The 57,671-nt window shown below is 62.6% G+C and carries 51 protein-coding genes (1 of these 51 running past the window's edge); 15 read left to right on the forward strand and 36 right to left on the reverse strand.

The window, feature by feature from the left end; translation table 11 throughout:
* The coding region (locus tag FHX11_RS10435) for an efflux RND transporter permease subunit (RefSeq protein WP_184357551.1) at positions 1-1,764 on the forward strand (1,764 nt) is incomplete at its 5' end.
* Between the two features lie 60 nt (positions 1,765-1,824).
* A complete protein-coding gene (locus FHX11_RS10440) occupies positions 1,825-3,333 on the forward strand; it encodes an efflux transporter outer membrane subunit (RefSeq protein WP_184357552.1) in 1,509 nt (502 codons plus the stop codon).
* A gap of 20 nt (positions 3,334-3,353) precedes the next feature.
* Here the strand turns inward: FHX11_RS10440 and FHX11_RS10445 are convergent, their stop codons facing one another.
* Both FHX11_RS10445 and FHX11_RS10450 read right to left on the reverse strand, forming a co-directional pair.
* Positions 3,354-4,022 (reverse strand): pyridoxal 5'-phosphate synthase, encoded by a 669-nt coding sequence (locus FHX11_RS10445; RefSeq protein ID WP_184357553.1) that lies wholly within the window; start codon positions 4,020-4,022, stop codon positions 3,354-3,356.
* On the reverse strand, positions 4,009-4,767 hold the full coding sequence (locus FHX11_RS10450) for an HAD-IA family hydrolase (RefSeq protein WP_184357554.1): 759 nt from the start codon (positions 4,765-4,767) through the stop codon (positions 4,009-4,011). Before FHX11_RS10450 ends, FHX11_RS10445 begins: the two co-directional genes overlap by 14 nt.
* A gap of 100 nt (positions 4,768-4,867) precedes the next feature.
* On the opposite strand from FHX11_RS10450, the gene phnF reads away from it, so the two are divergent.
* Positions 4,868-5,635, forward strand: a complete 768-nt coding sequence (gene phnF, locus FHX11_RS10455; protein ID WP_184357555.1) for a phosphonate metabolism transcriptional regulator PhnF — start codon at positions 4,868-4,870, stop codon at positions 5,633-5,635.
* 18 nt (positions 5,636-5,653) lie between these two features.
* On the opposite strand, the gene FHX11_RS10460 is transcribed toward phnF, so the two are convergent.
* Genes FHX11_RS10460 through FHX11_RS10480 form a run of 5 tightly spaced genes read right to left on the reverse strand, consistent with a single transcriptional unit; the run spans position 5,654 to position 12,101 of the window.
* On the reverse strand, positions 5,654-7,495 hold the full coding sequence (locus FHX11_RS10460) for an ABC transporter ATP-binding protein (protein WP_184357556.1): 1,842 nt from the start codon (positions 7,493-7,495) through the stop codon (positions 5,654-5,656).
* A gap of 2 nt (positions 7,496-7,497) precedes the next feature.
* Complete coding sequence (locus tag FHX11_RS10465; protein WP_184357557.1) at positions 7,498-8,346, reverse strand: ABC transporter permease; 849 nt, start codon at positions 8,344-8,346, stop codon at positions 7,498-7,500.
* Entirely contained in the window at positions 8,346-9,296 is a 951-nt protein-coding gene (locus FHX11_RS10470) for an ABC transporter permease (protein WP_184357558.1), read from the reverse strand. The genes FHX11_RS10465 and FHX11_RS10470 overlap by 1 nt, the downstream gene beginning before the upstream one ends.
* 9 nt (positions 9,297-9,305) lie before the next feature.
* A complete protein-coding gene (locus FHX11_RS10475; RefSeq protein WP_184357559.1) occupies positions 9,306-10,829 on the reverse strand; it encodes an ABC transporter substrate-binding protein in 1,524 nt (507 codons plus the stop codon).
* Positions 10,830-10,868: 39 nt separating this feature from the next.
* The gene (locus FHX11_RS10480; protein WP_184357560.1) at positions 10,869-12,101 is read right to left on the reverse strand and encodes an amidohydrolase/deacetylase family metallohydrolase; all 1,233 of its coding nucleotides are present in this window, start codon (positions 12,099-12,101) and stop codon (positions 10,869-10,871) included.
* Between the two features lie 350 nt (positions 12,102-12,451).
* Between FHX11_RS10480 and FHX11_RS10485 the strand changes: the two genes are divergently transcribed.
* Entirely contained in the window at positions 12,452-13,474 is a 1,023-nt protein-coding gene (locus FHX11_RS10485) for a LacI family DNA-binding transcriptional regulator (RefSeq protein WP_184357561.1), read from the forward strand.
* Between the two features lie 117 nt (positions 13,475-13,591).
* Complete coding sequence (locus tag FHX11_RS10490; RefSeq protein ID WP_184357562.1) at positions 13,592-14,512, forward strand: alpha/beta hydrolase; 921 nt, start codon at positions 13,592-13,594, stop codon at positions 14,510-14,512.
* On the opposite strand, the gene FHX11_RS10495 is transcribed toward FHX11_RS10490, so the two are convergent.
* The 10 genes from FHX11_RS10495 to FHX11_RS10540 all read right to left on the reverse strand — a co-directional run bounded on the left by FHX11_RS10495 (position 14,513) and on the right by FHX11_RS10540 (position 28,274).
* On the reverse strand, positions 14,513-16,516 hold the full coding sequence (locus tag FHX11_RS10495; RefSeq protein ID WP_184357563.1) for a CocE/NonD family hydrolase: 2,004 nt from the start codon (positions 16,514-16,516) through the stop codon (positions 14,513-14,515).
* 67 nt (positions 16,517-16,583) lie between these two features.
* Positions 16,584-18,215 carry an ABC transporter ATP-binding protein gene (locus FHX11_RS10500; RefSeq protein ID WP_184357564.1) on the reverse strand — a complete coding sequence of 544 codons (1,632 nt, stop codon included), beginning with the start codon at positions 18,213-18,215 and terminating at the stop codon, positions 16,584-16,586.
* Positions 18,208-19,035, reverse strand: a complete 828-nt coding sequence (locus FHX11_RS10505; protein ID WP_184357565.1) for an ABC transporter permease — start codon at positions 19,033-19,035, stop codon at positions 18,208-18,210. Before FHX11_RS10505 ends, FHX11_RS10500 begins: the two co-directional genes overlap by 8 nt.
* Positions 19,032-20,039 carry an ABC transporter permease gene (locus FHX11_RS10510; RefSeq protein WP_184357566.1) on the reverse strand — a complete coding sequence of 336 codons (1,008 nt, stop codon included), beginning with the start codon at positions 20,037-20,039 and terminating at the stop codon, positions 19,032-19,034. The genes FHX11_RS10505 and FHX11_RS10510 overlap by 4 nt, the downstream gene beginning before the upstream one ends.
* A 94-nt stretch (positions 20,040-20,133) precedes the next feature.
* Entirely contained in the window at positions 20,134-21,723 is a 1,590-nt protein-coding gene (locus tag FHX11_RS10515; protein WP_184357567.1) for an ABC transporter substrate-binding protein, read from the reverse strand.
* Between the two features lie 126 nt (positions 21,724-21,849).
* On the reverse strand, positions 21,850-22,632 hold the full coding sequence (locus FHX11_RS10520; RefSeq protein ID WP_184357568.1) for a carnitinyl-CoA dehydratase: 783 nt from the start codon (positions 22,630-22,632) through the stop codon (positions 21,850-21,852).
* A 6-nt stretch (positions 22,633-22,638) separates the two neighbouring features.
* Entirely contained in the window at positions 22,639-24,696 is a 2,058-nt protein-coding gene (locus FHX11_RS10525) for an acetate--CoA ligase family protein (protein WP_184357569.1), read from the reverse strand.
* Between the two features lie 4 nt (positions 24,697-24,700).
* The gene (locus tag FHX11_RS10530) at positions 24,701-25,861 is read right to left on the reverse strand and encodes an acyl-CoA dehydrogenase family protein (RefSeq protein ID WP_184357570.1); all 1,161 of its coding nucleotides are present in this window, start codon (positions 25,859-25,861) and stop codon (positions 24,701-24,703) included.
* A gap of 12 nt (positions 25,862-25,873) precedes the next feature.
* Entirely contained in the window at positions 25,874-27,364 is a 1,491-nt protein-coding gene (locus FHX11_RS10535) for a carnitine 3-dehydrogenase (RefSeq protein WP_184357571.1), read from the reverse strand.
* A gap of 7 nt (positions 27,365-27,371) precedes the next feature.
* Positions 27,372-28,274 (reverse strand): 3-keto-5-aminohexanoate cleavage protein, encoded by a 903-nt coding sequence (locus tag FHX11_RS10540; protein WP_184357572.1) that lies wholly within the window; start codon positions 28,272-28,274, stop codon positions 27,372-27,374.
* 101 nt (positions 28,275-28,375) lie between these two features.
* Between FHX11_RS10540 and FHX11_RS10545 the strand changes: the two genes are divergently transcribed.
* The 3 genes from FHX11_RS10545 (at position 28,376) to FHX11_RS10555 (ending at position 30,267) form a co-directional block, all read left to right on the forward strand.
* Positions 28,376-29,359 (forward strand): GlxA family transcriptional regulator, encoded by a 984-nt coding sequence (locus tag FHX11_RS10545; RefSeq protein ID WP_184357573.1) that lies wholly within the window; start codon positions 28,376-28,378, stop codon positions 29,357-29,359.
* 225 nt (positions 29,360-29,584) lie between these two features.
* Positions 29,585-29,842, forward strand: a complete 258-nt coding sequence (locus tag FHX11_RS10550; protein WP_184357574.1) for an Arc family DNA-binding protein — start codon at positions 29,585-29,587, stop codon at positions 29,840-29,842.
* Positions 29,839-30,267: a type II toxin-antitoxin system VapC family toxin gene (locus FHX11_RS10555; RefSeq protein WP_184357575.1), complete on the forward strand. Its 429-nt coding sequence runs from the start codon at positions 29,839-29,841 to the stop codon at positions 30,265-30,267. The genes FHX11_RS10550 and FHX11_RS10555 overlap by 4 nt, the downstream gene beginning before the upstream one ends.
* Positions 30,268-30,342: 75 nt before the next feature.
* Here the strand turns inward: FHX11_RS10555 and FHX11_RS10560 are convergent, their stop codons facing one another.
* Positions 30,343-31,212 (reverse strand): LysR substrate-binding domain-containing protein, encoded by an 870-nt coding sequence (locus FHX11_RS10560; RefSeq protein WP_184357576.1) that lies wholly within the window; start codon positions 31,210-31,212, stop codon positions 30,343-30,345.
* A 116-nt stretch (positions 31,213-31,328) separates the two neighbouring features.
* On the opposite strand from FHX11_RS10560, the gene FHX11_RS10565 reads away from it, so the two are divergent.
* The gene (locus FHX11_RS10565) at positions 31,329-32,252 is read left to right on the forward strand and encodes a DMT family transporter (protein ID WP_184357577.1); all 924 of its coding nucleotides are present in this window, start codon (positions 31,329-31,331) and stop codon (positions 32,250-32,252) included.
* Positions 32,253-32,264: 12 nt separating this feature from the next.
* Here the strand turns inward: FHX11_RS10565 and FHX11_RS10570 are convergent, their stop codons facing one another.
* A complete protein-coding gene (locus tag FHX11_RS10570) occupies positions 32,265-33,344 on the reverse strand; it encodes a LacI family DNA-binding transcriptional regulator (protein WP_184357578.1) in 1,080 nt (359 codons plus the stop codon).
* Positions 33,345-33,532: 188 nt separating this feature from the next.
* Here FHX11_RS10570 and FHX11_RS10575 point away from each other — a divergent pair, with 188 nt between their 5' ends.
* The 3 genes from FHX11_RS10575 (at position 33,533) to FHX11_RS10585 (ending at position 37,163) form a co-directional block, all read left to right on the forward strand.
* A complete protein-coding gene (locus tag FHX11_RS10575) occupies positions 33,533-34,360 on the forward strand; it encodes an ABC transporter substrate-binding protein (RefSeq protein WP_184357579.1) in 828 nt (275 codons plus the stop codon).
* Between the two features lie 101 nt (positions 34,361-34,461).
* Positions 34,462-35,973 carry an amino acid ABC transporter permease/ATP-binding protein gene (locus FHX11_RS30050; RefSeq protein WP_184357580.1) on the forward strand — a complete coding sequence of 504 codons (1,512 nt, stop codon included), beginning with the start codon at positions 34,462-34,464 and terminating at the stop codon, positions 35,971-35,973.
* Between the two features lie 62 nt (positions 35,974-36,035).
* Positions 36,036-37,163 (forward strand): FAD-binding oxidoreductase, encoded by a 1,128-nt coding sequence (locus FHX11_RS10585; protein ID WP_184357581.1) that lies wholly within the window; start codon positions 36,036-36,038, stop codon positions 37,161-37,163.
* Between the two features lie 61 nt (positions 37,164-37,224).
* Here the strand turns inward: FHX11_RS10585 and FHX11_RS10590 are convergent, their stop codons facing one another.
* Positions 37,225-37,617: a hypothetical protein gene (locus FHX11_RS10590; protein WP_184357582.1), complete on the reverse strand. Its 393-nt coding sequence runs from the start codon at positions 37,615-37,617 to the stop codon at positions 37,225-37,227.
* A gap of 187 nt (positions 37,618-37,804) precedes the next feature.
* On the opposite strand from FHX11_RS10590, the gene FHX11_RS10595 reads away from it, so the two are divergent.
* Positions 37,805-38,167, forward strand: coding sequence for a hypothetical protein (locus FHX11_RS10595; protein ID WP_184357583.1), 363 nt, complete (start codon positions 37,805-37,807; stop codon positions 38,165-38,167).
* Complete coding sequence (locus FHX11_RS10600) at positions 38,164-38,607, forward strand: DoxX family protein (RefSeq protein ID WP_246780953.1); 444 nt, start codon at positions 38,164-38,166, stop codon at positions 38,605-38,607. Before FHX11_RS10595 ends, FHX11_RS10600 begins: the two co-directional genes overlap by 4 nt.
* Positions 38,608-38,619: 12 nt before the next feature.
* On the opposite strand, the gene ugpC is transcribed toward FHX11_RS10600, so the two are convergent.
* The 16 genes from ugpC to oiaX form a co-directional block, all read right to left on the reverse strand.
* Entirely contained in the window at positions 38,620-39,684 is a 1,065-nt protein-coding gene (gene ugpC / locus FHX11_RS10605) for a sn-glycerol-3-phosphate ABC transporter ATP-binding protein UgpC (protein WP_184357584.1), read from the reverse strand.
* A 23-nt stretch (positions 39,685-39,707) separates the two neighbouring features.
* The gene (locus FHX11_RS10610; RefSeq protein WP_184357585.1) at positions 39,708-41,222 is read right to left on the reverse strand and encodes a DUF5060 domain-containing protein; all 1,515 of its coding nucleotides are present in this window, start codon (positions 41,220-41,222) and stop codon (positions 39,708-39,710) included.
* Positions 41,223-41,260: 38 nt separating this feature from the next.
* The gene (locus FHX11_RS10615; protein WP_184357586.1) at positions 41,261-42,148 is read right to left on the reverse strand and encodes a carbohydrate ABC transporter permease; all 888 of its coding nucleotides are present in this window, start codon (positions 42,146-42,148) and stop codon (positions 41,261-41,263) included.
* Positions 42,145-43,044, reverse strand: a complete 900-nt coding sequence (locus FHX11_RS10620; protein WP_184357587.1) for a sugar ABC transporter permease — start codon at positions 43,042-43,044, stop codon at positions 42,145-42,147. Before FHX11_RS10620 ends, FHX11_RS10615 begins: the two co-directional genes overlap by 4 nt.
* Before the next feature lie 94 nt (positions 43,045-43,138).
* Positions 43,139-44,392 carry an extracellular solute-binding protein gene (locus tag FHX11_RS10625; protein WP_184357588.1) on the reverse strand — a complete coding sequence of 418 codons (1,254 nt, stop codon included), beginning with the start codon at positions 44,390-44,392 and terminating at the stop codon, positions 43,139-43,141.
* 84 nt (positions 44,393-44,476) lie between these two features.
* Entirely contained in the window at positions 44,477-45,118 is a 642-nt protein-coding gene (gene dhaL, locus FHX11_RS10630) for a dihydroxyacetone kinase subunit DhaL (protein WP_184357589.1), read from the reverse strand.
* On the reverse strand, positions 45,115-46,134 hold the full coding sequence (locus FHX11_RS10635) for a dihydroxyacetone kinase subunit DhaK (protein ID WP_184357590.1): 1,020 nt from the start codon (positions 46,132-46,134) through the stop codon (positions 45,115-45,117). The genes dhaL and FHX11_RS10635 overlap by 4 nt, the downstream gene beginning before the upstream one ends.
* Before the next feature lie 58 nt (positions 46,135-46,192).
* A complete protein-coding gene (locus tag FHX11_RS10640) occupies positions 46,193-48,076 on the reverse strand; it encodes a hypothetical protein (RefSeq protein WP_184357591.1) in 1,884 nt (627 codons plus the stop codon).
* The gene (locus tag FHX11_RS10645) at positions 48,073-49,107 is read right to left on the reverse strand and encodes a Gfo/Idh/MocA family oxidoreductase (RefSeq protein WP_184357592.1); all 1,035 of its coding nucleotides are present in this window, start codon (positions 49,105-49,107) and stop codon (positions 48,073-48,075) included. The genes FHX11_RS10640 and FHX11_RS10645 overlap by 4 nt, the downstream gene beginning before the upstream one ends.
* 2 nt (positions 49,108-49,109) lie before the next feature.
* Positions 49,110-50,174 carry an ABC transporter permease gene (locus FHX11_RS10650; protein ID WP_184357593.1) on the reverse strand — a complete coding sequence of 355 codons (1,065 nt, stop codon included), beginning with the start codon at positions 50,172-50,174 and terminating at the stop codon, positions 49,110-49,112.
* Positions 50,171-51,724 carry a sugar ABC transporter ATP-binding protein gene (locus FHX11_RS10655; protein ID WP_184357594.1) on the reverse strand — a complete coding sequence of 518 codons (1,554 nt, stop codon included), beginning with the start codon at positions 51,722-51,724 and terminating at the stop codon, positions 50,171-50,173. The genes FHX11_RS10650 and FHX11_RS10655 overlap by 4 nt, the downstream gene beginning before the upstream one ends.
* Entirely contained in the window at positions 51,721-52,365 is a 645-nt protein-coding gene (locus FHX11_RS10660; RefSeq protein WP_184357595.1) for a DUF2291 domain-containing protein, read from the reverse strand. Before FHX11_RS10660 ends, FHX11_RS10655 begins: the two co-directional genes overlap by 4 nt.
* A gap of 78 nt (positions 52,366-52,443) precedes the next feature.
* Positions 52,444-53,385, reverse strand: coding sequence for a D-ribose ABC transporter substrate-binding protein (locus FHX11_RS10665; protein WP_184357596.1), 942 nt, complete (start codon positions 53,383-53,385; stop codon positions 52,444-52,446).
* 83 nt (positions 53,386-53,468) lie between these two features.
* Complete coding sequence (locus FHX11_RS10670; protein ID WP_184357597.1) at positions 53,469-54,296, reverse strand: phosphogluconate dehydrogenase C-terminal domain-containing protein; 828 nt, start codon at positions 54,294-54,296, stop codon at positions 53,469-53,471.
* A 94-nt stretch (positions 54,297-54,390) separates the two neighbouring features.
* Positions 54,391-55,725 carry a four-carbon acid sugar kinase family protein gene (locus FHX11_RS10675; RefSeq protein WP_184357598.1) on the reverse strand — a complete coding sequence of 445 codons (1,335 nt, stop codon included), beginning with the start codon at positions 55,723-55,725 and terminating at the stop codon, positions 54,391-54,393.
* A 5-nt stretch (positions 55,726-55,730) separates the two neighbouring features.
* Entirely contained in the window at positions 55,731-56,990 is a 1,260-nt protein-coding gene (gene oiaX / locus FHX11_RS10680) for a 3-oxo-isoapionate-4-phosphate decarboxylase OiaX (RefSeq protein WP_184357599.1), read from the reverse strand.
* Positions 56,991-57,174: 184 nt separating this feature from the next.
* Here oiaX and FHX11_RS10685 point away from each other — a divergent pair, with 184 nt between their 5' ends.
* Positions 57,175-57,671, forward strand: the 5' portion of a protein-coding gene (locus tag FHX11_RS10685) for a transcriptional regulator NanR (RefSeq protein ID WP_184357600.1). Its footprint extends 208 nt past the window's final position; 497 of the gene's 705 nt are visible here — the first part of the coding sequence; its start codon is at positions 57,175-57,177; its stop codon lies beyond the right edge, outside the window.

The following is a 57,671-nucleotide window of genomic DNA, read 5'->3' on the forward strand; positions in this document are numbered from 1 at the left end:
GGCTCGGTCGGCGTCATCTACCGGCAGTTCTCGGTGACGATCGTCTCGGCGATGATCCTGTCTGTCATCGTGGCGCTGATCCTGACGCCGGCGCTGTGCGCGACGATCCTCAAGGCGCCCGAGCACGGCGCCAAGCAGCGCGGCGCCTTCGGCTGGTTCAACCGCAATTTCGAGCGCGCGACGCTGCGTTATCAAAGCGGCATTCACGGCATGATCCGCCGGAGTGCCGCCTTCCTGCTGATCTTCGTGCTGATCGGCGCCGCCGTCGGCTATCTGTTCAACCGCCTGCCGAGCTCGTTCCTGCCGGACGAGGACCAGGGCACGCTCATGACCAGCGTCCAGCTTCCGGCCGGCGCAACCGCCGATCGGACCGAAAAAGCTTTGCGGCAAATCACGGACTACTATCTCCAGGATGAGAAGGATTACGTTCAGGGCGTCATGGGTGTCGTCGGCTTCGGTTTTGGCGGCCAGGGCCAGAATGTCGGCCTGGCCTTTGTCAAACTGAAGGATTTTGCCGAGCGCAAGACGCCGCAATCGAAGGCGCAGGCCATTGCTGGCCGCGCGATGGGCGCCTTCTCCAAGATCAAGGACGGCAGTGTTTTCGCAATGTCGCCGCCGGCCATTCCCGGCTTCGGCAACAATAGCGGCTTCGACTTCTATATCAAGGACACAAATGGCGCAGGTCATGCGGCCCTGATCGCCGCCCGCAACCAATTGCTCAGCGCGGCGGCCAAGAGCAGCAAGCTCAGCGGCACCCGTCCCAACGGGCAGGAGGATACCCCGCAATATTCGGTCGACATCGATGCGGAAAAGGCAAGCGCGCTCGATATCACGCTGTCGGATATCGATACGACGCTGTCGACCGCCTGGGGCGGCACCTATGTCAACGACTTCATCGATCGTGGCCGCGTCAAGAAAGTCTATGTCCAGGCCGACAAGAATTTCCGCATGCAGCCGGAGGATTTCGGCCGCTGGTATGTCAAGAACTCCGATAGCAGCATGGTTCCCTTCTCGGCCTTTGCGACCGGAAAATGGACCTATGGCTCACCGCGTCTCGAGCGCTATAACGGCTCGTCCGCGGTCGAAATCCAGGGTTCCGCCGCCGCCGGCATCTCCTCCGGCGACGCCATGAACGAGATCGACAAGATCATGGCCTCCCTGCCGCCCGGCTTCAGCCACGAATGGACCAGCCTGTCGGCCCAGGAGAAGCTCTCCGGCAACCAGGCGACCCAGCTCTACGCCATCTCCATCCTCGTCGTCTTCCTGGCGCTCGCCGCCCTCTATGAAAGCTGGTCGATCCCACTCGCCGTCATGCTGTCGGTGCCGATCGGCATCTTCGGCGCACTGCTCGCCGCCACCCTGTTCGGCCAGTCCAACGACGTCTATTTCAAGGTCGGCCTGCTGACCACCATAGGGTTGGCGGCCAAGAACGCCATCCTGATCGTCGAATTCGCCATCGAGCAGCAGGCGAGCGGCAAGGATCTGGTGCAGGCGACGCTGGAGGCCGCCCGCCAGCGGCTGCGGCCGATCCTGATGACCTCGCTCGCCTTCATCCTTGGCGTCATGCCGCTCGCCGTCGCCAATGGTGCCGGCTCCGGCAGCCAGAACTCGATCGGCATCGGCGTCATGGGCGGCATGATCTCGGCGACCGTGCTGGGCATCTTCTTCATCCCGCTGCTCTTCGTCTCCGTCCGCCGCGTCTTCAAGGGCAAGGTCGGGCCGACGACGACAGCGGTGGATGCAAAACCTGATCCGGCGGGCTGAGGGCCTCTCTTGGCCTGCCGCCTGTCTCTCAAACGATCACATTCAAAGAGAAGGGATTTCATGTCCGTCCTTCATTCGACGTCGTATGCCGGCCCGATACGCCGGAGATCGAGGCTCATTCCGCTGGCGGCGGTGCTTCTCTGCACCTCGGTGCTCACGGGTTGCGTCGTCGGACCGGATTATGAGAAGCCGACTGTTGCCATGCCGAGCCATTGGAGCCGCCAGGCTTCGTCCAAGCAGGGGGCCGCGCCCGATCTCTCGCAATGGTGGAAGCAGCTTCGCGATCCGACCCTGAATGCGCTGATCGAGGAAGCCGTCCAGACGAATCTCGACGTCGCAACGGCAAAGGCGAAGATTCGCGAGGCGCGCGCGACCTATCGCGAGCAGAAGGGCGCGCTTCTGCCAACGGCCGAGGCAACGGCTTCGGCGACGCGCAACCGAACGGCCGCTTCCGACGGCAGCGCCGCCAGCATCTATAGCGAATATCAGCCGGGCTTCGACGCAAGCTGGGAGCTCGATCTGTTCGGCGGCAACAAGCGCTCCGCCGAGGCGGCGCGCCGCGGGGTCGAAGCTGCCGAAGAGGATCTGCGCGATACGCTGGTGACGCTGGTGGGCGATGTTGCCACCTATTATGTCCAGGCGCGCGAATATCAGGCACTGCGGGATCTGGCCCAAAGGACGGCTGTCTCGCAAAGGAAGACCGCCTCGCTCACTCAGGAGCAATATAAGGCGGGAACGGTGACCGCCGTGGATGCGGCCAATGCCGACGGCCAGGCGAGCAGCACCGAAGCGGACATCCCGAGCTATCAGATATCCTATGTGGAGGCGTTGCATAAGCTTGCCGTGCTTCTCGGCAAACCGCCGGCGGCTCTGGACGAGCGCCTGAAGAAGACGGCGCCGATCCCGCAGCCGCCCCTCAAGGTCTCCACTGGCATTCCGGCGACGATATTGACATCGCGGCCCGATGTCCGCCTCGCCGAGCGGCAACTCGCGCAATACACCGCGAAAATCGGGGTCGCCGAGGCGAACCGCTATCCGTCGATTTCACTGACCGGAAGCATCACCTCGTCCGCCACCGACATCGCCGATCTCGGCCGCAAGTCGACGATCGGCTGGTCGTTCGGCCCGACGGTGACCATACCGATCTTCCAGGGTGGCCAGTTGAAGGCGGCCGTCGACGTCGCCAAGGCGGAGCGCGATCAGTATTATATCGCCTATCAGTCGGTGGTCCTGACCGCCATGCAGGATGTCGAGGACGCCATCGTCTCCCTGACCCAGGAGAAACTGAAGAATGCAAAGCTTGCGGCATCCGCCGCATCCTATCGCAGGGCATCGGCACTCTCGCGGGAGCTGAACAAGGCCGGCGCGACCGACTTCCTCGATGTTCTCGATGCCGAGCGTTCGCTCTATAGCGCTGAAAGCTCGCTCATCCAAAGCAAGGCTTCGATCGCCACCAACTATATCTCCCTCAACAAGGCGCTGGGCGGAGGATGGGACGGCGAGATCGACAGTTCGACGCCGGTCGTGGCCGACAAGATGGGACCGGCCCGCATTCGCTCATCCTTCTGACGGGCCGGTCAGCGGCGTTCTCATGGCCAGAGCAAGTCCCGTTCCCAGGCGCTGTTGGAATTTGCCCGTTGGAACAGCAGTCTCTTGTGCAGCCTGTCGGTTGCGCCCTGCCAGAATTCGATCCGCGTAGGAACCACGACATAGACCTGCCAGGCGGCGCTCGTCAGATCCGGGTTCTGGTCGATGCGACCGCGGGAAGCAGCCATGGCCTTGTCGACAGATGAGGGGTGGTCGAGACGTTCGCTTTGCCGTTCAAGCAATACGCTGGCGCGGGCGTCGGGCGATCGCGCCAGGAAATCCTGATGGCATATGGCCTCGTCCAGCGCTTTCGCCTTGCCGCGAATACGCACCTGTCGGCCGAGCTTCTGCCAGTAGAAGGTCAGCGCCACGTCCGGCCGCACATCGATCTGCCGGCCCTTCGGGCTTTCGGAACTGACGGCGAAATACCAGCCGGTATCATCGACATTCTTGAGGATGAGAACTCTTGCGTCGGGATGTCCGTCGGCGTCGACTGTCGACAAGGTCATGGCGTGCGGCTCGGCGATATCGGCGGCGATGGCGGCCTCCAGCCAGTCGAGAAAAAGAGCCTGCGGCGGACCGCCGGCATCCGAGAAATCGACCGGTACGAACGGGCCTTCAAGTGCCTTCAATCCGCGCAGTCGTTGCCTGACCGTATCAAATGCTTGCATGTCTTTGATTCTCCTTGGTGATGAAGGTGCCGTGATCGATATCGCTGGAAAGATCCGGCAGGGTGAGGATGTCGACCAGTTTCGGGACATTGAAATCGGCCGTGGGATCGACGCTGCCGACGAGGATCGTTTTCAGACCTGCGTTGCGCCCGCCCGCAATATCGGCCTTGGGGTTGTCTCCGATCATGAAGATCGCTTTTTCAGGCGCGATGCTGTCAAGCACATGCTCGAAATAGGCCCTGTTCGGTTTTTCGAGGCCGACCTGGCCGGAGGAGAAGGTCTTCGAAATCCGGTTCGCCAGACCAAGCGCTGTGATGATCCCATCCAGCTCGGGCGCGAAATTTGACATCACGACATGCCGCCAGCCCCGCGATGAAAGGACATCCAGTGTCTGCGTCGCGCCTTCCATGCATGTCCATTGCCGCGCATCGAGATAGACAGAGCGGGCCAGAACGGCCGCCTTTGCCGCCAGTTCGTCACTGAGACCAAGCGTTTTCAGCGCGCTTGCCGAGACCGATTGCAGATTGTCCCACCAGCGATCCGGACGGCCGGCGAAATCATGGCGCAGTTCCCTTTGATGCCATGGAAAGCCGCCGCCGAGATGGGGCCGGATCTCATCCTCGCTCATGGCAAGCTTGGGGTCTAAGAGGCGGACGGCCTTCACCAGCGCACCGGTGAAGCGACCCGGCCTCATCGCTAGCGTGCCCTCGAAATCCCAGATGATGGTCCGTCCTGTCTCTGCCATGTGGTTTCTTTCCGTCGATTGCGGTGCGCTATGAGTCAGGCTATATTGGTCTAGACTGCATATCAATGGTCTAGACCATTTATTAAGGGATCGATGTGACATGACCGTGACGCCCGCCGACCGCAACGCCGCGAGCTTCGCGAAGGCCGACGGCGCCGGACCTCTCTGGCAACGTGTCGCCACGTCGATCCACGCCAAGATCCAGGCCGGGGAGTATGGTCCCGGCGTGCAATTGCCCCCGGATCGTCAGATCGCCGCCGATTACGGCGTGAGCCGTATGACCGTGCGGCAGGCGCTTGCCGCGCTGGAGAAAAAGGGAACCATTCGCATCGAACACGGCAACGGCACCTTCGTCAGCGAGGACCCGGTGCCCTATGCCATCGGCAAGCGCGTTCGCTTCGACGAAAACCTCAACAGCGCGGAACTGTCGCCGGACCGCCGGCTGCTGCGCTGGCGGCTGATGGAGGCCGATCCGGAGATTGCTGCCGCCCTTGTACTCGCCGTGCATGTTCCGGTGATCGAAATGACCATCGGCGCCTTCGCGAATGAGCGGCCGATCGCGTTCGGTAACCGCTACTGCTGTGCCAGCCGTTTCGCCGGCTTTGCCGAGGCCTTCCAGCAGGATCGTTCCTTTTCGAAGGCGTTGAGACGTTACGGAGTTGAGGATTATTTGCGCAAGAAAACGGAGATCATCGCCCGGATGCCGAGCGCTGAGGAAGCCAAGTTCCTGCGGCAGGCGCGAACTTTGCCGGTTCTTGCCTATACCGCTCTGGACGTGGATGCGAAGGGGGAGCCTCTCTCCTATTTCGACGGCTGCTTTGCGGCTGAACGCGTCAAGATCGTCGTCGATCTGCCCGCCGAGGGATAGCGCTTTACCCTATCCCATCTATGCCGTATCGATCTGCACGAAGTGGCCTGGCGCGCACTCATGATAGACGCGGCTGGGCGGGTGGTAGTCCAGCGGCCGGATCGGGCTCTTGATCTCGTCGGTCAGGGCCGCAGGCAATGTGCCGCGCCGCGTCGGATCGGGCTGTGGAACGGCCGCAATCAGGCGCTTGGTGTAGGCATGCTGCGGATTGTTGAAGACCGAGGCGCGGGGACCGATCTCGACGATCTCGCCGAGATACATCACGGCAACGCGATGGCTCATGCGTTCGACAACGGCCATGTCGTGGGAAATGAACAGGAACGCGAGCTTCATGCTCTCCTGTAGGTCCAGCATCAGGTTGGAGACTTGTGCCTTCACCGAGACGTCGAGCGCCGAGACCGCCTCGTCGGCTATGATCATCGCCGGTTCGAGCGCGAGGGCGCGGGCGATCGAGATGCGCTGCCGCTGGCCACCGGAGAATTCGTGAGGATAGCGGCTCGCCATGTCGGCCTTGAGGCCGACCTTCTCAAGCAGTTCGGCAACCCGGTCGCGGGCAGCTTTGCGATCCATGATCTTGTGCGCGAGGATCGGCTCGCCGACCGCCGCCCCGACGGTGATGCGCGGGTTGAGCGAGGCGAAGGGGTCCTGGAAGATCATTTGCGCGATGCGGTAGGCCTTGCGCTGCTCGCGGCCGGCGGCGTCGGCGACATTCTGTCCGTCGACAAGCACCGTGCCGCTCGTCGGCCGGATCAGGCGCATGATCGCGCGTCCGGTCGTCGACTTGCCGCAGCCGGATTCACCGACCAGCGCCAGGGTTTCACCGGCATGGAGATTGAAGGAGACATTCTCGACGGCGTGCACCCTGCCGGCCAGCCGCCCGAGGCCCGCCGGAATATCGAAGCGGACCGAAAGGTTGCGGACATCCAGCAACGGTTTGCCGGCATCGACGGTCGCGGGCATCTCCATGGCGGGCGCGGCCGTTCCGGTGTCGGGGTCGATGACGGGAAACCGCACCGGCCGGGCGCTGTCGCCCATGGAGCCGAGCCGTGGGATCGATGCCAGCAGCGAACGCGTGTAAGGATGCTTCGGGGCGGCGAAAACCTCCTCCGTCGAACCGGTCTCGAGCACGTCGCCGCGGAACATGACGACGGTGCGGTCGGCGACCTCGGCCACCACGCCCATGTCGTGGGTGATGAAGAGAACGCCCATGTTCTCCTCGGCCTGCAATTCGCGGATCAGATGCAGGATCTGCGCCTGGATCGTGACGTCGAGAGCGGTGGTCGGCTCGTCGGCAATCAGCAGCTTCGGCCGGCAGGCGAGCGCCATGGCGATCATCACGCGCTGGCGCATGCCGCCGGAAAGCTTGTGCGGATATTCCTTGAGGCGCGATTTCGCCGAGGGGATGCGCACTCTCTCCAGAAGGCGAACGGCTTCCGCCTCGGCCTCTTGAGAGGACATCGCCCGGTGCAGTATCAGCGCCTCGGCCAACTGGTTGCCGATGGTGAAGACCGGATTGAGGCTGGTCATCGGCTCCTGGAAGATCATGCCGATGCGATTGCCGCGTATATCGCGCATTGCGGCTTCCGGGAGTGTCAGGAGATCGCGGCCTTCGAAGAGGATGCGGCCTTCGCTGCGTGATTTTCCCGGTGGCAAGAGCCGCATGGTCGACAGGGCCGTCACGCTCTTGCCGGAGCCGGATTCGCCGACGATGGCAACGGTTTCTCCCTCGGCCACGCTGAGCGAGATGTCCCTGATGACCGGGCGCCAGCCTTCCTCCGTGCGGAAGGAGGTGGTGAGACGATCGACCTGAAGGATCGGGCTACCTGCGGGTCCCGTCAGGTTCTGTTTGTCTGCGGTCATCGTCACACCTCCTTCGACAGGCGTGGGTCGACGAGATCGCGCAATCCGTCGCCGAGAAGCTGGAGGGAAAGGACGGCGAAGACGATGGCAAGGCCAGGGAAATACATCAGCCAGGGCGATGCGTTCATATATTCGCGTCCCATCGCCAGCATGGTGCCCCAGGTGGGCATGTCCGAGCCGACCCCGACGCCGAGAAAGGAGAGGCTGGCCTCGGCCAGCATGGCGGAGGCAAAGATGAAGCTGCTCTGCACCAGGATGGGCGAGGCGAGATTGAGCAGGATATGGCGCAAGAGGATCTGCCAGGTCGGCAGGCCGAGCGTCTTGGCCGCTTCCACATAGGGCAGCTCGCGCAGCACGAGCGTGGATCCGCGCACGACGCGGGCGAGCCGCGGCGCGTAGGTGATGCCGAGCGCCAGGATGACATTGGCGAGCGACGGGCCGAGGGCCGCGACCAGGGCGATGGCGAGCAGGATGTCGGGAAAGGACATCATCGCATCGAGAAGCCGCGATATCGATGCGTCGAGCCGCCGGAAATAGCCGGCGCAGACGCCGAGCACGATGCCGAGCGCCGTTGCCAGAAGCACGACGCCGGCGCTGACGGCGAGCGAGATGCGTGCCGCATAGATCGCGCGGGAAAAGACATCCCTTCCGAATTCGTCGGTCCCGAACAGATGGGCGAGCGACGGCGGCTTCAGCTTGTTGGCGATCGACAGCTTGTTGGGCGCATAGGGCGCGATCCAGGGGGCCAGGATCGCGGCCAGAACGATGACGAGCAGGATGACGGTGCCGAACAGGATCGCCTTGTTGCGCAGGATGCGGCGCGCGCGGCGCAGGAAGGGAACGGCCGCCATCACAGTCGCACCCTCGGATCGACGATGACATAGAGCATGTCGACAATGAAATTGATGAGCACGTAGATCACCGCCACGACGAGAAGCGTCCCCTGAATGACCGGATAGTCGCGCCGCAGGACGGCGGAGACGACGAGGCTGCCGATCCCCGGCAGGCCGAATACGGTTTCCGTGACCACGGCGCCGGATACCAGAAGGGCGATGCTGAGGCCGATCACCGTGATGATCGGGATGAGCGCGTTCTTCAAGGCATGTTTGAGCACGACGGTTCGCTCGGCCGCACCCTTTGCACGGGCGGTGCGGATATAGTCGTCGCCGAGCACGTCGAGCATGGCCGCGCGGGTAAAGCGGGTGATCAGGGCGGAATTGACGATGCCGAGCGCGATCGCCGGCAGGACGAGATGACCGATACGCTCGAAGAAGCCCGATTCAGGGCCGCCATATCCCGAAACCGGGAACCAGCCGAGGCTGACGGCGAAGGTCTGGATGAGGATGAGGCCTAGCCAGAAGCTCGGAACGCTGGCCGCGACCATCGTAATGCCGACGACGATCTGGTCGAAGAGCGTTCCGCGCTTGTAGGCGGAGATGATGCCGACCGGCAGCGCGATCGCCGTGGCGATCAGGATCGAGAACAGCGTCAGGAAGAAGGTCGGCTCGGCACGGGCGGCGAGCGCCGTCGTCACCGGCATGTTGAGGAAGATCGATTGACCAAGATCCCCGCGCACCGCATGCGCGAGAAACGAGACATATTGCTGGATGAGCGGGGCATTCAGCCCCAGCCTCTCGCGCAGTTCGGCGATGTCCTGGGGCGTGGCGTCCGCCCCAAGCATCACGGCGGCCGGATCACCCGGGGTGACGCGCACGATCAGGAAGACGACGGTGGCCAGCACCAGCAGCACGGCGAGGATGCCAACCAGCCGGCTGGCAAAAGCCCGGATGATATTCGACATGGCGCGCTCTTACTGCCGGGCTTCGACGTTCCAGAAGGTCGGCCAGTAATGCGGCACATAGCCGTTGACGCCCTTGGCAAGACCCGACAGCGCATTGAAATTGCCGGCCTTGAACAGCGGAGCATCGTCATAGAGCGTCGTCTGGATGGTTTCCCAGGCCTTCTTCTTTTCGTCCGGCGTCACGGCTGCGAGATAGGTGGCGACCGCCTTGGTCTTGGCCTCGGACGTGTACCAGCCGGGATAGCTGTCCGAGATCGTGTTCAGCGTCGTGGGATCGCCCGGGAAGTTGCTGTGGGTGATGAAGATATCCCATTGCTTCGGATCGGCGCGGCGGGTCGTCAGTGTCGCCCAGTCCGTCACCTGCAGGTCCACCTTGAAACCGGCGGCCTCCAGATAGGCCTTGGCGACCTCCGCCATCTTGTAGTGGAACTCGTACTGGCGCGAGGTCAGCAGCCGGATGGGCGTGCCGTCATAGCCGGCTTTCTTCATCAATTCGGCCGCGGCGGCGGGGTCGCCTTCGCCATAGCGGGCAACACCGGCTTCGGTGTGCCAGAAGAAACCTTCGGGATAATAGGCGCCGTCGACCTTGTAGAATTTCTCGTCGGCGAAGGCCGCCATCATCATGTCGGTCGGATTGAGCGCCACCTGAACGGCGTTGCGCAGATCCTTGTTGGTCAGCAGACCTTCCTTCATGTTCATGTTGAGGGAGACCCAGCCGCTGGACGGCATGACGACGGGAGCGGCCTTGTCACTCGCCGCGATGCGGTCATAGGCGCTGAAGGGCAGGGAGTCGGCGAAATCATACTGGCCGGCGAGCAGGCCTTCGACCCGGGTATTGGCATCCGGCACCGGAACGAAGCGCAGTTCGTCCGCAAGCGTCTCGCGCTTGCCGGCATAGTTGCTCGGCTCCCCGTCGGGAGACTTGTAGCCCTCGAAGCGGACGAGCTGGATATATTGATCGGGCTTGCGCTCCTTGAGCTTGTAGGGGCCGGTGCCGACGAATTCGCTCAGAGTGTCGGCGATCTTGGTCGCCGGCATGATGATCGATGCCTGGGAGAGGGTGGCGACGAGCGGCGAATAGCGCGATTTCAGCTTGATGGTGACGGCATTGTCGCCGTCGGCGGCGATGCTGTCGACGACCTGGGCGACCTGCTTGCCCTTGGAGTTGATCTTCAGCCAGCGTTGCAGCGAGGCGACGACATCGGCGGATGTCATCGCGCTGCCGTCATGGAAGGCAACGCCCTGGCGCAGAGGGATCTTGTAGGTCAGCCCGTCCTCGGAAATAGACGGCATCGCGGCGGCGAGCAGCGGCTTTGGCTGCCATTCGGCATCGAACGTATAGAGTGTTTCGAATATGTGCTGGCTGATAGTGCCGACGAGATCGGTCGGCGTCAGCATCTGGTCGAGCGTCGGCGGCTCGCCGACGGTTGCGATGGTCAGGACGCCGCCCTTGTGACCCTCGGCCACAGCCGGCCCGGTCATCGCGAGCAAGAGAGCGGCCGCGCCGGCCGCCAGAAGTGATGCTAATTTCATTTCGTTCCCCTTTTTTGGCCTTGTTTGCGGCCGGATTTCTTATGAACAGACGGGCATGCTTGTTTCGTCGCCGCAGCAGCCATTGCCGAAGCCCCGGTGCTCCTCGAACGGCCGGCGCGCCAACTCCATTTCGCGGCCGGCGAGATAGACGGCGACGGGCGACAGCAAGCGTGTTCCGATGCGCGAGAGGTCGCGAACGTCGCGGAAGGTGAAGCTGCGCGCCGTTTCCCTGAGGATGGTGATGTCCGCCGGCGCGCCGACGCCGAGATGGCCGAGTTCGGGCCGTTGCATGGCAAGTGCCGGCCGGTTGGTGGCCATGGCGATGACCTGCGGCAGCGGTACGCCGCAGTTCAAAAGCTTGCTCATCGTATGCAGGAGGTCGAAGGCCGGGCCTTCGATGCTGATGACATGAACGTCCGAGGAAATCAGATCGGGCAGGAACCCCGCCGCGATCGCGGCTTCCGCGCTCTCGAAGGAAAAGGCGCCCATGCCGTGGCCGATATCGAAGAGGACCCCGCGGGCGCGGGCTGCCAGGATTTCCGGAAGCAGCCGGCCGCTAGTGTCGAGCGCCGAATTCGGGCTCGGGCGATAGCAATGGGTGAGAATGTCGCCCGGTCGCAGCATCGAGACGACATCGGCATAGCTCGGCGGCGGGCCGCCAATATGGGCCATCAGCGGCAAGCCGACGGCTTCGGCTGCCTCCAGAGCCAGCTCAAGCGCGCCGAGCCCCAGATCGCCGGTCGCCGGGCCGCCGATGCGCACCTTGACGCCAACGATCCTGTCGCGGTTCGCCTCGATCTTGGCGACGCAGCGGTCGATCGGCAGCATCTCGCTCAAGGTGGCCTCGCCGATGAACAGCCCCTTGTCGAAGCCGAAGATGCCGGGGAAGGAAATGTTGAGATAGGCAAGGATGCGATAGGGCGATGCGCGCATGACGAAATCGCGCAGACCGTCGTAATTGCCGGCGCCGGCACTACCCGCATCGACCAGCGTCGTCACCGCCGAGCGCCGCGCCACGAAATCCGGATCGACGCCGAGCGACGTCGCCTTGTGATAGACATGGGTGTGGATGTCGATCAGGCCCGGCACCACCAGGGCGCCGGCGACATCGCGGACGTTGCTCGCCGTTGCGGCGAGGTTCGGCCCGACAGCGGCGACCATGCCGTCGAGAATGGCGATATCCGTAACCTCATCCAGCCCATTGCGCTCATCGATCACTCGGCCGTTCGCGAGCACGAGATCGTAATCGGGGAGGAGAGCTGGCTTTTGCATGGATGCGGATCACTCTTCTTCGTTTCGCCTCTGGATGTCTGCTCGCGGCGCTACGGCCGCCGTCACCAGCGTTCAAACCGCGCAAGGAAACGTAAGAGCGCATTTCCTATGAGTCAATGCGCAATTGCGCAAATTTTGTGTAATGAGAAAATTGATCATATATTGCGCAATCCGCACCGGAATGACTGCCATACTGCCGCTTTGCTATGCGGGATCTCGCATCGGCTAACCTATACGGATAATTGTCGTTATCCGCCGAAAAGCCTATGGCGCGAATGGCTGAATCTGCTATTTTTGCGCAATTGCGAGAATTGCGGACCGTTTTGAGTTCGCCATGATTGGAGAAGCCTTTGGAAAGCCAGGCGTCGAAGCGCGTAAACCAGGCGGATATTGCCCGGCTTGCCGAGGTATCGGTCAGCACCGTGTCGCGCGCCTTATCCGGGCAGATGGGCATGTCGGCGGAACTGCGCGAGCGTATCCGCCGCATCGCCGACAATCTGGGCTATGCCGAAGCACTCCGTTCCGCTGCAACCGAGCATGCCGTCGTGTATCTACCCATGCATCCGGTCAACGGGGGCCTGCATCCGATCTTCCAGGAAATTCTGGAAAGTGCCCGCGCGACTGCGGAGCAGGAGGGATTGGCGCTCTATCCCAAGCTCCTGCCGGAAGGTGCCGTCGACCTTGCCTGCGTCGAACGCAACCGGGAAACCCATGGCACCAATGCCGCCATCATGTTCTACACGAACCCGTTGCCGGAGGTTGCCGACTATTTTCAGCGCGAAGGTTCCCTCGTGCTCGTGAACGCCGTCGATATGGACATGCGCTTCGATAGCGTGATTGCCAACAACTATGCCGGAGCCCGCCTCGCGACCCGTGCGATGATCGAAAGCGGCCACCGGCGGCTTCTTTTCGTGACCGGCGATCTCCGCCATCCCTGGATGGAGCGCGTGCGCGGCTTCAGGGATGCCGTCGCGATGGCTGGCGATGTCGAGGGCGAGGTTCTGGAAATCGGGCATGATCGCTACGAGACGGCACTATCGCGGTTCGCGGAAATCTTCGGCCGCAAGGAGCGGTTGCCCTTTACCGGCATTGTCTGCGTCAACGATCTGACGGCGACGGGCGTCATGCAGGCGGCCAGCGACCACGGGCTCAGCATCCCCGATGACGTCTCGGTTATCGGCTTCGAGGGCATGGCCTTCGCGGAAATGACGACGCCACGCCTAGCGACGATCAGCGTCGATCGCGCCGCCATCGGCGTCGAGGCCATCCGGCTTCTCAAGCGACGGATCGCCGATCCCAGAGCCGTGCCGCAACAGGTGCAGCATGGCGTTACCTTCGTCGCGGGCGGGACGATCGGCTCGCTTGGACAATAGCGCGTGAGCGCATGCGCTGTTCCTGTCGCCGATGCGGCGCATGCGGGCGCGCGTGAATAAATCCTTGTTGCCGATCATGGTAAGCTCGGCATGCGAAGTTGAGCGAGAGGTCATGCGATGACAGCCGTGCCACGCCCCATGCCGACCGAGGCGGCCATTTTGCGTTTCCTGGAGGTTTGCGATTCCTTCTACCCGCCGGATGCCGTGAGCGCTTCCATCGAGCAGCAGCGGCAATGGTACGACGCGCTCTGCCGCCATTTCGACCTGCCGTTGCCCGAGGGCATGCGGACGGAAGACCGGGTCGTGATGAACCGCATCCCGATCCGGCGCTATCGTCCGGCGACGCTTCGCACCGCGACGTGCCTGCTCTATCTCCACGGCGGCGGCTTCGTGGTCGGCTCGCTCGAAAGCCATCATGCGATCTGTGCCGAAATCGCCGAAGAGGCGGGCGCCGAGCTGATATCCGTGGACTATCGCCTGGCGCCGGAACATCGCTGGCCGGCGCAGACGGATGATTGCTTCGCCGTTCTCAAGCAATTGATCGCCGCGGGAAAGACCGTGGTGCTGATCGGCGACAGCGCCGGCGGCAATCTGGCGGCCGGTCTGGCGGTCCGCGCCAAGGAGGAGGAGCTTACCGGTATCGTCGGCCAGGTTCTGATCTATCCCGCGCTTGGCGGCGATCTTGTGTCCGGCTCCTATCAGGAGATGGCGGAGGCGCCGGGACTGACGACCGCCGATGTCGGCTATTATCGCGCCATTCTGCAGGCGCCGTCGGATGATCCCGTCGCCGCACCTCTTGTCCAGGCCTCATGCGCGGGCTTGCCGCCGGCCTTCATCACCGTCGCCAATTTCGACCCGCTGCGCGACGACGGCCGCAATTATGCGGCAAGGCTGGCACAGGCGGGCGTCGAGGTCTGGTTCCGTGAGGAACCGCAGATGGTGCATGCCTGGCTGCGCGCCCGCCATATGAGCGACGGCGCGCACGAGGGGTTTAAAGCCCTCTGCGACGCCGTCAGCCGTTTTGCCGGATCGAATTGATCACATCAGATCGCGCGGGATACGCTTTTCCTCGAAGACTTTCCTGAAGACCTCGGTCTCGCCTTCGAAGGCGGTGACGGAGGCGCTGATGACCCAGTCGGTCGCCGTGCAGGAAATCCTGGATGTCGATACGGTACGGACGAACCATCCAGGCCGCTGCATATCGCAGGTCCAGGTGGAGGTGCCGGTCATCGACAAGGGATCGTCCGGCGCGATCGACCAGACCTCTTCGCGCAATTGCCGAGTGGAAAGGCCGGTTCCGGGATGTTCGAAAAGCCCGGTATCCTCGTGAATCTGATAATGGGTCCGGTTGGCGGCGAGATCGCGGAGGACCTGGCGCTTCGTCGCAGCCGGCGCATGCTCGATATAGGTCGGTAGCGGATCGGGGTTATCCGGCTGCTTGATGTCGATGATCTCATGGTCTCCGAGTTTCGGCAGGGCCAGGCCGATCGAGGCGATGTCGATCGTCAGGCCGGGATCGCTCGGCGGCGGCAGCACTGTCGGCCAATAGGCCGTCGACAATGACAGGCGAATGCGATGGCCTTGCCGGAAACGATAGCCGCAGGCATCCAGCGCCAGCCTCACCGTGACGCGTTCACCCTTCGGCATGGGCTGCGGTTGCGCGTTGCCATTCCTGTGGGCGAGATTGAGCACACCGAAGGAGACCCGCGTCGCTGTGCCGTCGGGATGGATATCGACAAGCCGGGCGCAAAGATTGGCCGTTTCGGCATCGCAGTGGAGCGAAAGGGTGATGACCGGGCGTCCCAGATAATCGTGGTCGCTGGCGAGCGGCGCGGTCTGGAAAATGAGCGAACTGGCATCGTCCAGGCGCTGGTCGATCGCCATTTCGGCGTCGGGCTTCAGCGTGAACCATTCGCCGGAGGCGGTTCCCGTATCCAGCGGCGAACGCAGATAGGCTGGATGTTCCGGTGCATGCGGGATCGGCATGCCCTCCATCAGCGTGCCGAACTGCTCGACATAGAAGCATTGCATCTCCGGCTGTTGCCAGTCCTGCTTGGCGATCCAGAAGCCCGGATCGGCATTGCGGCGCGGGGCGGGTCTGACGGCATCGAGAATATAGGCGCGTACCTGCGGCGCTTTTTCCGCGCCGTTGCGGTCGCCGCGCAGCCAGCGATTCCACCAGGCGATCGCTTCGCCGTGGAAATCGACGCGGGGCTTCGGCCAGGCGAAGTGCGGATACTTATGGACCCACGGGCCTATCAGCGCCTTTGCCGTGTCGCCGAGCCCCTCGACGGCCAGCAGCGGCGTGTTGCGGTAACCATCCGCCCATCCGGCAATGACGAGGGCGGGAATATCGAATTCGGCGAAATTCTCGCAGATCGAGCCATGCCGCCAGAAATCGTCGCGGCGCTGATGCTGAAGCCATTCCTCCATGAAGAACGGCTCGTTTTCCAGCCGGTGCAGCCACATGTCCCTCCAGCCGTTCCCGAGGATCTGCGGATCGGGAGCGCGGGACTGATAGGCAAGCATGGTGGCGGCCCAGGACAGTTGCGCCGAGAGATGGCAACCGTTCTTGTAGTGGATGTCGTCATTGTAGCGGTCGACCGTCGAGGCGATCGATATCACCGCCTTCAGCGCCGGCGGATGCAGGGCCGCGACCTGCAGGCTGTTGAAGCCGCCCCAGGAAATGCCCATCATGCCGACCGAGCCGTTCGACCAGGGTTGCACGGCGATCCAGGCGATCAGCTCGCAGGCATTGGCAAGTTCGAGCTCGGTATATTCGCCGTCGATGACGCCGTCGGACTCTCCCGAGCCGCGAATATCGACCCTGACCCCGGCAATGCCGGCGGCTGCGAAGACCGGATAGGTCGATTCATCGCGCGGGCTCGTTCCGTCGCGCTTGCGATAGGGCAGGAATTCGAAGACGGCCGGCACCGGGTCCTTGTCGGCACCATCGGGCATCCAGATGCGCGCCGCAAGCCGCGTGCCATCGGCAAGCGTGATCCAGTGGTTGTCGATGGTGGTGAAACTGCGCTCGGTCATGACGGGTTATTCCAGTATTGCGGGCATATGATCGCATATAGGGCGGTGAGGGGCGGATGTCCCAATGTCAGTTTCCGGCGCTCTCCATCCGCCTTGTCGTCAGCACTTTCTCCAGCCAGCCGATCTCCATTTCCGGAACCGATTTCAGCAGGAGATCGGTGTAATCGTCGAAGGGTGGCGAGAGCGCCTGGGATTTCGGGCCGAAGCGCACCAGCTTGCCGCGATGCATCACCGCGACGCTGTCGGCGATGGCGCGCACGATGGCGATATCGTGGGTGATGAAGATGTAGGAGAGCTGCGCTTCCTCCTGCAGCTTGAGCAGCAGTTTCAGAATGCCTTCGGCAACCAGCGGATCGAGCGCCGAGGTCGGTTCGTCGCAGAGGATGAGCTCCGGCTTGGCGGCAAGCGCGCGGGCGATCGCGACGCGTTGTTTCTGCCCGCCCGAAAGCTCGGCCGGATAGCGGTCGATGAAGCCGTTGCCCATCTCGATCTGATCGAGCAGTTCCTTTACCCGCGTCGTCTTCGCCGCGCCGCGCAGCCCGTAATAGAAGGAGAGGGGCCGCCCGATAATGTCGCGCACGGTCTGGCGCGGGTTCATGGCGGTGTCGGCCATCTGGTAGATGAGCTGGATACGCCTCAGCTCGTCGCGCGAGCGGTTTCTCAAGGCCGGTGTCAGCGGCTTGCCGGCAAAGGAAATCTGCCCTTCGTTCGGCGGCAGCAGCCCGGTGATGACGCGGGCAAGCGTCGACTTGCCAGACCCGGATTCGCCGACGATCGCCAGCGTCTGGCCTTTCGGCACATGAAGAGAAACGCCGTGCAATACCTTGAAACCATTCGAATATTGCGCACTAACATTCTCGACCTTCAGGAGCGCGCCGGATTGATCCGCCGCCTCCTGCCGCGCTGCCTGCCGAACATTGACGAGGGCGCGGGTATAATCCTGCCGCGGATCCTCGATGATCTGCTGGACGCTGCCATATTCCACCGTCTTGCCATGTCGGAGCACCATAATGTCGTCGGAGATCTGGGCGACGACGGCGAGGTCGTGGGTGATGTAGAGGGCGGCCGTATGCGTCTCCTCGATGGCGTGCTTGATGGCCGCCAGCACGTCGATCTGCGTCGTCACGTCGAGCGCGGTTGTCGGTTCGTCGAAGACGATCAGCTCGGGATTGGAGCAGAGCGCCATCGCTGTCATGGCGCGCTGCAACTGGCCGCCGGAGACCTGGTGCGGGTAGCGGTCGCCGAAGGTTTCCGGATTGGGCAGGCCGAGCACCCGAAAGAGATAGAGTGCGCGCTTCCTTGCCTCGTCCTTGGTCATCAGGCCGTGCTTGACGGAGGCTTCGATCACCTGGTCGCCGAGCTTGTGGGCCGGGTTGAAGGCGGCGGCGGCCGATTGCGCGACATAGCAGACGCGGGCGCCGCGAATCCTGCGGATACCGGATTTGCCGAGCGGCAGGATGTCGGTGCCGCCGAGCAATACCTGCCCGCCGGTGATTTCGGCGCCGCCGCGGCCATAGGCCAGCGCTGACAGGCCGATGGTGGATTTGCCGGCGCCGGATTCGCCGATCAGACCGAGCACCTTGCCTTTCTGGAGGTCGAAGGAGACGCCATCGACGATGGTGACGCGTTTCGGCGGTTCACCGGGCGGATAGCTGGTCGCTTCGATTTTGAGATCGCGAACGGAAAGAAGCTCAGGCATCGCCACGCCCTCCCTTGAGGCTGGCGGTGCGCTTCAAGAGCCAGTCGACCACCAGATTGACACAGACCGCCAGCGCCGCGATCGCGGAGCCCGGCACGAGAGCGGCGGAAATGCCGAAGATGATGCCGTCCTTGTTGTCCTTGACCATGCCGCCCCAATCCGCCGACGGCGGCTGGATGCCGAGGCCGAGGAAGGAGAGCGTAGACAGGAACAGGATCGAGAAGGCGAAGCGCAGGCCGAATTCGGCCAGCAGCGGCGACAGCGTATTCGGCAGGATCTCGCGGAATATGATCCAGATCTTGCCTTCGCCGCGCAGCTTGGCGGCTTCGACGAATTCCATGACCGCGACATCCAGCGCCACGGCGCGGCCGAGGCGGTAGACGCGGGTGGAATCGAGGATCGCCATGACGAGGATCAGCACGATCAGGTTCTGCGGCAGCACCGCCAGTACCACAAGCGCGAAGATCAAGGTCGGGATCGACATCATCAGGTCGTTGAAGCGCGAGAAGACCGTATCGATCAGCCCGCGCGAGACGGCCGCCGTGAAGCTCAGGATGATGCCGAGGGAAAAGGAGATGATCGTCGCGGCCAACGCCACGAACAATGTGGTGCGGGCGCCATAGATCAGCCGCGAGAGGATATCGCGGCCAAGATTGTCGAGGCCGAAGACATATTGCGCATCGGCCGGCTGCCAGACGTTGCCGACGACTTCCGTCTCGCCATAGGGAGCTATCCAGGGAGCGAAGATCGCGCAGATGAAGGCGGCGAGGATGCCTATGATGCCGACCCAGGCGGTGATGGGGATATCTCTCAATCTCATCGCGGATGCCTCAGGCGCGGGTTGGCAACGATCGCTAGGATATCGGCGATCATGTTGAGCAGGATGTAGACGGCCGCAAAGATCAGGCCGCAGGCCTGGACCACCGGCATGTCGCGCACGGTGACGGCATCGACCATGTACTGGCCCATGCCGGGATAGACGAAAACCACTTCGACGACCACGACGCCGACCACGAGATAGGCAAGGTTTAGCGCGACGACGTTGATGATCGGGGCCAATGCATTGGGAGCGGCATGTTTGACGATGGCGCGGAAGGCGCCGAGCCCCTTGAGTTCGGCCGTTTCCATATAGGCAGACGACATCACCGAGAGGATCGCCGCCCGCGTCATGCGCATCATGTGGGCGAGAACGACGAGCACCAGGGTTGCCGTCGGCAGGGCGATGGCCTTCAACCGATCGAGGAATGCCATGCCGTCATAGACGGTGGCGGGAAAGGTCGCGATCCCGAATTTGACCCCGAAGAACAGGATGAGCAGGTAGCCGATGAAGAATTCCGGCAGGGAGATCGCCGCGAGCGAGACGACGTTGATGATCTTGTCGGGCACGCGGTTCCGGAAATGGACGGCCAGCATGCCGAGCCCGACGGCCAGCGGTACCGAGATGAGTGCGGCGAAGCCCGCGAGGAACAGCGAATTGCCGAGCCGCTTGCCGATCTGTTCGCTGACGGAATTCTTGCTGGCCCAGGAGGTGCCGAAATCGCCTTGGACCGCGTTGCCGAGCCATTCGACATAGCGGGTGGTCACCGGCCGATCGAGGCCGAGATCGGCGCGGATATTGGCAACCGCCTGCGGCGTCGCCGATTGGCCGAGATAGGTGGTGGCGAAATCGCCCGGCAGCGCTTCCAGGCCGCCGAAGATCAGGATCGACACGGCAAAAAGCAGCACGAGGCTGAGCACGCAACGCTCGGCAATGAGGGACAACAGCGGAAAACGCTGCTTGAACCTCAATCCCGGCAGGATCGTGCTGGTTTGAAGATCGGACATGGGGGTGCCTCGCTGAAACGTCAGGAGGACCGCGAAGAGTGTCCGCGGTCCCGGTTCCGTTAGAGATGAGGGCGATGACGCCCGGCTATCGCCATCAGGTGTCCAGCCAGACGCGCGTGGCGACGTAACCGTTCGACATGTCGTTGCCGATGTCGTGAACATAGCCCTTCACCTGCTTGGTGGAGGCATTCACGAAGTCGTTGAACATCGGCAGGATGACGCCGCCTTCATCGCGAACCATCATCGCCATGGCGCGATAGAGTTCCTTGCGCTTGGCTTCGTCCAACTCGGAACGGGCCTGGAGCAGCAGCTTGTCGAAGTCCGGGCGCTTGAAGCGGGTATCGTTCCAGTCCGCCGTCGAGAGATAGGCGGTGGAATACATCTGGTCCTGCGTCGGCCGTCCGCCCCAATAGGAGGTGGAGAAGGGCTGCACGTTCCAGACGTTGGTCCAGTAGCCGTCGCCCGGCTCGCGCTTGACCTCGATGTTGATGCCGGCCTTCTTGCAGCTTTCCTGGTAGAGAACCGCCGCATCGACGGCGCCGGGGAAGGCGACTTCCGAGGTGCGCAGCAGCACCGAACCGCTATGGCCGGACTTCTTGTAGTGGAAGGCCGCCTTGTCGGGATCGTAGGTGCGCTGTTCGATGCCTTCGGGGAAGAGGGCATAGGTGCTGTTGATCGGGAAGTCGTTGCCGACCTTGCCGTAGCCGCCGAGGATCTTCTTGACCATGGTTTCGCGATCCATGGCGTATTTCAGCGCGAGGCGCAGATCGTTATTGTCGAACGGTGCCTTGTCGCAATGCATGATGAAGACATAGTGGCCGCGGCCGGCGGTCGACAGGATCTCGACATTGGGCGCGCGCTTCAACAGGTCGACCGTTTTCGGGTCGACACGGTTGATATAGTGCACCTGGCCGGACGACAGCGCGGCGATGCGCGCGGTCGCATCGTTCATGCCGATGATTTCGACGGTGTCGACATAGCCGCGGTCCTTGCGCCAGTCGTCCTTGTTCTTCTCCAGCGTGGCGCGCACGCCGGGCTCGAAGCTGACGAGCTTGTAGGGGCCGGTGCCGATCGAGGCGAGAGGGTCGTCATAGCCGCCATTCGGCTGGATGACGAGGTGATAGTCGGTCAGGAGCAACGGCATGTCGGCGTTGCCTTCGGTCAGCGTCAGGACGAGATTGTCGCCGTCGGCCTTGATCTCCTTGATCGACTTCATGACGCCGAGGGCGCCCGATTCGGACTTGCTGTCCGTGTGGCGCTTGAGGGTGGCGACGACGTCGTCGATCGTCAGGTCCTTGCCATTGTGGAACTTCACGCCCTTGCGGATCTTGAAGGTCCAGGTGGCAGCGTCCTTCGACGGTTCCCAGGATTCGGCAAGGGCCGGAACGGCGGCACCCGTCAGCGGATCGGATTCGACCAGCATGTCGCCCCAGCAGCGGCCGATACAGAACATGAATTGCGACAGGAATTTCGCCGGGTCCTTGCTGTCGGTGGCGGCACCACCTTCAAGGCCAAGCTTCAGATGGCCGCCGTGCTTCGGCTCGGCCGCCATCGCGCTTTCGGTGAAAAGTTGGTCGGCCAGTGCCAAGGTCATGCCGGCCGCCATGGCGCGCCCCATGAATTCACGGCGGCTGAGACCGCCCGAGGTCACGCGGCTTGCGAGATATTTTGTGTAATCTTTCATTCCCCTGTTCCTTCTTCTTAATGCGTTGCTAGAACTCTTGGACGAGGCTTCGACACGGTTTCCTCTACCGCTCGAAGCATAGTGTCCGCGATCATGCGGGAAGATGACGCGGTTGCAACCGCCTGCTCATTTTCCTTTCCAGATTGGAGGCCGTTTTTCCGCGAAGGCTCTCGGGCCTTCCAGATGGTCTTCGCTTGAGTAAAGGGTGTCGACCGTCGCAAACTGCCTCTTGGTAATCTTGTTCATGGCAGTCTGGAAGGTCGCTCCCTCCGCCTCTCGGACGATTTCCTTGATGGCGGCATAGACGAGCGGAGGGCCGCTTTCGAGCAGCCGGGCAAGCTCCCATGCTCGCTCCATCAGCCGGTCGGCGGCGACGATCTCGTTGACGAAACCCCAGCGATGCGCCTCGGTGGCATCGAGCCAGCGGCCGGTCAGGAGCATATCCATGGCGATGTGATAGGGAATGCGTTTCGGCAATTTGATCGAGGCGGCATCGGCAACCGTGCCGGAGCGGATTTCCGGAAGCGCAAAGGTCGCGTGCTCGGCGGCGATGATCAGGTCGGCGGAAAGGGCGATCTCCAGGCCGCCGCCGCAACAGATGCCGTTGACGGCGCAGATGACGGGCTTGTTGAGATCTCGAAGTTCCTGCAGTCCGCCAAAGCCGCCGACGCCATAGTCGCCATCGACCGCGTCGCCGGCCGCCGCGGCCTTCAAGTCCCAACCGGCCGAGAAGAATTTCTCGCCCGCGGCCGTAACGATGGCGATGCGCAGTTCGGGATCGTCACGGAAGTCGCGGAAGATCAGGCCCATCTCGCGGCTCGTCGCAAGGTCGATGGCGTTTGCCTTCGGCCTGTCGATGACGACCTCCAGAATGCCGCTGTCGCGTCTGGTGCGAATGGGGGTGTACAACTTCCGCTACCTCCTTTTCCGGATGAGGGCATCTGCAGCGACGGTGCCACGGTCTCCGGACAGAACCATCAATGGATTAATGTCTAGTTCTTCAAGTTGCGCGGCATTTTTTACGACATATTCTGCCGTTGATGAGATAGCCTCGACGACGCGGTCGACGCTGCCTTTTGCGCCACCACGATAGCCTTCTATCAGTTTTTTGACTTTCAGCTGTGAAATGGCGTCGAAAATCTCCTCACTTGTCGCTGGAAGCGGCAAAATGATAGCATCTTCAAGCAATTCCACCAAAATTCCGCCGGCACCGACCGTCAGCGCCAGCCCGAGAACGGGATCGCGAGCAGCCCCCACGATCAGTTCGCAGACCGGGCGCTCGATCATCCGTTCTACCAGATAGCCGTGGGCGACATGGGCCATAGCCTGCGCCGCGCCGCGCACCGCATTCCTATCGCTTAGGTTGAGCGTGACCGCACCGGCTTCGGACTTGTGTTCGACACCCAAGGCCTTCAGCGCGACGGGAAAGCCGATGCACTCCGCCTGGTCCGCCGCCTCTTCAGGGTTGGCAGCCGTTGCACCGAGGGGAATGGCAAGGCCGGCTGCGGATAGTTCCGCCTTGGCCGCTGCTTCGCTCAAGGTTTCGATTTCGCCTTCAGAAACGGAGATATCCAGCAGCGGCGGCGGTGCGGCTTTACGCCACGCCGCTCCGATCCGGGCGGCTGTTTCCACGGCCGCCAGGGTCTCGCTGATGCCGCAAAGCGGCACGATGCCCGCCTTGAGCAGCGTCAGGGCGATGTCTTCGGGCATGTTTTCCGGCAAGGTTGCCAGGATGCCGGCGCGGGCGCCGGTGCGTCCTGCCGCAGCTTCGATGGCGGCGACGGTCGTCATCCAGTCGGCACTGTCGCAGCGGTCGGCGCGCGGGAAGTCGAGCACGATCAGATTGAGCGCGTAGCCACCCTCGAACATGGCGGAAAACGCTGCCGTCTGCCGGAAAAGATCGCCCCAGACGAAGGTATGGTAATCGAGGGGATTGGAGAGCGTGACCATCTCGCCGAGGCTCTGGCGAAGGCGGGCCAACTGCTCGGGTTTCAGGGTACGAAACTCCACAGCGCGCCCGACGGCGGCATCGGCCATCAGCGAGGCCTCGCCGCCGGAACAGCTCATGGAGGAAATGGCGCCGCTTTCGAGCGGCCCGGTCAGATGCAGCAGTTTCAGCGTCTCGATGAGTTCCGGCAATGTGTCGACCCGACCGATGCCAAGGCGGGCGAGAACGGCAGCGGCAACCGCATCGCTGCCGGCAAGCGAGGCCGTGTGCGAGACGGCAGCACGCTGCGCCTGTTCGGACTTGCCGACTTTCAGGGCGACGACCGGTTTGCGCAGCTCCCGCGCCCGTGCGGCAAGCCTTTGCAGCGCCTCTACGCTGCCAAAGCCCTCGATATGCAGGCCGATCGCCGTGACGCGGGGATCGTCGAGAACGGCAATGGCCAGATCCGATAGTCCGGTCTGTGCCTGGTTGCCCGCCGTCATCAAATAGCTGATCGGCAGGCCGCGCCGTTGCATGGTGAGGTTGATGGCGATGTTGGAAGACTGGGTGAGAATGGCAACGCCGCGTTCCACCCGCACCATTCCATGCTGATCGGGCCAAAGCAGCGCGCCATCAAGGCCGTTGATCATCCCGTAGCAGTTCGGACCGATGATCGGCATGTCGCCGGCGGCCGCGACGAGATCGCCTTGCATGGCCGCGCCATCGGCCAGTTCACCGACCGCCTCGCTGAAGCCCGAGGCATAGCAGACGGCACCGCCGGCACCGCGCAAGGCAAGCGCCCGGACGATCTCGACGGTCAGCGTCCGGTTGACGCCGACGAAGGCGGCGTCCGGTGCATCCGGCAGCTCCGCCACTGATCGATAGCAGCGGCGGCCAAGCACGCTTTCTTGGGTTGGATGAACCGGCCAGATCTCGCCTGAAAATCCCATGCGGTCGCATTGCTCGATGACCCGCCGTGCCTCGCGCCCGCCGAAGACGGCGATGGTTCGTGGTCTGATAAGGCGGTCGAGCGGGCGTGTCGTCATAGGCTCACGCTCCGAACGGCCGCAGCAGATCGCGGCTGATGATGTGCCGCTGGATTTCCGAGGTTCCGTCCCAGATGCGTTCGACGCGGGCATCCCGCCAGAAGCGGGCAAGCGGCAGATCGTCCATCAGCCCCATGCCGCCAAAGATCTGGATCGCCTCGTCGGTGACGCGGGCGAGCATTTCCGAGGCGTAGAGCTTGGCCGAGGCGATCTCGCGATTGGCGGCAATGCCGGCATCGAGCTTCCAGGCAGCCGACAGCGTCAAAAGGTCGGCGGCGTCGATCTCGGTGATCATGTCGGCAAGCTTGAACGAGACGCCCTGATTGGCGCCGATCGGCTTGCCGAATTGCTTGCGCTCGGCCGCATAGGGCAAAGCGAGTTCGAAGACGCGGCGGGCACGGCCGACGCAGGTTGCGGCAACCGTCAGGCGCGTGCCGTAGAGCCATTCATTGGCGATGTCGAAGCCGCGATGCACTTTGCCGAGTACCTGCGACTTCGGCAGGCGGCAATCCGTGAAGTTCAGGATGGCATTGTGATAGCCGCGATGCGAGACGGACTCATAGCCCTTGCGGATTTCGAAGCCAGGCGTGCCGCGATCGACCAGGAAGGCGGTGATCTTCTTCTTGATGCCCTTCGGTGTCTCTTCCTCACCGGTGGCGGCAAAGACGATGACGAAATCGGCGACATCGGCATGCGAGATGAAATGCTTGGTGCCGTTGAGGATGAAATCATCGCCGTCCTGCCGCGCGGCACATTTCATGCCGCGCATGTCGGAGCCGGCATCGGGCTCGGTGATGGCGAGCGCATCGATTTTGTCGCCGCGTACCGCCGGCAGCAGGTAGCGTTCGCGCTGCTCGCCCTCGCAGGCCATCAGAATGCCGGAGGGGCGGCCGAAAAAGACGGTGAGCGCCATCGACCCGCGGCCGAGCTCGCGTTCGACAAGGGTAAAGGTCGCATGATCGAGGCCGGCACCGCCGACGTCTTCGGGGAAGTTGCAGGCATAAAAGCCGAGCGCGATGCATTTGCGCCGGATCTCATCCGCCAGATCCGGCGGCACGATGCCGGTGCGATCGACCTCGTTTTCGTGCGGATAGATTTCCGTCTCCACGAAGTCCCGGACCGTCTTGACGATCATTTCCTGTTCTTCGCTGAGCCCGAAATTCATGATCGCTTCCTCCTAGCGTTTTTGTCCGACATGACGCCCGGCGCCCTCCGGCAAGGGCAATTGCGCGTGGGCGGCGGCAATGGGCTTCAATCGGCTCAGCACCTCCTCCGGTGCGTCGCTGGCCTTGCCCGCCTTGGCGTCGACATGCAGCAGCATATGTTCGGCGGTGGCGATCACATCGCCGCTCGCCGTATCATACAGCCTATGGAACACATGCAGCCGCTTCTCGTCGGATGAGAGGACCTGGGAGGTCGAATGAATGGCCTGCCCGAGCTTGGCTTCACCGAGATGGCGGATATGGGTCTCCACCGTGTAGTAGCTGCGACCGCTTTCGACATAGGCGAAATCGACGCCGATGAGGCGCAGCAGCGCGTCCGAGGTGTCGCCGAATACCTGAAGGTAGCGGTGTTCGGTCATGTGGCCGTTATAGTCGACCCAGGCCGGGCTGACCTTGGTGTCGATGAGCCGCAGCGGCCTCGCCAGGTCGTAGAGCTTTCGGTCGCCGCCGCCGGCTGCCCAGAGGCTGCTTTCGAAATCCTTCAACAGCTTGCCGGCACCCCAGCCCTTGCCGCCATGGCTGCCCTTCAGCGTCTGCAGGATGCCGACGAGGTTTTCGTCGCGGATGCGCTCCAGTTCGCGGATCGATAGGCCAGCGGCCTGCTCGTCCGACTGCTGGCCGATCTTTTCGACGAGGGCATCGTCGAGATCGACAACATCCATCAGCTTCGTCCAGTTCCATTGCAGGGCGGGGCCGAACTGCGCGAGGAAGTGACGCATGCCCGCTTCGCCGCCGGCGATGCGATAGGTCTGGAACAGGCCCATCTGCGCCCAGCGCAGGCCGAAGGAGTAGCGGATGACATCGTCCAGCGTCTCGACGGTGCAGATATCGTCTTTGATCAGCCAGAGCGCCTCGCGCCAGAGCGCCTCCAGCAGGCGGTCGCCGACGAAGGCCTCGATTTCCTTGGCGATATGCACGCCCTTCATGCCGATCGGCGGCAGCCGATCCATCGCCGCCTTGATGGTAGCAGTACTGGTCTTTTCACCGCCGACGATCTCAACCAGCGGCAAGAGATAGACCGGATTGTAGGGATGGGCGACGAAGAGGCGCTCGGGGTGACGCATGTCGCGCTGCAAGTCCGTCGGCAACAGGCCGGAGGTGGACGAGCCGATCAGCGCATCCGGCCTTGCCGCCGCGTCGATCTGCGTCAGCACCTTGCCCTTGAGATCCAGCCGCTCCGGCACGCTTTCCTGGATCCAGTCCGCCCCGGCCACCGCCTCTTCCAGCGTCTCGCGGAAGGTGAGCCTGCCGCGCGGCGGAAGCGGCGCGCCGGTCAGCATCGCATAGGCTTTCTCGGCATTATCAAGCACTTCGCCGACGATTCGGCTCGCTTCCGGATGCGGGTCGTAGACATCGACATCGATGCCCGCCAAAAGAAAGCGAGCGATCCATCCGCCGCCGATGACGCCGCCGCCGATGCAGGCTGCCTTGTTGATCTTGCTCATCCGGGCCTCAGCGCTTCGTCAGTTTCAGTTTCTTGCGGACATCCTCGGGGCCGATGATGCGCGCGCCCATGCCCTCGATGACCTGCACCGCCTTCTCGACGAGCTGGGCATTGGTGGCGAGCAGGCCCTTTCCGGCATAGAGATTGTCTTCCAGCCCGACGCGGACATTGCCGCCGGCGAGAACGGCTGCCGCCGGATAGGCCATGGCATTGCGGCCGATGGAAAAGGCCGAGAAGGTCCAGCTCGAGGGAACGTTGTTGACCATCGCCATGAAGGTGTTCAGGTCGTCGGGCGCCCCCCAAGGGATGCCCATGCAGAGCTGGATGAGAACCGGGTCCTCAATGAGACCCTCCTCGGCAAGCTGCTTGGCAAACCAGAGATGACCGGTGTCGAAGGCTTCGATCTCCGGGCGCACGCCGAGATCGGTCATCTTCTTCGCCATCGCCCTCAGCATCGAAGGCGTATTGGTCATGACGTAATCGCCAAGATTGAAGTTCATCGTGCCGCAATCGAGTGTGCAGATTTCCGGCAGGCATTCGGCGACATGGCTGACGCGCTCCGTTGCGCCAGCCATGTCGGTGCCCCTGGCGTTCAAGGGCAGGGGGCTTTCGACATCCCCGAAGATCAGATCGCCGCCCATGCCGGCGGTGAGGTTCAGCACCACGTCGACATCGGCGGAGCGGATGCGATCGGTCACTTCCTTGTACAGATCGTTGCGGCGGCTGGCAGCGCCGGTTTCCGGATCGCGGACATGGCAGTGAACGACCGCCGCCCCCGCCTTCGCGGCATCGATCGCGGAATCCGCGATCTGCTTGGGAGTGATCGGAACATGGCTGGATTTCGAGACCGTATCGCCGGAGCCGGTGACGGCGCAGGTGATGAAGACATCGCGGTTCATCGCAAGAGGCATTTTGTTCTCCCTCGTATTGATGACATTACGCGGCAAGCAGTCGTTTCATGCTTTGCATTTCTGGAAGCAAACGATACATTATCAGAAACATGCGAGATGCTATGCTCACGCCGTCCAACACGTCGCTCGATATCGACCTGCTTATCCTTCCCGAGACCAACCTGATCCTGATCGCATCGGTGATCGAGCCGCTGCGCGGCGCCAATCGCATTGCCGGCGCCGAGCTTTATCGCTGGCGCCTCCTGACGCTGGATGGCTCGCCCGTCGAGACCACCAGCCATATACCGATCCCGGCATCGGGCGGTTTCCGGCCGGCCAGCGAGACGACCCCGCTATTCGTGCTTGCCAGCTACAATTGGCAGCGCAGCGCCACGCAGGCGGTGAAGATGCAATTGTCGCAGACCGCGCGTCATCGCTCGATGATCGCCGGCATCGAATCCGGCAGCTGGCTGCTGGCCGAGGCCAGCTTGCTCGACAATGTGTCGGCGGCTGTCCACTGGGAGGACACGGAGGATTTCGCGCTTGCCTATCCGCAGGTGCGCGCGGTCAAGGATCGCTTCGTCATCGACGGCAAGCGCATCACCACCGCAGGCTCCATGCCGACGATCGATCTGATGCTGGAGATCATCCGGCGCCGGCAAGGCTATTCGCTGGCGTTGGAGGTTAGCCGCCTGTTCATCTACGAGCCGGCTGCTGGTTATGGCGCCGCCGAATTGTCGCCGTCGACCGCCGGTCTGCGCCTGCGCGATCCGCGCGTCGCCCAGGCCGTGCGGTTGATGGAAGACAATATCGAGCAGCCACTGGTGCTCACCCGGCTCGCGCGTCGCGTTGGAGTCAGCGCCCGCCATCTCCAGGCGCTGTTTCAGGAGGAATTCGCCGCGCCGCCGCATGTGCATTATCTGGCGCTCCGGCTGAACGCGGCGCGGCGCAAGGTCATCGAAACCAAGGCCTCCTTTGCCGAGATCGCGGCGGCCACCGGCTTCAATTCGGCCTCGGCCTTTGCCCGCAGCTACCGGGCGAGTTTCTCCGAAAGCCCATCGGGTACGCGACGGCGTTTGCGCGGGCGTATTATGGCTCCTCACTAATGAGGCATCTGTAGGCACCCCTTGTCTGGGCGAGGGAAATCCGAATCAGTCGGACTGAAGGCTATTTGGGGCAGCGAAAACCAGCCTTCGGGCGTCATGTAGCCTCTAGACGGAACTGAGCCCAACTTCGGACCATGGTCCTTTTTGTGCCGTGCTTCCAATTGCAGCGATGATTGCAATACAATATACTGCAATCAACGCTATCAAAATTGGGAATTTGTTGCAATGCCATCCATTACAATCCGCAACGTCCCAGACGAGGTGCATCGCGCCATCCGCGTCCGGGCGGCCATGCACGGCCGCAGCACCGAGGCCGAAATCCGTAGCATCCTTGAACAAGCTGCCAAGCCCGAGGGCCGCTTAAAGCTTGGATTGTTGCTGACTTCCATCGCCCGCGAAGCGGGCGGGCTGACCGACGCTGAAGCGGAGCGCTTCAACCAGCTTCGCGACAAGACCCCGGCCGAACCGATGAGCTTTGAATGATCGTTCTCGATACCAACGTGATTTCCGAGCTGTGGAAGGCCGCTCCAGATCCCAGCGTGCTGGCCTGGATCGACGCGCAGATGGTCGAAACCCTCTATCTGTCCACGATTACCATTGCCGAACTGCGCTTCGGCTTGGCAACGATGCCGGAAGGCAAGCGGCGCACGATCTATCAGGATCGCTTGGAACGGGAAGTCTTGCCGGCTTTCTCGGGTCGGATACTGTCCTTCGACTTGGCCGCCTCGCAAGCCTTTGCCGAACTGATGGCGCGGGCGAAGCAGATCGGCAAGGCCATTGGCAAGGCGGATGGGTACATTGCCGCCACGGCCGCCGCACGCGGCATGACGGTTGCCACACGCGACATCAGTCCGTTCGAGGCAGCGGGCCTGAACATCATCAACCCTTGGGATATCTCACAAGGATGACCGCCACTGCCGCTTCGTGAGTACGGAATGAGCATGAAAAGCTGTCGTCGAAGATCATAAGGCGGATACGCCGACCTATGGCTGCGCCAACATAGGCTGGAAGGCCTCGCGCACCCGCTCGGCGAGCTCACGGATCGCCTCGCTGGAATGATAGGGATTGCGGCGCAGCACGACGCGGGAGGAATCGACCGGCGGGAAGCCGTCGTCGCTCGTCAGCTCGCGGCAGCCATGCGGAATATTGCTGCGCGACAGCGTTGAAACGGCAAGGCCGGCGGAGACGGCATTTTTCAGTCCGGAACTGGTGTCGGCGACAAAGGCGATGCGATAGGCCAGTCCCTGCTGTTCCAGCGATCGCAGGGCAAAGTCGCGACACCAGGTCGAATCCCGGTAGACCGCGATCGGCAGCGGCGTGGATTCATGCAGGCGGTGCACCAGCGAGGTCACCCAGACGGTGGGATCGATGCAGAGCACTTCCCCCGTGGTCTGCTTGCTCCAGTCGAAGACGACGGCGAGATCGAGCTCGTCCCTTTCCAGCGCGGCGAGATTGCGGGCGGTGTAGTCGCAGGAGACCGTGACCTCGACGGCGGGATGCTGGATCGCGAAGGCGGCAAGGGCGGCCGGCAGAACCGTCTGGCTGTATTCCTCGGGGATGCCGATCCTGACCGGTCCGTCCAGCGGCTTGGTGCGGATGGTGGCGGCCGCTTCGTTCAAGAGCTCGACGACGCGTTGCGCATAGGGCAGCAGCTGCCCGCCCGCCCTGGTCAGTACGACGCCGCGCGCGCTTCGTTCAAACAGCGCCTCTCCGACGGTTTCCTCGAGGCGCTTGATCTGCGCGCTGACGGCCGATTGCGTCCGGCCGATGCGTTGCGCGGCAACCGAAAAATTCGATGTTTCGGTGATGACGAGAAACGTCCGCAGCAGGTCGCTTTCGATAGGGTCGCGCATTGGAAATGCCATTAATATTTTCGATGGCGACTATCTCTACTATTCGTTTGTCTGATGTCAAATATCGGCGCAAACAAGGTCGATCCATTCAGATTCCCGTTTCAGAGATTCCGCGCATGACTATCCAGCTTCCGGCCCGATCCTTCCGCACCAGCGAATACGAGAAAGGGCTTGTTCTCGTCGTTGCGGCAACGCTCGCCTGGAGCGCCAGCGGCGTCTATACGCGGCTTCTGACGACGGACATCTGGACGGCGATCGCCTGGCGTTCGCTGTTTGGCGGGCTTTTCCTGCTCATTCCGAGCTTCTTTCTCGAGGGCGGTTTCTCGCGCCGGCAATGGAGTTCGGTCTTTCACCCCTCGGGCCTTGCGATGATCGCCTGCCAGACCTTCAGCCAGGCCTGTTTCATCGGCGCGCTCTACATGACCACCGTCGCAAACGTGACGATGATCTACGCCACCGCGCCGTTCATGGCCGCTCTGTTCGGCTGGGCGATCCTGAAGGAGCGGGTGCCCAGGCGCACGCTTGTCGCGGGTGGCGTCAGCCTGCTCGGCGTTGCCGTCATCGTTGCCTCCTCGGTCGGTGGCGGCACTGGTTTCGGCGATCTGCTGGCGCTCGGCATGACGGCGTCCTTCGCGCTGATCATCATCATCCCGCGCATCGACCGCAGCGTGCCGAGCCTGCCGCCGACGATCGTCAGCGGCTTTCTGACCTTCGTCATCTTCGCGCCCTTCGGTTCGGCCGGCTCGCTCGACGCGCATAATTGGCTGGTGCTTGCCGCTTTCGGCGCGACCAACTTTTCGCTGGCGCTTGTGCTGTTCCTCGCCGGCGCCAAGCGCATGCCGCCGGCGGACGCCGCCCTGATCGGGGCGATGGAGATCGTGCTCACGCCCTTCTGGGTCTGGTTGTTCTTTTCCGAACGGCCGCCGGTCGCGACCTTCTTCGGCGGCGCCATCATCTTCGTCACGGTTGTCTGCCATACGGTCTTCGATCTTCGCTCCAGCCGGAGCAGTCTGGGCAAGAGCTGGCAGAACGGAAACTGAGCGGCCGAAGGCTCAAGGCTCGGCCGGGGAGGGCGATGCCACCGAGCCGCGTCTGATCAGGCTGGTCTTGACGATGGTCCGCTCTATCGGCAGGTCCTTGCCGTTTAATCGGGAGATCAGCCTTTCGCCGGCCTTTTTCCCCATTTGATAGACCGGCTGGTCGACGACGGTGATCGGCGCGGCAGTGACCGTGGTCCAATCCGCGTCCAGGAAAGAGATCATCGACATGTCCCTGGGGATGGAGAGGCCCAAGGACTGTAGGGAGCGGAACACGCGCAACCCAACGAGGCTATCTGACGTGACAAGCGCTGTCGGTGGATGCTCTTCGGCGAGCAGGCGTTTGACGACGTCATCGGTGCGTTGCTGGTTCGTGGCGCCAAGCCGCACGTAGTGCCGCGGATCGGTCGGCGCCGCACCTGTCTGTGCGGCCAGGAAACCTTCGATGCGCTCGCGTACGGCGGAATTGGAAATCTGACGGCTGTCGACCAGTGGAGCACCGTCAATGTCCATGGCGGATATATAGCCGATGCGGCGATGGCCTTCTTCCAGAAGATACCGCGTTGCCGATATGGCGGCATCCCGATCGTCGCCGGTCACTGCGTCGACACCCAGTTCGGGAATGGTTCTGTCGAAGAGCACGAGGGGAACGCCGACCCGCAGGGCATCCTGAAGATGCTCCATCCGGTCGCAGCGCGCGGGTGTGACGATCAGGCCGTCGACGCGCTTGCCGATCAGGAGGTCGACGGCTGATTTCTCCGCCTCGAGCTCCTCGCCGGAATTGGCGATGATGACATTGAAGCCCGCCATGCGGGCAACGTCGCTGATACCGCGGACCGCGAGGCTGAAGAAGGCATTCTCGATATCGCCGACGACGACGCCGATAATGCCGGATTTCCCTGTCGTCATGCTGCGGGCAAGCTCGTTCGGCCGGTATCCGAGTGCGGTTGCCGCGGCCATCACCTGGGCCCGGATCTTGTCACTGACGACCCCATAGCCGCCGAGGACACGGGCTGCCGTGGCCTTGGAGACCTTGGCCGCTCTTGCGACATCGGCGACGGTGACGGGACGCTTCGGAGCGGCGGTGTTTTCCATGAAGGGACGGTTACAAGAGTTGTTGACGGAAGGTCAATCTCAAGTTAACAAATATCAATTGAGACCGGTCTCTTTATAAATGAGACCGGTCTCTTATGCAAATCCTTCTGCCGGCAAGGCACGGCGAGGGAGCGCTAGATCACGCAGAAAATGCCGATAAGAGCATCCCTTCAGAGCGGAGAACCAACATGAACAGATCAGGCATATTCGCCGCCATCGCTTCATTGCGCACTGGCGTCCTGGCATATCTTCTGGCGGTCGGCATCGCATCGGTGGCCGCCGCGGCAGACAATCCCTACAACCTCATCGATCCGAAAGGCATCAGCGTCGGGACGATGGGCGATGCAAAGCCCTATACTTTCGCCACCGCGGACGGTCAGTTCACCGGTTTCGATATCGAGCTTTTCCTCAATGTCGTTTCCCGCATGGGATTCTCGAAGGACAAGGTGACCTTCACCGGCCAGGAATTCTCGGCCCTGATGCCATCCGTGGCCAATGAGCGTTTCGACGTGGCGGTTGCCGCGATCGGGACCACGGAAGCACGTAAGAAGACGGTGGATTTTTCCGACGGCTACCTCGCGGGCTATCTCTCCATCCTGACGCCGGATGCCGCCATCAAGGATGCCACCGGCCTCAAGGGCAAGCGTCTCGGCGTCGTGCAGGGCACCTTGCAGGAGGTCTATGCGACGAAGAATTTCGCTGGCACCGACCTGGTGAAGTTCCCCGACAATAACTCCGCCGTGGCCGCGCTCAACAACGGCACGATCGATGCGCATTTTCTCGACTACGAAGCGGCCAAGCAATATGGCGAGCGCTATCCCTCGCTGAAGGTGGCCGTGAATATTCCCTCCTTCGATGCGCCTGCGGGTTTCGTGATCCGCAAGGGAAATGATGCCTTCCGCACGGCTTTGAACAAGGCGCTTCACGAAGCGATGCAGGACGGCACCTGGAAGACGCTTTATGAAAAGTGGTTTCCGGGTTCGCCGATGCCCGAGCAGTATCTGCCCAAGAAGTGAAGAAACGCCGCCCGTGACTTGTGGGCGGCGCTTCGTCGGCGGGCTGATAGCCGGCCGGACGCGGCGCGTCGCTGCGCCGCCGGAAATTCATGGGGAATTGGATGAACTGGCTTGAAAATCTCCGCCGCAGCTTCCTGGATTGGGATGCGATGGCGGAAGTGCTGCCGAGCATGATCAGCGTCGGGCTCAAGAACACGCTGATCCTGGCCGCCGCCTCGACCGTGCTCGGTGTCATCATCGGCATGGTGCTGGCCGTCATGGGCATTTCGCAGTCGCGGTGGCTGCGCCTTCCCGCACGCATCTATACCGATATCTTCCGTGGCCTGCCGGCGATCGTGACCATCCTGATCATCGGGCAGGGCTTCGCCCGCATCGGCCGCGAATTGTTCGGCCCGTCGCCCTATCCACTCGGCATCATCGCGCTCAGCCTGATCGCCGGCGCCTATATCGGCGAGATCTTCCGCTCCGGCATTCAAAGCGTCGAGCGCGGTCAGATGGAAGCCTGCCGGGCGCTCAGCATGAGCTACGGCCAGGGGATGCGGCTGATCGTCATCCCGCAGGGTGTGCGGCGTGTCCTGCCGGCGCTGGTCAATCAGTTCATCGGCAATGTCAAGGATTCGAGCCTCGTCTACTTTCTCGGTCTGCTGGCCTCCGAGCGTGAGATTTTCCGTGTCGGCCAGGATCAGGCCGTCGTGACGGGCAATCTGTCGCCCTTGCTGCTGGCCGGCATATTCTATCTCGTCATCACCGTGCCGCTCACCCATCTCGTCAATTATATCGATGCTCGGTTGCGGCTTGGGCGGCAGGGGCGAGGCTCGGGTGCGGCCAGCGGGCTTGTCGAAGTGGACGAATTGCAGGCTGCCTCCGCCCAAAGCCGGACGCGCTTCAAGGGCGGCACGCTCAAGATCCGTGATCTCAGCATGGCCTATGGCGATCTAGAGGTGCTGAAGGGTGTCGATCTGGATATCGCCGCCGGCACCGTCACCTGCATCATCGGCCCCTCCGGTTCGGGCAAGTCGACGCTGCTGCGGTGCCTGAACAGGCTGGTGGAGCCGAAGCGCGGCGATATCGTGCTGGATGGCGAAAGCATTCTGACGATGCGGCCCGAAAGCTTGCGCCGGCGCGTCGGCATGGTGTTCCAGCACTTCAATCTGTTTCCCGATCATACGGCGCTTGAAAACGTCATGCTGTCGCTGACGAAGATCAAGAAGATGCCGAAGAGCGCGGCATGCAAGATCGCCGAGATGCGCCTTGCCGAGGTCGGGCTTGCCGGTCGCAAGGATCACCGCCCGGCCGGTCTGTCGGGCGGACAGCAGCAGCGCGTCGCGATCGCGCGCGCTCTTGCCATGGACCCCGAGGTGGTTCTCTTCGACGAAGTGACGAGCGCGCTCGATCCCGAACTGGTCAAGGGCGTCCTCGACCTGATGGCCAATCTCGGCCGCCAGGGTATGACCATGGCGGTCGTCACCCACGAGATGGGATTTGCCCGCAGGGTGGCCGACCAGGTCGTATTCATGGACGAAGGCCGCATCATCGAGGCGGGGCCGCCGCAGCAGATCTTCGACAATCCCCAGAGCGAGCGGCTCAAACGCTTTCTCGCGGAGGTTCTCTGATATGAGATGGCCGTCCGAGCCGTCTTGCCATTGCAACGTCAATCACGAATAGGGTCATCAACATGCATGCTTCCACTCAGCCTTCGAAGGTCATTGTCGTCGGCGGCGGGATTTTCGGGGTCTCGACGGCCGTTCACCTTGCGCGGCTTGGGGTCCGCACCGTGCTCATCAATGACGGCCCGCTGGCCAATGGCGCATCCGGCCGGTCGCTCGCCTGGCTCAATTCGGCGCGCAAGCGTTCGCTGGCCTATCACCGGCTGCGCCTTGCCGGGATCGACCGCTATCGCACGCTATCAGCCAAATATCCGGATGCGCGCTGGCTGCGTTTCGACGGCGGCCTGACCTGGGATGCGGATGATGATAAAAATGAGATTGCCGAGGTCTTCGACTACGAGCGCAATCTCGGCTATCACGCGCAATTGCTCGCGCCGGGCAAGATCGCCGCGACGACGCCCGGCGTCGATGCAAGCGCGGTGACGCCGCAGGGCGCCAAATTCAATCCGGGCGAGGGCTGGGTGGACCTGCCGTCGCTGATCGGTCTCCTGGCGGAGGAGTTTATGGCACTGGGCGGCGAGATCGTCACGGATGCCGGTCGCGCCACCGTCAATGTCGAAGAGGGCTGTGCCCGCGGTGTGACGACCGAAAACGGGGTTCGCTGGGAAGCTGATGCCGTGCTGCTCGCCGCCGGCGGAGCGGTTCCCGCCATCGCTGCCGAAGCGGGTCAGCATATCGCCGACGGCACGCCGATCGCGCTGCTCGTCAGGACGAAGCCGGTCCAGCATCCGCTGAAGGCGGTTCTGAACACGCCGCGGGTCGCCATCCGTCCGACGCCGGACGGCGCCTTTGCGCTGGATTCCGCCTGGTCCGAGGAGGAGGTGGGCGTCAATGCGGATGGCAGCTACGCGATCAGGCCATCCACGCTTGAAGGCCTGCTGCGAGAAGCATCCAGGGTACTTGAGGGCAATCCGACCCTGGAGCTGGCGGATTATGGCGTCGGCCCCAAGCCGATCCCCGGCGATGGCGATCCCGTATTCGGCGAATTGCAATCCATCCCCGGCTATTTCGTCGCCTTCAGCCATAGCGGCGCCACGCTTGGCCTGATCGCGGGCGAATTGCTGGCGGACGAGATCGCCACCGGGAAGCGCCATCCGCTACTCGCCGATTTCCGGCCGGAGCGTTTCTCCAGGTAACATATAAGGGCCGAAGACCTCGCCGGCACGGTGGGGTTTTCGGTCGGCGGATCTGAACTTCCTAACGGATGGTGCCAAGCAAGGCTGGGCTCGTGGCGAGATTGTCGACCAGAACCGTCATTGCGTAGCAGGCGACTAGCAGCTGAATTGCAAAGCTCAATATCGGTCTCCAATCCCTTGTGGCTGGGGGCCGATCGTCTGTCGTAGCCGAGGGTTTGCCGGCTTCGATAGGGATCGCCTCCAAGGTTTTCGCAGCCAGACCCAGCAGCGCCAGGATGTTGAAGATGATGAATTGGCGGGGGCTTGCGCCGATAGTGCGGAAGAGCAGATTGCAACAGAGGCAGGCGGTCCAAAGATAGACGCGCTCCTGTTTGCCGAGAAAATGCCTTATGGCCATCAGTCGGTGCGGCGTTTCGTCCGCGTTGCTCGATCTGGCATTGCTGCTTGGTTTCAAATCCGGTCTCCTTGCCCGAATCGGGCGAGGAAAAGGAAACCAGCTTTCCCGCAGCGCATGTGTTGCATTGCATTGCGGCGAATTCTTTTAGTTTGCGGCGGCCGCTGCAACAAAATGCAACAAGATAAAACACCGCTTTACATTGCAAAGCTCTATGTTCGGCCCGAATTCGAACAGAGGTCGCTGGATGCTTTTTGATTCTCCTTCATCCCATCGCCAGACGGACGTGCTGATCTGCCTCGACAATCCGCAGGTCGCCACGCGTATCGGCTCCGTGCTGTCGGCGCGCGGCCTGACGGTCGCGGCTCTGCCGGCCTCGGGGATCGATGGCGCATTCGAGCCGAACGGCTATCAGGTTGTGGTGACTTATACCGCGATGATCGGTCAGGTACGGAGGCGGTTGAAGCTGCCGGTGGTCAATCTCGAGGCTTTCATATTCGAGCGGCCCGATCATTCCTCCGACGGCGGGCCGAAGCAGTTCGATGGCGCCGCCTTCGTCAAGCGCGTCCTGGCGGTCATCAGCGATGCCGAAAGGCGTGCGCCGCAATGATGAGCGCCGGACGTCATCATACGGAACAGCCCGGAGCGGTTTCCCTTGAGACTGCCGGCGAATTGAGACGTGCCCTGATCTGGCTGATGGAAGCCTCCGCAGCCATGCTGTTTGCGCTCTCGGGCCTGCTGAAGATGTCGAAGCCGATCGAATATCTCGGCAATCTGGGCATCGGGTCCGTGAACATCCTCCCCGAATGGGCCGTCCGCGCCATCGGTATTCTCGAACTCACGTCCGCCGGCGCGCTGCTGGTGCCGGCGATGCTCGGCGTGCTTGTCGCCATGGCGCCCGTGGCTGCCACGGCACTCTTGTTGCTTCAGACAGTCGCAGTCATCATGACGTCGCTGCATGCCGATGCCAGCCACGCGCTGGCGATCAATATCGTCCTGCTCGGTTGCCTGGTCATGGTGGCATGGCACCGCTTCAAGGCGATGCGCTAGGAACCGGAAGCCTTAAAGACGCTGCTGGCTCGCCTTGTCGAAGAAGTGGACATTCGGCGACTTCAGAGACAACTTTACCGTCTGGTTCGGCGTCAACTCGGCGCGTTCTCGCATGACCCAGGTGAGTTCGCGGCCTTCGAGATCGAGCGCGACATGGGTCTCCGATCCGGTCGGTTCGATGACGGTGACCGTGGCCGGCACGCCGCCGTCGATGGCAAAGGATAGGTCCTCGGGGCGGATGCCGACGATGACCTCCTTGCCATCAGCCTGGTCCGGTGCCGACAAAAGCTCGATCGCGGTGCCGCTTGATAACAGCAGCTTCGGCGTAGATCCGCCCGTCAGCCTGCCTTCGAGGAAATTCATCGCGGGCGATCCAAGGAAGCCCGCCACGAAGACGTTTCTTGGCCGGTCGTAGAGTTCGAGCGGCGTTCCGATCTGTTCGACCCTGCCGCCCTGCAGCACGACGATCTTGTCGGCCATGGTCATGGCTTCGATCTGGTCGTGCGTGACATAGACGATCGTCGTCTTCAGCCGCTGATGCAGCGCCTTGATTTCGGCACGCATCTTGACGCGCAATTTGGCATCGAGATTGGAGAGCGGCTCGTCGAACAGGAAGACCTTCGGGTCACGCACGATGGCGCGGCCCATGGCGACACGCTGGCGCTGGCCGCCGGAAAGCTGCGCGGGCTTGCGGCCGAGCAGGGGCTGCAGGCCGAGGATCTGCGCGGCCTCGCCGACCTTCCGATCGATCTCGGGACGCTTCGCGCCGGCAAGCTCCAGCGCAAAGCCCATGTTCTGCGCCACCGTCATCTGCGGATAGAGCGCATAATTCTGGAAGACCATGGCGATGTCGCGGTCCTTCGGCTGCAGGTTGTTGACCACCCGCCCGCCGATCGAGATCTCACCGCCGGTGATCTCCTCCAGGCCCGCGATCATGCGCAGAAGCGTGGACTTGCCGCAGCCGGAAGGCCCGACGAGAATGACGAACTCGCCGTCCGAGATGTCGACATCGACGCCATGGATGATATCCACCGCCCCGTAGGATTTCTTGACGTTCCTGATGGTCAGTCCCGACATGCGATCTCTCCTGTAAGGCTTATTCAGCGCGCCTTGCGGACGCGCAGGGCCTGGTATGGTTTTCCGGGCAGTTCGACGCCGAAGGCGGCGTCCGGTTCGCCGCCGCGCACGATGGCGCCATGCCGCGTCGGATGCGGGATCGGGGCATCCACCTTCCTTGCGGGGGCGATCGTCATCTCCCAGGTGTCGATGATGTCGACATCGTAATCGGTGCCGTCCAGGGGCAGGCCGGTCGACCAGACGACGGGCTGGTGCTCGCCGAGATAGATGTAGGTGACATCGCCGTCCTTTGCGCCGGAGACGCGGGTCCAGGGCCATTCGCCGGTGGCGGCGAGCGGCTCGAGCCCGTTGACGACATCCTGTTCCAAAAGGTCGCGCAGGAAGCCGATACGCTTCCAGGCCTCGCCGCGCAATTCGCCGCCCTTGGCCCACCAGATCAGGTCTTCCGGATGCGAATAGGTTTCGCCGTGGCCGGCATAGCCGCCGCGCGTCGCCGTGATCCAGAAGCGATGCACCAGTTCCTGCGCCGTCAGATTGCCCCAGGACTGGATGATGTTGCCTTCATATTCCGGCTCGTCGTTGACGACGGGCTTGCCATAGGCGTCGCGCCATTCCTGCGTGCGTTTGACGTCCCAGTTCTGGATGCAGGTATGGGTGACCCAGGGCTTGCGATGATCGAAGTTCATCGTCGGATCGCCGTTATGGATGGACTTCAGGTGGCCGTAGGGATCGTTCTCTTCCAGAATATGAAAATAGCGATCCCATTGCGCCACCGGCTTGGTGTCGAGCAGAAAGTCGTATTCGTTGGCAAGCGCCCACCAGACATTGCGATAGGCGGCAAGGCGGGCGGCAAGATAGGCGACATAGCGGAAATCCTGCTCGGCCGACATGTCGGCATAGCCCCAGCGGTCATAGGGGTGGAACATGATGATGTCGGCCTCGATGCCGAGTTTGCAAAGGGCTGCGACCTGCTGTTCGAAATGGCGGAAGAGGACGGGGTTCGGCCGGTCGAAATCCTCCTTGCCGTCGGCGCCTTTCTCGAAGCAGGGATAAAGCGGCTCGTTGACGTTATAGGGATAGTCCTTGGGGAAGACGCCCATGCGGATCTTGTTGAAGCGGGCTTTCTCCAGCGTCGCGAGCGTCTGCGCCTGCATCGCGAGCGGCTGATGCGTCCAGGCATAGCAGGTGGTGCCGAAGGAGAGGAACGGCTTGCCATCGGCATAGGCGAAGTGGAACTTGTTGCGCACACGTACGGGGCCATGATTGCCCGCCGAGGGTTTCGTCGCGGTGAAGAAACCGGTCTTGCCGTCGAGCGCCGGGGTCTTAGAGCGCGTCCGGAAAGACCAATCGCCCTCGTTGTCGGGCATGAAGCGCACGCGGTAGACGCCGTTGCCGTCGTAGAAACCGGGTACGCGGATCTCGCGGCTGTTCTGGCTGAAAACGGCATCGAATGCCACGTCGAGATAGGGATTGCCGCCGGACGGGCCATCGAAGGCGGCCTCGAAGACACCCCATTTTTCGACGCTTGCACTGGACATGATGTTCTCCTCGAAAGACTTGCGGACTGGATGGCGGATCAGCCCTTGACGGCGCCGGAGGTGAGGCCGGAGACGAAGTAGCGCTGAAAGATGAGATAGACGAGCGTTGCCGGCAGCACGGTCATGACGATCGCGGCGTTGAGCTGCCCGTAATCGTTGGAAAACTGCCCCTGGAAGGACATCAGCCCGAGCGGCAGCGTCCACATGTGCTGGTCCTGCAGCAGCACCAGCGCCATCGCGAATTCGTTCCAGGTCGAGACGAAGTCGAGGATCAGCAGGGCGGCGAGCACCGGCAGGCAGACCGGCAGGAAGATGCGGCGGAAGATGGTGAAATGGCTGGCGCCGTCGATGAGCGCCGCCTCGGAGAGTTCTTTCGGAATGCCCTTGAAGAAGCCATGCAGGATGAAGACCTGATAGGGCACGCCAAAGGCGATATAGGGCAGGATCACGCCGGGATAGGTGTCGATGAGCCCCAGTGAATTGACCAGCGTGAACAGCGGCGCCAGCATGACCTGGAAGGGGATCATCGTTCCGAAGACGACGAGCAGCAGCAGGGCCTTGCCGCTCTTCAGCGGAATCTTGGCGAGTGCATAAGCGGCCATGGCCGACAGGATGAGCCCGAGCGGCACCTTGATCACGGTGATGATGGCGCTGTTGAAGAAGGCGTTGGCGAAATCGCCGCGGCCCCAGGCGCTGGAATAGTTCCCGAATGCCGGATCGAGGGGTGGCATGAAGGCTCCCGTCGTCGTGACGTCGGCTTGCGTTTTCAGCGAGGTGAAGACGATGAAGACGAAGGGGGCGAGCCAGATCAGCGCGACGGTGAGCAGCGCCAGCCAGAGTGCGATCAGGATCGGATCGCGCCGACGCTTTGCCGGGGCGGTGGTCTCGAAGCCGTCAGAGATGGATGGGGCCGATGTTGCCGTCATTGTTCGGCTTCCTCATGCTTTTGCGTCCACCGCAGATAGGGGATGACGATGGCGATGGTGATCAGCAGCAGCACGACCGAGATTGCCGCGCCACGGCCGAAATCGAAGATCTGCATCGCCTGGGTGAAGGCCCAGAGCGCCAGCATCTGTGTCGATTGCGCCGGCCCGCCGCCGGTCAGGCCGTAAACGATGTCGAAGGCTTTGAGCGACGAAATGATCGACAGCACCAGCACGATGGTGATCGTCGTGCGCAGTGCCGGGAAGGTGACGTGCTTGAAGATGGCCCAGCGCCCGGCGCCGTCGATGCGTGCGGCCTCGACCAGCGACTGCGAGACGCCCTGCAGACCGGCGAGGAACAGCACCATGGAAAAGCCGACCGACTGCCAGAGATAGGCGACGAAGACGGAATAAAGTGCGACGGTCTTGTTGCCGAGCCAGTCCTGGATCCAGCCCTGCAGCCCCATCGACGTCAGGATTTCGGTAAAGAGGCCGAAGAAGGGATCGTACATCCACTTCCACATGGTGGCGACCGCGATCGGGGCGATGATGACGGGAAGATAGAAGATCGCGCGGAAGGTGTTGCGGGCAAAGAGCTTCTGGTTGAGGCTCAGCGCCAGCAGCAGTCCCACCATGGGCGGGAAGATCACGCACATGATCGTCCAGATCACCGTATTCTTGAAGGCGACCCAGAAGACCGGGTCCTGCGTGAAGATATATCGATAGTTCGCCAGGCCGACGAAGGGGCGCTGCGGATCCAGCCCGTTCCATTTCTGGAAACTGAGCACGAGGACGTTCAGCATCGGGTAGAGCGCGAAAATCGCGTAGATCAGCATGGCCGGGGCGAGCAGCACCAGCGCCTGCACGCGAGGATCATGTATTCGATTTCGGAATGACATTCTGATTGCTCCCGGCGGCGGCTGACGCGTGGGCATTGAAGTGGGCGGAGCCGCGGGCGCGATCGATGTTCAGGCCCGCGGCTCGCCGGACTTGTCAGGTACGGCCAGCGATGAAGGTCTGCAGCTGCTTTACCGCATCGGCCGGCTGGCTGTTGCCGGCTGCGACATCGTTGATCACCCGGAAGTATTCGGTGGTGACATCGAGCGGGAAGGCCTGGTCGCCGTTCATGTAGACCTTGCTGTAGGTCTTGAAGATATCCAGCCATTTCGCCTCGAGCGGCTTCTGGTTGGTATACTGGACGTTCTTGTTGACCGAGATCGAGCTGATCTGCCCGACGAGATCCTGCTGCACCTTGGTCGACAGGAAATAGTCGAGGAACTTGGCGGCGAGGTCGGGATTCTTGCTCTTGGTGCTGACGTAATTGTATTCGGCAAAACCATAGAGCCGGTTCGTATTCGTCGGGAACGGTACGATGCCGTAATCGTCGAGATTGACCCCGCTGCCGCTCAGCTGGTTCACGAGCCAGTCGCCTTCCAGCATCATCGCTGCCCGTCCGGCGACGAACAGCGTATAGGACTGCTGGTTGCTGATCCCCATGAAGGGCTGCAGCGTATAGTCCTTCGTCCATTTGGCGAACTCGGTGAAAGCGTCGGTCGCACAGGCTTCCTTGGTCCAGTCGAGCTTCATGGCCATCAGCGCATCATGCTTGTCGGCGCCGCACTTGGTTTCCAGGAGCACGTCCATCAGGCGCATCACATGCCAGTTGACCGAGCCGCCGAAGGTGAAGGCCGGAATGCCGGCGGTCTTGAGCTTGTCGGCCGCAGCCAGCAGCTCCTCATAGGTCTTCGGCTCGCCGGTGATACCAGCCTTCTGGAAGAGCTTCTTGTTGTAATAGATCGCTTCACCCTTGAAGGTGAAGGGTACACCGTGCTTGCCGCCCGGATAGAGATCGGCGAAGGCCGCGGCCGAGGGCAGCAGTTCGTCGTTCCACTTGTACTGTGTGTAATATTTGTCCAGCGGCAGCGACATGCCGGCCTTCACATATTCGCCGCCAAGGCCGAGGCCGGCCCAGCTGAAATAGATATCCGGACCCTTGCTGGAACCGGCCGCCACGCGAAGGGCGGTCTTGTGCTCATCGACGCCGCGCTGGACGATTTCGACATGCGTGCCGGGATTGGCGGCCTCGAAATCCGTCGCGATCTTCTTGAGGGCGGCGTTGGCGCCGCCATTGTCGAAATTCAGCGTCCAGAGCGTCAGATCCTCGGCGGCGGCATTGGTTGCCGTCAAGGCCGCCGCGGCAATCGCGATCGCGCCGAAATGCTTCGCAAATTTATGGGTGATACGCATGCCGGTCCTCCTCCAGAACATTGCTGAAGGCGGTTTTGGCAAATCACTCGTCACATGTCAACTGGTATGATGAGCTTATCAGCATTAGGGTGAGAAGAGGGTATGCAGGCACGAAATGACGACGACCGCGGAGGCGGCACCCGGATCGACATGACCGAGCGCGCGTTCGCCGAGCCGCGAGGATCGCCCCTTTGCGGCGATCATATCCTTGGTCGCTTCCATTCCGGCTTCGGCCGCTTTCAAAGCCTCGGCGAGGCATGCCGCAAGCGGCAGGCCCTGTTGTCTGGCGGCCTCGCAGGCTTTTGCCGCCGGTGCCCAGGCGTCGACCATCGTCTTTTCCCCGATCTCCGCCTTGCCACGATCCTGGATGCCTCTGGCGAGTGCCGCAACCACGCTCACCATGTCGTCTTCGCTCAGTGACACCTTGCCCTTGACGGCGGCGCCAGCCCGCATGAAGGCGGTGGCGTAGAGCGGGCCGGAAGAGGCGCCGACCGCGTTCAGGAAAGCCTTGGCGGCGGTATTGAAGACCAGCGTGGGGTCGGCAGTTGCCGGGTCCAGTTCAGAGACGGCTTTGGCGGCGGCCGAAAAACCGAGTTCCATGGCGATCCCGTGATCGGCATCGCCGATCACGCCGTCGAGTTCGCACAGCCGCTCCTTTTCGCGCGCCGTCGTCTCGGCGATCAGCGTGAAGAGCGATATCAGATCCTTGACGGTGATATCGGTCATTTGCCGGCCTCACCGGAGCGGAACATGGCGCAATCGCAGGGGTGATCGATGAGGCGTTGCAGCTCGTCGTCCAGATGCATCAGCGTGATCGAGGCGCCGGCCATTTCCAGCGACGTGCAGTAATTGCCGACCAGCGACAGGTGGATTTCGATACCGGCCTGCTCGAGGACCATCTTGACCTTGCGCATGATGATGTAGAGTTCCATCAGCGGCGTCGAGCCGAGCGAATTGACCAGCACGGCCACCCGGTCGCCGCGCTTGGGTTTCATCTCGCCGAGAATGCGGTCGAGAAGCTCGGTCGTCACCTCGTCGGCCGATTTCAGCGGACCACGGGCGACGCCCGGCTCGCCGTGAATGCCCATGCCGATCTCCATCTCGTCCTCGCCGAGCTGAAAGTTCGGCTTGAGGGTCTGCGGCAGCGAGCAGGGAGAGAGCGCCACGCCCATCGTGTAGGTGCGGTCGTTGGCCCGCCGCGCGACGCGCTCCACCTCGTCGAAGCCGTACATCAGATCGCAGGCCGCACCCGCCACCTTGAAGACGAAGACATTGCCGGCCACGCCGCGCCGGCGGTCGCGCTGGTCGACGGGCGCGGAGGCGACGTCGTCGGTCGTCAACACCGTGCGCACCTCGATATCGTCCATGGCAAGCATCTCGGCCGCCATGTCGAAATTCATGACGTCGCCGGCATAATTGCCATACATGAACATGACGCCGGCGCCATTGTCGACGGCCTTGGCGCATTCGATGATCGGATCCGGCGGCGGCGACGCGAAGACGTTGCCGATGGCGGCCGCATCGGCAAGCCCCTTGCCGACGAAGCCGAGAAAGCTCGGCTCATGCCCCGAGCCACCGCCGATGACCAGGCCGACCTTGCCGGGCCGAGGCCCACGCTTGGCAATGATCGAGCGCGGCGATCCCTCAAGGGCGCGAAGGTGATGGGGGTGGGCAGCCAGAATGCCCGCCAGCATTTCGTCCACGGCGGCCGCGCCGTCATTGATAAGCTTCTTCGTCTTCACGCCAATCCTCCCGATCGCTGCGATTCAGAAGACTAAGATGCGCGTTCGCGAGCTTAGGTCAATCCGCCAGTGCAAGCGAAGCGGTAGCATAGGGCTGAAGCGTGACCATGCCATCGGCAGGTTCGCCCGCCAGCCGGAACGAGGCGAGATCGAGACGCTGCGGCATGGCGGTGATGTTGACCAGCACCAGTTGCCGCGCCGCTTTCGCAGGCGTGGCCATGAAGGCCATAACGGCGGCGGGATCGGACGACACGCATTCCCGCCATGGGCTGCCGGCAAGGCTGGCAAGGGTAGCGACCGTATGGAACAATGGGCGCCTGCCACCAGCAAGCGATGGTTCGTTGTTGCCGGCGATCAGGCCGAACGGTCCGCTCAATGCCGAAAGCGTCAGGCATTCCAGCCCGGCATCGAGCACGCTTGCCGCATAGCCGAGCGCGAAAGCCTCGGCGAAGCGGGCGTTGTGCCGTGGGTCGGTATTCGCCATGGCGATACGCTCGCCGCCGGGATTGTCCATCGTCCGGCTGCCATAGGGATTTTGCCGCATCGGGATGGTGGATGGGCCGATGCGATAGGGCTTGTCGCCATAGATGGCGCGTACCGAGCGGGTGATGAAAGGCAGCGCCTCCAGCGTCTGCATGACGCTGAGATCGTCCGCCGCATGCACGATCGGGTTGGTGCAATGGCTGATGAAGTCGAGCGGCTTCGCCGGCACGCGCTTGCGGTTGAGCTCGGTGAAATAGCTGAGCATGCCGCCGCCGAGGCGAATGCCGGGGAATGCCCTGCGCGCTGCCGCATAGACCTCTTCGAGCGGCGGGCATTCCGGCCATTGGCTGCCCGGCGGCGTTGACTGCCTGTCCACCGATGGCGAGATGAGGATCGCATCCGGCCGGAAGCCGGCCGTCTGCATCCAGCCGGCGATTTCCTCGGCTTCGGCGAGTGGCGATCGTTTGCAGGGCAGGGCGATTTCCAGCGTCGAGGTGCCGGCATGCGGCCGGGCAAGCGCAGCAAAGGTCCGAAACGCGTCCGCGCCATGGCCGGCATTCGGGTCGAAATGGAACAGCAGCTCCTGGGCTCCGATAGCGCTCAGAACGTCGCCCGCCGCCAGCGTCGCATCTGCCTCCTCCGGCGTGATGACGAGGCCGATCTGCGGCATCGTTCCGCTCTTCGTTCCCGGTGTGATCGTGACGATCCGATCGGTCGAGGGCGCGGCAGCCGGCGTGACGAGATCTGGCCGTCCGTCGGTGATCGTCAGCACGATCCGCTGGCGAACGGGCTCGCCGGCTGGCAGTTGGTAGGGCCAGGGCAGGGCCAGCGGCCGGACATAGGTCTTGTAGGAGGCATCCGACCAGTTGCGCTGGTCCTCCATCTCGAACGTATCGCCTTCCATCCGGCACTCCGCCGTAACCCCCGGCATGACCGTATGCGTGATCGCTCGCATGTCCTTGAAGGGTTGCCACGGCTCGATGAGGTCGGGAAAACGCGTATCCTCGCGCGCGCCGTCGACATGCTCCACCGAGACCGGTTCACCGGCGATGCCGACGATCGGATGCAGGATGCAGAAACCGCAGCGGTTGGTCTCGAAGCCGGTATCGGAGAACGCCTCCGCATCGAAGATGACGGGGCCGCCGGCTTCGGCCGAAATCCGCACGCGGATGTCGAGCCTGGTCTCGTCCGGGCCGTGGCAGCTCGCGACATAGCTGACGGAAAAGGCGTCAGTGCCCTGATCGATCTTCAGCTCGGACAGGGACGGGGCATACGTGCCCCAGTCGCGGTCGCGCACCAGATAGGAGACGGCGCGCAGCACTTCGGTTCTGTCATAGGTGACGGTTCTCAGATTGCCGTCCTTGACGTCGACCTCCAGCTTGCCGGCGCTCAGGCGGACCGGTGGAACTTCGGTCTTGCGTGTTCCGAAAAGCTGGAAGGCATCGGCTCCGGCGGTCATCGCAGCAGTGCTCCGATCTCGACCGTCCTTCCCGTCGCGGCGCTGTCATAGGCAGCCTCGACGAGGGCGAACGTCTTGAGGTTGTCGGCGCCCGAGGTGGAGGTTTCGCCGCCCGATCTCAGGCGGTCCGTCCAGTGTTGCTGGATCGCCAGGACACTTTCCTGGATATTGTGCCATGGTCGTGATGCCCAGGAGAGCAGCTTTGGCGAGACGTCCGTGATCGTCGTGCCGTCGGGGCCATGGATTTCGAGGCGATAGCCCTGCGACAGCCGGATCGTTCCCTGGCTTCCATCGATCTCGACCAGCGTTTCGGGGAAGGCTTCGGTCGCCGATTTGGTCGCATAGCTGACATCGACGATCGAGGTGGCACCGTTGTCGTGGTCCAGCAGGATCGTGGCGACGTCCTCGCCCCTGATCTTCGGATTGACCCGCTTCGTCCGTGCGCTGAGCCTGGTCACATCGCCCAGGATGAAACGGGCGATATCGAGCGTGTGGATGCCGAGATCCTCGATGATGAAACGCTCGCCTTCGGCAAGATAGGGCTGGCCCGAAAAGACGTCATAGCCGGATCGGAAGGAAAAGCGTCCCCAAAAAGGTTCGCCGATGGCGCCCGAGTCCAGAGCCTGCTTCACGGCCTGTATCGGTGTCTGCCAGCGGAAATTCTCATGTACCATCAGTGGGATGCCGGCATTTCTGCACGTCTCGACCATGGCCTTGGCATCGCCCAGCGACTTCGCGAAGGGTTTCTGGCAGATGGCCGGAATTTTATGCTTTGCCGCCATTTCGACCAGGCCGCGATGGCTCTGCACGGTGGTGGCGATATCGACGAAGTCGAAGCCGCCATCGGCAAACAGCGCCGCCGCGTCGCTGTAGCGTCGCTCGATGCCGAACTGATCGCCGACGATTTTCAACCGCTCGGGATCGCGATCGCAGATCGCAACGATCGCCGCACCGTCGACGTCCTTCCATGCATGCATTTGGTTGACCGCGAAGAAGCCGCAGCCGATGAGCGCACCCTTGAGTTCCGTCATTCTCAGCCTGCCTTTGCCATCTGCATGAGCGTCACGCGCTGCTGGAGGCGGCGCTGTGCCTGGTCGACGACCACGGCGATGATGATGACCAGCCCTTTGATGACCATCTGCCAGAAGGAGGAGACGCCCATCATCACAAGCCCGTCGGAGAGGATGCCGATAACAAAGGCGCCGATGATCGTGCCGCCGATCGTGCCGCGCCCGCCCGACATCGAGGTGCCGCCGAGCACGGCGGCGGCGATGGCGTTGAGCTCGAAGCTTTCGCCGGTCGCCGGATGCGCGGCCATCAGTTCCGACGAGATGACGATGCCGACGATGGCGGCGCACAGCCCGGAGAACATGTAGACGAAGATCTTCACCACGTCGACGCGGATGCCGGACATGCGCGCCGCGCGCTCGTTGCCGCCGACGGCGAAGATATGCCGGCCGATCGGCGTCGAGCGGGCGACATAGGCGGCCCCCAGCGCCAGAATGATGAGAATCCAGATGGAGACGGGAAGACCGAGCATCCGGCCGGCGCCGAAGACATCGAAGCCGGTCGTGTCGAATTCCGGTCTGCCGACCAGGTTCGGAAAGGTCTGGCCGTCGGAGGACAAGAGCGCCAGGCCGCGGGCGACATAGAGCGTCCCGAGTGTCGCGATGAAGGGCGCGACGTTGAGCTTGGTGATGAGCAGTCCGTTGATGAGCCCGATCAGTAGGCCAACGGCAAGCGTGATCAGGATGATCTCATATATGTTGAAATAAACGGTATAACCGATTGGTAATTCAACACCATTGAGGATCAGCGCGCCGGCCACCATGCCGCAGAGACCGACGATGGAGCCGACCGAAAGATCGATGCCGCCGGTGATGATGACGAAGGTCATGCCCATGGCGAGGAACGCATTGAGGGCCACATGCTTCGACATCAGGATCATGTTGGCCGTCGAGGTGAAGTTCGGCGCGAAGATGGCGAAGAAGATGATGACGGCAAAGAGCGCAATGAAAGTCCTGAGCTTCATCAGCGTCAGGAGCACAGAGCCGTTCGGCCGCTTGGCCGCGAAAGTAGAAGACGTATCCGCCGTCATGACGCGAGTTCCTTTGTATGTCCGTGTCCCTTGGCTGATGCCGCGACGATGGCCTCCTCCGTTGCTTCGCTCCTGTCGAAGACGGCGATCAGCTTGCCGTTGCTGAGCACGGCGATGCGGTCGGAAAGTGCCATGACCTCTTCAAGGTCCGAGGTTGAAAACAGGATTGCCAATCCCTTGCCGGCGAGCCTGCGCATGGTGCGGAAGACGTCGGCCTTGGCGCCGACATCGATGCCCCGGCTCGGTTCGTCCATCAGCAGGACCTTGGGATCGGTCATCAGCGCCTTGCCGATGACCACCTTCTGCTGGTTGCCGCCCGACATCGACGTGACTTCGAAGTCCGGATTGGGAGCTTTGATCGACAGATCGCGGATCATCTCGCGGATGGCGCCCTTTTCCGCGCCGGCATCGATGTGGAAGAGGCGCGCGAAGCGTCCGAGGCTTGCGAGCGTCAGGTTGCTGGCGATGGAGAGTACCTGCACCAGTCCCTCGCGCTGCCGATCTTCCGGGATCAGTGCCAGGCCGCGCCGGATGCGGCGGGTGGTGTCGCGTTCGCGGATTTCGGCGCCATCGATGAAGATCCTGCCGGTGGAATGCATGTGCCGGCCCATGACGCATTCGAAGAATTCACTGCGGCCGGCACCCATCAGGCCGTAGATGCCGAGGATTTCGCCAGCGCGGACGGAAAGCGAGACATGATCGACGGCAAGGCCGCCTGTTGGCCGTGGCAGGCTGATCTCCTCGGCGCGGAAAGCCTCCTTGCCGATGGTATGGCCGCCATCCTTGGCGAAATCCTTGGCGTCCGATCCGATCATCGAACGGACGATCCATTTCGTGTCGATATCGCGCACCATCGCCTGGCCGGTGATCTGCCCGTCGCGCAGCACGGTGATGTAATCGCCGATCCGCATCAGCTCTTCCAGCCGGTGCGAGATATAGACGATCGCCACCCCTTGCGCCTTCAGCTCGGCGATCACCTTGAAAAGAATGTCGACTTCCGCTGCAGACAGCGCCGATGTCGGCTCGTCCATGATCAGGATACGGGCATCAAGCGAGATGGCCTTGGCGATCTCGACAAGCTGCTGCTGCCCGATCGGCAGGTCCTCGACCATGGTCTCGGCGGAGATGCCGGCATCCAGTCGGTCGAGGAATTCGTTGGCCCTGGCGACCTGCGCCTTGTGATCGATGCCGAAGACGCCGCGGGTGATTTCACGCGTGGCGAAGATGTTTTCGGCCACCGTCATGTTGGCGAAGAGATTGAGCTCCTGGAAGATCATGCCGATGCCGCGTGCCTGCGCGTCGGCCGGGCTGTCGAAGGAGACCTCTTCGCCTTCCAGCACGATGCGGCCGGCCGTGGGGCGCTCCACGCCGGCGATGATCTTCATCAGCGTCGACTTGCCGGCGCCGTTTTCGCCGACGAGCACGTTGACGGCGCCACGCCGTAGCTCAAGATTGGCGCGCTTGACCGCGACGATGCCCGAATAGACCTTGGACACGTCTTCGAGACGAAGAATGATGTCGTCCTTGCCTGCTGCCTCGCTCATGATCATTGCCCCAATGTCAGCGCCGAAGGCGTGATCAGCGGCAACTGGCCGGATGAGGGCAGGGGAAAGGCCCCGGTCACGGTGACCGTCTTGCCGACGAGGCCTTCACGCGGCAAAGCGGCGAGGAAGGAGCTGTTTGCCTTCTCGTTGAAGGCTTTGCCGAACTGCGCCCATTCGATCTGGTTCCGGAAAGCATTGAAATCGAGGAAATCCAGCGCGTCGCGCAGCGCCGTGCCGCGGATGGCCGGGCCGATCTGCACTTTCGCGTCCGCCTTGCCGTCGCCATCCACATCGACGTCGAGCGTTGCGGCTCTTGAGGCAGTATCGGCGGCGGCGATCTTGCCGGTGAGCTTGACCGCATAGGTCCAGGGCGATGAGGCCTGCTTGCGAGGATTTCCGTATTTGGCGCCGGCCTCGTCCGGGTTCGATGCCACGGCCTGCAGTACCGTCTTGAAATCGCCCGCGCGTTTTTCAAGGTTCGGAAGGACCTGCGATTGCCAGATCGCGTCGACCTTGGTCGCGGGATCGAAGGCGCTCTTTGCCGCCTCGGCCGCCTTTTCCTCAGGCGTCGGCGTCTTGATGATCTTGCAGCCGGGCAGCGCTGCGACCAGCATGGCGGCCACGACCGCGCCCCTGATCCTCAACATGCAATGCACCTCTATCTCATGGGAAACATGTCCGGAGAGCATGGGGTCTCCATGCTCTCCAGATTGCTCTGTCCGCCATTATTGCTTCAGCGCGAAGGTCTCGAGCTTGTCGGCATTGTCGGCATTGATGAGAACGCAATCCATCAGCTGCTTCTCGTCCTTCGGCGCCGTCTTGTTCTTGATGTAGGCGTCTGCCTGCTCGACCGCCTTCTGGGCCTGGGCATAAGCCGGCTGCATGACCGTCGCCTTGATGCCGCCCGCCTTGATCGAGTCGCGCACATCGTTGGAGCCGTCGAAGCCGACGACGATCACGTCCTTGCGGCCGGCGGCCTGAAGGGCTGCGATGGCGCCCATGGCCATGGTGTCGTTGCCCGAGATCACGCCCTTGATATCCGGATTTGCCTGCAGGATGGTTTCCATCTTGGCGTAAGCTTCCGTCTGGCTCCAATTCGCCGATTGCTTGGCGACCAGCTTCAGGTCCGGATAGTCGTCGATGACGTCGTGATAGCCCTGCGAGCGGATGCCGGCATTGGTGTCGGCTTCGCGGCCGACGAGTTCGGCATAATTGCCCTTCTCGCCCATCAGCTTGACGAATTCCTGCGCGCCGAGCTGAGCGCCCTGGTAGTTGTTGGAAACGATCTGGGCAACGGCGATGCCGGTCACGTTGATTTCGCGGTCAATGAGGAAGGAGGGGATGCCCGCATCCTTCGCCTTCTTCAGCGCGGCGACCGTCGCGTCGGCGCCGGCATTGTCGAGAATGATCGCCTTGGCGCCGCGGCCGATCGCGGTATCGATGACTTCCGATTGCTTGTTGGCGTCGTCGTCATGCGTCATGACGAGCGTTTCGTAGCCCAGTTCCTTTGCCTTGGCTTCGGCGCCGACGGCCTCGGCCTTGAAGAAGGGGTTGTCAAACGCCGGGGTGATAATGGCGATCAGGTCCGCCGAGAAGGCAGGCGCGGCCGTGCCCAGGGCAAGAGCGCCGGCAAGGGCCGCAAGCGTCAGTCTGCGTGTCAGTTTCATGGTTTCCTCCCGATTATGAAACAGGCCCTGTTCCCGGCAGGGCTATGAAAAGAGGGAGGGCCACGCCCTCCCTGGGGATCTCCTCAGGTAATGCGCTGGATGCTGGCTGCGATTTCCTGCGGTTCGAAGACATTCTTCCAGTCGTCGCGCATCAGCGCGGGAATGCCGAATTCGATCGCCTTGTTGCAGGCATCCGAGAATACGCCGTCGACTTCCTTGAAGATGACGGCGCCCAGAACGTTCATGTGGCCGAGCAGGAAGTCGCGGGCTGCTTCTTCCGGCACACCGCGGGCAACGCATTCATCCATGGCTTGGCGCATGACGACCAGCAGCGAAGCGCAGACGGTCTCCGACAGGCCCGGCTCCAGCATCGCCATCTGCTCGACCGTGACGCGATGCGAGCGCATGACCGGTGCCCAGATGACCTTGGCGATCTCCTCGCCCAGCGCATAAGCGCTTTCCGGTCCCTGCATCAGCGCCGAGACGATGTGCTGTTTGGCAAACAGGCCGCCGAAGTGATCCTTCTTTGCCTGCATCTCGGTTTCATCATTGAAAATAGGGGGATGGCAGGGATGGGTGACAAAATAGGTGAGATCGTCGCGCTTCGGCAGATGGCCGGCGAAGGGGGCGGCCGCATCGAGAGCGACGACCATGGTGCCCGCCTTCAGCTTGTCGACGATACCGGCCGCGACCTTGCCGATCAGCGTATCCGGCACCGCGAGAATGACGACCTCCGCACCGTTCAGGGCATCGTCGGCTGGCACGACATCGATGCCGAGGTCGTTTTTCAGGCGCGCCTTGCCCGCATCGCTGACTTCGACATGACGCACGTCGAAACGCGAGCCTTTCAGGTTCTTGGCCAGCCGGTATCCCATTTTGCCGCCGGCGCCGAAAAGAGCGATTGCTGTCATGTTTTCTTCCTCGTCCTGTTCAAATTGTGGTATCGCAAGTGGTATGATGAGTCAATGATCACTCCAATGAGTGAGCATTCGTGCAGATGCGCGGCTACGCTCCTCGTCCATCGCGAATCTGCGCGAAATAGTCGTCCGTTCCCACCTGGCCGCCCTTGAGCGCGATCTGCAGCCCGTTGGTCGGCACATAGCCGCCATGGGCAAGGCAAAGCGGCGAACCTGGCGTCTGGGGCAGGGGCAGCAGCGTCGTCAGCGCCTCCACGCGCAACTCCTTGAGGGCATGGCTCGAGGTGTCGCCGCCGGCGATGACGGCGCGGCTGAGTTGCTCATGCTCGACGATGCGGCGCAGGATGATGCCAAGGGACTGGCCGAGGCGATGGCGCGCACCGGGGATGCGATCGATATCGGAGCCGCGATCCGCAGACGGGCCGAGTGCCGTGTGCAGGATGACGCTGCGGCCGGCCTTCAACCTGTCTATGCCGGCGCGGGCAGCATCCTCGATTGCCTGGCCGGCAGCGTCCGAGACGAGCGCAATCGGATCGATAGGAATACCGTCGAAACCATCCGCGGTTGCCTGGCGTATCTGCCGTTCGGTCGTCGGCGAAACGCTGCCGGACACAACGGCGAGACGCTCGACCTTGCCCGGCGATGCGAAGGCCGGTCGCTCGCCGATCAGACCCTGGTCGCGCCAGGCGGCTAGCAGGGCGTATTCCACGCCGGAGGAGCCGGCAACGAAGAAGCCGCCCTGCGTCTTCAGGCGCCAGAGCTGCCTCCCCGCCGCGGCCTGCGTTTGCGGGCCGTCGACATCGAGAAGCATGATGCCGCCGGACTTGGCGGCAAGTCTATCCAGCCTCTCGTCCGCATCCTCGGCTGAGATCGTCACCAGATCGGCAAGGCTGACGGGCAGGGAGGTCTGCTTGCCGAGATGCAGTGCCAGATCGGCCTCGTCCATCGGAGTGACCGGATGGCGGGACATCACCGGATGACGGTCGATGCGGTAGACGTCGCCCTGATAGGCGGCAAAGAGGTGACCGAAGGCGGTGTAGCGCTTGAGCTGCGGCGCCCCCACCACGACCGGGACGAAGGGCTGGGCGAAAAGCGCATGGCCGATCTCGATCGCCTTGCCGATATTGCCGATCTGCGGGCTGGAATCGAAGGTAGAGCAGACCTTGTAATGGCAAATGTCTGCCCCGAGGCCTTTCAGCCATTTCAGCGCCGGCGTCAGATGCCGCTGCATCCAGTCCGGCGTCTGGCTGCGGCTCGTTCCGGCAATGCCGATGGCGCGGCAGTCCTTGAACCGTTCCAGCAGGCCGGCATCCGGAATGCCGAGAAACAGTACGGTCGGCACGCCGTTCGAGGCGAGCGCCTCCATGACGTCGGTGGAGCCGGTGAAATCGTCGCCGTAATAGCTGATAAGAAGATCGTTCATTGCCGCTAAGCGCCCTTGCCGTCGCTGAATTTTTCAATCGAAGCGGCAAGCTCCGGATGATCCCTGGCGTAGTCTTCGAGCGGAATGTCGGCGACCGCCGCCTCCCAGGCCTGCTGGACGGCGCGCACGCCGGCCGCCGGTCCGAAGGGATGGCTGACGATGCCGCCGCCGCAGAGATAAAGCAGGTCCGTGGTCCGGCCGGTGCGCCGATAGGTCTCCGGCGCCTGGCCGCCCCATTGGCCCGAACCAGCGACGGGCAGCGGACAATCGGCGGGATCGAAGAGCGGCGTGCTCACCGCCTTGAAGGACTCCACGAAGCTTTCGTCCGGCTCCCAATATTTGACGCGGATGCCGTTGATCTGGAACTGGTCGACGCCAAGCAGGCGCCAGAATTGCTGATAGACCTTGAAATCCATGCCCGCGCCCGGATGGCGCGTCAGCACGTCCCAGCCGTTGCGATGGGCATGCAGCACCAGGCCGGAACGCTTGCGCAGGAAGCTCATGCCGCCGAAGCCGATGGAATTGATGTTGACGACGGCGCAATTGCCGCCGGCCTTCAGGACGAGGTCGTGATTGCGCATCATCTCGTCGGGATCGGCATGCGAGATGCCGAAGGCATACATGACCTTCTTGCCGGTCTTCTGCTCATGGTCGAGGATCTTCGGCATGATCGCCTCGACCCGCTCCTTCAGGGGCGAGTAGGCGGGGCTCATCAGCTTCTCGTCGTCCTTGATGAAATCGACGCCGGAGCTGATCAGTTCGCCGACCAGTTCGGCGGTCTCTGTCGGGCGCAGTCCGAGCGCCGGCTTGACGATCGTGCCGATGATCGGACGTTTCTCGACCCCGGTCAGGCGCCGGCTGCCGGCTATGCCGAATTGCGGGCCGGGATGGGCGCCGCGAAAGGCGTCCGGCAGCTTCATGTCGACGATGCGGATGCCCGTCATGCCCTTGATCGAATAGACGCCGCCGATCGCGATCGTCATCAATGCCGAAAGATCGGTGCCGATCGCCTCGAGCGGAAAGGCGATGTCGACATCGGCGCGATGGAGCGGACCATGGCCCTCGGCGACTTCCGGCCAGCTCGGATGGTCAGCATTCTCCAGCCGCCGGATGCCGATCACCCGTGCCGCGACTCGCGATTTCAGCTCTTCCGTTTCGCCGGGAACCGGCACGAAGGTGCCCGTCGACTGATCGCTGGCGATCTTGTCGGCCATCGCCTCGATGCTGCCGGGCGTTTCGATACGGTAGGTAACGATAATGCTCATGAATTGCTGGTTGCTCCTCTCGCCGACGATTTTGTCGTGGCGTCAACTCGTGATCTGGTATAATGAGTATTCCAACTTCTGCAATGATTTTTTTGTTCAGGAGATATCCCATCGTTTCGAACAGGCTTTCTCCGCACCATTTGACGTTGCATAAGTAAGAAAAGCCTTGAGCCAGCGAGATGTCATGAGCCAGCCAATCGAACAAATCGTCCGTCGGAAGCTCTCTGACGAAGTCTTCGACCGACTGGAGCGGTTGATCACATCGGGCGAATTGAAGCCCGGCGATGAGATGCCGTCGGAGCGTGTCCTGATGGAACGCTTCGGCGTCGGCCGACCGGCGATCCGCGAGGCCATGCAATCGCTTGCCAACAAGGGCCTTGTCAGCATCTCGCATGGTGAACGCGCGAAAGTGCTGCAATTGACCGCGAAGTCGATTTTCCGGCAGGTGGATTTGACGGCGAAGATCATGCTGTCGCAGTCGGCGGATTCGCTCGAACATCTGAAGACCGCCCGCATCTTCTTCGAGCGCGGCATGGCCAGGGAGGCGGCTCCGCGCGCGACGGAGGCCGACATTGCCGATCTCAAGGATATCATCGAGCGTCAGCGCGAATCGCTGGGGCATGCCGAGGATTTCATTTCCGCCGACATGCAGTTTCATACCCGCATCGCGCAGATCTCCGG

Source organism: Rhizobium sp. BK602 (genome assembly GCF_014195095.1).
GTDB lineage: Bacteria > Pseudomonadota > Alphaproteobacteria > Rhizobiales > Rhizobiaceae > Rhizobium.

Bases quoted from the DNA above. Each gene is read 5' to 3' on its own strand.
- FHX11_RS10665 (WP_184357596.1), bottom strand. From the start codon at position 53,385: ATGAAACTGACACGCAGACTGACGCTTGCGGCCCTTGCCGGCGCTCTT.
- FHX11_RS10620 (WP_184357587.1), bottom strand. From the start codon at position 43,044: ATGTCATTCCGAAATCGAATACATGATCCTCGCGTGCAGGCGCTGGTG.
- FHX11_RS10465 (WP_184357557.1), bottom strand. From the start codon at position 8,346: ATGGCGGCCGTTCCCTTCCTGCGCCGCGCGCGCCGCATCCTGCGCAAC.
- FHX11_RS10515 (WP_184357567.1), bottom strand. From the start codon at position 21,723: ATGAAAGATTACACAAAATATCTCGCAAGCCGCGTGACCTCGGGCGGT.
- ugpC (WP_184357584.1), bottom strand. From the start codon at position 39,684: ATGTCGGGACTGACCATCAGGAACGTCAAGAAATCCTACGGGGCGGTG.
- FHX11_RS10660 (WP_184357595.1), bottom strand. From the start codon at position 52,365: ATGTTGAGGATCAGGGGCGCGGTCGTGGCCGCCATGCTGGTCGCAGCG.
- FHX11_RS10470 (WP_184357558.1), bottom strand. From the start codon at position 9,296: ATGTCGAATATCATCCGGGCTTTTGCCAGCCGGCTGGTTGGCATCCTC.
- FHX11_RS10440 (WP_184357552.1), top strand. From the start codon at position 1,825: ATGTCCGTCCTTCATTCGACGTCGTATGCCGGCCCGATACGCCGGAGA.
- FHX11_RS10645 (WP_184357592.1), bottom strand. From the start codon at position 49,107: ATGACGGAACTCAAGGGTGCGCTCATCGGCTGCGGCTTCTTCGCGGTC.
- FHX11_RS10575 (WP_184357579.1), top strand. From the start codon at position 33,533: ATGAACAGATCAGGCATATTCGCCGCCATCGCTTCATTGCGCACTGGC.
- FHX11_RS10525 (WP_184357569.1), bottom strand. From the start codon at position 24,696: ATGACGACACGCCCGCTCGACCGCCTTATCAGACCACGAACCATCGCC.
- FHX11_RS10610 (WP_184357585.1), bottom strand. From the start codon at position 41,222: ATGTCCAGTGCAAGCGTCGAAAAATGGGGTGTCTTCGAGGCCGCCTTC.
- FHX11_RS10650 (WP_184357593.1), bottom strand. From the start codon at position 50,174: ATGACGGCGGATACGTCTTCTACTTTCGCGGCCAAGCGGCCGAACGGC.
- FHX11_RS10460 (WP_184357556.1), bottom strand. From the start codon at position 7,495: ATGACCGCAGACAAACAGAACCTGACGGGACCCGCAGGTAGCCCGATC.
- FHX11_RS10675 (WP_184357598.1), bottom strand. From the start codon at position 55,725: ATGAACGATCTTCTTATCAGCTATTACGGCGACGATTTCACCGGCTCC.
- FHX11_RS10505 (WP_184357565.1), bottom strand. From the start codon at position 19,035: ATGAGATTGAGAGATATCCCCATCACCGCCTGGGTCGGCATCATAGGC.
- FHX11_RS10530 (WP_184357570.1), bottom strand. From the start codon at position 25,861: ATGAATTTCGGGCTCAGCGAAGAACAGGAAATGATCGTCAAGACGGTC.
- FHX11_RS10445 (WP_184357553.1), bottom strand. From the start codon at position 4,022: ATGCAAGCATTTGATACGGTCAGGCAACGACTGCGCGGATTGAAGGCA.
- FHX11_RS10510 (WP_184357566.1), bottom strand. From the start codon at position 20,039: ATGTCCGATCTTCAAACCAGCACGATCCTGCCGGGATTGAGGTTCAAG.
- dhaL (WP_184357589.1), bottom strand. From the start codon at position 45,118: ATGACCGATATCACCGTCAAGGATCTGATATCGCTCTTCACGCTGATC.
- FHX11_RS10615 (WP_184357586.1), bottom strand. From the start codon at position 42,148: ATGACGGCAACATCGGCCCCATCCATCTCTGACGGCTTCGAGACCACC.
- FHX11_RS10555 (WP_184357575.1), top strand. From the start codon at position 29,839: ATGATCGTTCTCGATACCAACGTGATTTCCGAGCTGTGGAAGGCCGCT.
- FHX11_RS10570 (WP_184357578.1), bottom strand. From the start codon at position 33,344: ATGGAAAACACCGCCGCTCCGAAGCGTCCCGTCACCGTCGCCGATGTC.
- FHX11_RS10475 (WP_184357559.1), bottom strand. From the start codon at position 10,829: ATGAAATTAGCATCACTTCTGGCGGCCGGCGCGGCCGCTCTCTTGCTC.
- FHX11_RS10480 (WP_184357560.1), bottom strand. From the start codon at position 12,101: ATGCAAAAGCCAGCTCTCCTCCCCGATTACGATCTCGTGCTCGCGAAC.
- FHX11_RS10490 (WP_184357562.1), top strand. From the start codon at position 13,592: ATGACAGCCGTGCCACGCCCCATGCCGACCGAGGCGGCCATTTTGCGT.
- FHX11_RS10585 (WP_184357581.1), top strand. From the start codon at position 36,036: ATGCATGCTTCCACTCAGCCTTCGAAGGTCATTGTCGTCGGCGGCGGG.
- FHX11_RS10535 (WP_184357571.1), bottom strand. From the start codon at position 27,364: ATGAGCAAGATCAACAAGGCAGCCTGCATCGGCGGCGGCGTCATCGGC.
- FHX11_RS10495 (WP_184357563.1), bottom strand. From the start codon at position 16,516: ATGACCGAGCGCAGTTTCACCACCATCGACAACCACTGGATCACGCTT.
- oiaX (WP_184357599.1), bottom strand. From the start codon at position 56,990: ATGAGCATTATCGTTACCTACCGTATCGAAACGCCCGGCAGCATCGAG.
- FHX11_RS10540 (WP_184357572.1), bottom strand. From the start codon at position 28,274: ATGCCTCTTGCGATGAACCGCGATGTCTTCATCACCTGCGCCGTCACC.
- FHX11_RS10545 (WP_184357573.1), top strand. From the start codon at position 28,376: ATGCTCACGCCGTCCAACACGTCGCTCGATATCGACCTGCTTATCCTT.
- FHX11_RS10550 (WP_184357574.1), top strand. From the start codon at position 29,585: ATGCCATCCATTACAATCCGCAACGTCCCAGACGAGGTGCATCGCGCC.
- FHX11_RS10625 (WP_184357588.1), bottom strand. From the start codon at position 44,392: ATGCGTATCACCCATAAATTTGCGAAGCATTTCGGCGCGATCGCGATT.
- FHX11_RS10595 (WP_184357583.1), top strand. From the start codon at position 37,805: ATGCTTTTTGATTCTCCTTCATCCCATCGCCAGACGGACGTGCTGATC.
- FHX11_RS10655 (WP_184357594.1), bottom strand. From the start codon at position 51,724: ATGATCATGAGCGAGGCAGCAGGCAAGGACGACATCATTCTTCGTCTC.
- FHX11_RS10560 (WP_184357576.1), bottom strand. From the start codon at position 31,212: ATGCGCGACCCTATCGAAAGCGACCTGCTGCGGACGTTTCTCGTCATC.
- phnF (WP_184357555.1), top strand. From the start codon at position 4,868: ATGACCGTGACGCCCGCCGACCGCAACGCCGCGAGCTTCGCGAAGGCC.
- FHX11_RS10670 (WP_184357597.1), bottom strand. From the start codon at position 54,296: ATGACAGCAATCGCTCTTTTCGGCGCCGGCGGCAAAATGGGATACCGG.
- FHX11_RS10640 (WP_184357591.1), bottom strand. From the start codon at position 48,076: ATGACCGCCGGAGCCGATGCCTTCCAGCTTTTCGGAACACGCAAGACC.
- FHX11_RS10450 (WP_184357554.1), bottom strand. From the start codon at position 4,767: ATGGCAGAGACAGGACGGACCATCATCTGGGATTTCGAGGGCACGCTA.
- FHX11_RS10500 (WP_184357564.1), bottom strand. From the start codon at position 18,215: ATGCCTGAGCTTCTTTCCGTTCGCGATCTCAAAATCGAAGCGACCAGC.
- FHX11_RS30050 (WP_184357580.1), top strand. From the start codon at position 34,462: ATGAACTGGCTTGAAAATCTCCGCCGCAGCTTCCTGGATTGGGATGCG.
- FHX11_RS10565 (WP_184357577.1), top strand. From the start codon at position 31,329: ATGACTATCCAGCTTCCGGCCCGATCCTTCCGCACCAGCGAATACGAG.
- FHX11_RS10600 (WP_246780953.1), top strand. From the start codon at position 38,164: ATGATGAGCGCCGGACGTCATCATACGGAACAGCCCGGAGCGGTTTCC.